A 56,535-nucleotide genomic window follows, 5' to 3' on the forward strand; every position below is an offset into this window, starting at 1 on the left:
AGCCGGAGCTGTGTGTCCGTACCCCATCCTTTATATAGGGGCATATAAGACACAGCCTTACCATGACGCGGTGACCCACGCACCGCAGCAACCGAACCGCCTCCCCGTCCAGGTGGTCGCCCACCGCGGGGCCTCCGAGGACGCCCCGGAACACACCCTGGCCGCCTATGTGAAGGCCATCGAGGACGGCGCCGACGCCCTGGAGTGCGACGTGCGGCTGACCGCCGACGGGCACCTCGTCTGTGTCCACGACCGGCGCGTCAACCGCACCTCCAACGGCCGAGGCGCCGTCTCCGCCCTGGAGCTCGCCGACCTCGCCGCCCTCGACTTCGGCACCTGGAAGGGCCGCGAGGAGGCCGGCGAGAGCCCCGACCTGGGCGGCCTCGGGGCCACCTCCGTGCTCACCCTGGAGCGGCTCCTGGAGCTGGTCTCCGACGCCGGGCGCCGGGTCGAGCTCGCCATCGAGACCAAGCACCCCACCCGCTGGGCCGGGCAGGTCGAGGAGAAGCTGCTCCAGCTCCTCGGCCGCTTCGGGCTCGCCGCCCCCGCCGCGCCCGAGGACTCCCCCGTCCGCGTCATGAGCTTCTCGCCCCGCTCCCTGCACCGGATCGCCGCCGCGGCGCCGACCCTGCCGACCGTCTCGCTCTCCCAGTTCGTCACCCCGCGCCTGCGCGACGGGCGGCTGCCCGCGGGCGCGCGGATCGCCGGGCCCTCGATCCGGATCGTCCGGCACCACCCCGCCGTGATCCTGCGGCTCCAGAAGGCCGGCCACCAGGTGCACGTCTGGACGGTCGACGAGCCCGAGGACGTCGAGCTGTGCGTACGGCTCGGGGTCGACGCGATCATCACCAACCGCCCGAAGCGCGTGCTGACCCAGTTGGGCCGTCTTTAACCACCTGCGTCCCTCCTTTCACAGGGGTACGAGGTGTGCCCCGGCGCGTTCGGGACGTACGCGATCGTCACGAGTGCGTCACCCGACCCGTACTGGCCGGTTTCCGGTCCAGGCCATTGGGGCATTCACACCGTGGCGTGGGGCAAAGGAGGTCTCGGGGGTGGCGTTGGTGGTGGCACAGGAGGTGCCCACGTCGTCGAGCATGGCCGTACCCCATGGCCCTGCGGGCGTGGGTGAGGCGCGACACCGGATGCGGGAGCAGCTGTACCGCAGCGGAATGTCCGAAACGGTCGTCGACGACGCGGTACTGATCCTTTCCGAACTGCTGAGCAACGCGTGTCGTCATGGCAGGCCGCTCGGTCACGCGGACGTGGGCGACGGCGACGTGCGGGCGGCCTGGAGCATCGACAGAGCGGGCGGTCTGCGGGTCGAGGTGACGGACGGAGGCGGTCCGACCCGCCCCGTGCCCGCCACGCCCTCGGTCACCGCACGCGGCGGACGCGGGCTGAACATCATCAGCGCGCTGGCGCAGGACTGGGGCGTACGGGACAGCGCGACCGGCGAGGTCACGGTCTGGGTCCTCGTCACCGAGGGCCATCGCCGCGAGGACTTCGCGGCGCGGGTCGGCGGCGGCTCCGGGCTCGACTTCCTCGACGCGTACGACGAGTTGGAGTGAGCCCGCCCGCGCGGGTACCCGCCCCGGGGCCCTGGGCTCCGGGGCGGGTACCCCCGACGACGGCGGCTTCCCGCCATGCGGGAGCCCGGGCGGCTAGGCTCGCGCCCTAGACAGCACCGCCGCGATCGGGAGAAAGCCACACCATGGCCAAGAAGCGCCCCCAGACGAAGCCCGGCAAGGCCGGCCAGGCACAGGTCACCAGCGGAGAGATCCCGGTCGTCGGCGCGCGCGAGCCGTGCCCCTGCGGCTCGGGCCGCCGCTACAAGGCGTGCCACGGGCGCGCCGCCTCGCACGCCGTGACCGAGCTGGTCCAGCGCCCCTTCGAGGGGCTGCCCGGCGAGTGCGACTGGGTCGCGCTGCGCGAGCTCGTGCCCGCCGCCACCGTGCCGCTCACCCTCAAGGACGGGCTGCCCGAGGGCGTCCCGTCGGTGACGCTGGCGACCGTGCTCCCGATGGCCTGGCCTGCGCTGCGCCGCGACGACGGCTCCGTGCTGCTCGCGCTGCAGAACGACTCGTCCTCCGGCGACCTCGCCCGCGACCTCGCCGACACCCTCCAGCGCGCCCTCGTCGCGGAGCCCGGTACGCCGGTCGCCGCGCGGCGCGTGGAGCCGGAGGGCCCGCGGCTCCAGGACCTGCTCGACCCGAGCAGCGATTTCGCGCCGGACGTGCACACCGGTTTCGAATTCTGGATTCCCGAGTCCTCGGACAATTCCAGCCCCGAGGTCAGCGCCTCCCTGGAGCGCGCCAACGCCGCCGCCATCCCCACCGTGAAGCTCACCGGTGTCGACGCCGCCTACTGGTGCGAGACCCCGGACAAGAACCACCTGCGCTGGGTCATGCCGTACCCGGAGGAGAAGCTGCTCGACGCGCTGGCCCGGCTCCAGGCCGCCGGCAGCTCCTCGCTCGGCCCGGACACCCGGCTCGTCGGCTCCTTCCGCGCGCACGGCCTGATGGTCCCCGTCTGGGACCTGCCGACCGGCATGACCGCGGAGGACTGCGAGAAGCCGGCGGCGGAGTTCGCCGAGCGGCTGGCCGGGGCGCTCGCCTCGGACGCCCCGCTCAGCATCGAGGAGCGCCGGGCGCGCGGCGGCCTCACCAACCGTCAGGTCACGCTCAGCTGATACCCCAGGTGGTATCCGTGACGGGCAGACCGACCAGTCGGTGACTTCCGCCACAACACCTCGTTCGCAGGGCTAAATCCCTGTCCGAATAACCGAGATCGAATTTGCGAACGGCAGATCTCTTGTTACCGTTCTGGAAGCCCGGTCGCTGGTGCATCCCCCGTCGCCAGCGATCGGGCCTTTCCATGCCCGCGGTGCCCGTGCGGACGGTTCAACTTCCGTCCCCTCCGGCCGCGTTGCTCCCCGATCGCAGCAGCAGCGGAGTGTTGTCGCCCTCCCCCGCACCCGCGAATTCCGCCACCGCCGCGTACGCCTCGGGCCCGCCCGCCACCGGCTCCCGCGGGGTCTCGCACATCCCCGGTTCGTCCTGCGCGGCGACCGCGCAGCGCACCTGCACGGTGCGGCCGCCGGGTGCCATCAGGGTGAGTACGGCGTCGAGTTCCTGCCCGGTGGCGTTGCGGTAGTACGTGCGCCCCCGGATGTCCCCGCCCTCCGTCACCACGCAGGTCTGCGCCTCGACCCCGTCGGGGGAGGCCAGTTCGGGTCCGCAGCGGGTGGCGGAGGGGAGGGCGGCGTTCCGCTCCGGGGCCGAGGCCGGGTTCGCGGCCCGCCCCGTGCCCGTGCCCGCGCCCAGGCCCAGACCGGACAGCAGGCCCCGCGGCGTCCCGTCGCCGGAGTCGGGGCCGGGGCCGGAGTCGGAGCCGGAGCCGGAGTCCCCGTGCGCTCCCGCCGCCCGCGCCGGCGGGCCGGCGGGCGTCCCGCCCGGGGTCCACGCGGGGCCCGCCGTCGCCGCGATCGGCACCAGGACGGCGATCGCCACCGCGCTCCCGAGCCCGATCGCGCGGAGCTTCGCCGGACTCGTCTGCCCCATGCCGCAGCCACCTGTTCCCTCGGAGCGACCCCTCGGGGCGAAGATAGCGGCGGCCGGCGGCCGGGAGACGGGCTCCGCGCGCGTTTCCCCTGGATGCGGGGGTGCGCCACACCCGTTCGGGTGAACGCCCTCGCCCGTCCCTCGCCCCTGCGGCGCGCTCAGTACGCGAGTCTGCTGCCGCCGCCCGGCGTGCTCGTGCTCGCCTCGACCAGGGCGTCGACGACCGCCTCCACGTCCGGCAGCCAGGGCCGCGCCGAGCCCTCCAGCGGTGCCCGCTCCCAGCGGACCTGCCCGGAGCCGATCACCGACGGCGGCAGCGGCAGATAGCCGCCCTCGCCGTGGAAGCGCAGCGAGGCGGGCACGCTGTCCTTCGTGTAGAGCAGCTCGCCGAGCCGCTCCAGGCTGTACGGGGCGACCAGGATCGCCCAGCGGGTGGGGGTGGCCACGACCGGGCCGAGCCGCATCCCCAGCGCGTCCAGCGCGGCGAGCGCGCGGGCGCCCGCGACGGCCGGCAGGCTCACCGCGCAGGGGGCCCGGCCACCGGTCGCGAGCAGTACCGGCGCGTCCGGCCGGCCGCCCCACCACCAGCGGATCATGCGGGCGTCGGTGGTCGCCGCCAGCAGCCCGGGATCGAAGGGGTGCGCCCCGGGCACCACGCACTGCGGGTCGGGGCAGGCGCAGGCGGGGGCCGCCGGGGCGGTGCGCGGCGCGCGCGCTCCCGTGCCCTTCGGCGCCGCCGCCCGCAGTCCCGCGCCGGGCAGGACGGGCCAGTCCCATGCGGTGGCGCACCGCAGCGCCGCTTCGAGCTGGGCGACGGCCGTTCCGCGCTCCGCGCGCCCCTCGCGCCGGAACCGGAGCCTGCGTCGCCATCCGAGGATCTCGCGCATGAGCGCTCGTTCCTTTCCGTTGAACGCCGAATCCACATCACACATCACACCACGCGCGTCACCGCGCGTGCCGATCACTTCACTGTGCGTATCACCCTGCGTGCGCCGCGCGGATCACCGTGCGGATCACTGTGCGTCTCAGCGTGCGTGTCAGCGTGCTGTCAGCCATGCGTCTCAGCGCGTACGAGCTGCGTCCAGGCGCGGCAGTCGGTGCCGGCCGGTCCTGGCGGTGGAGTTTCCCCGCCACTCGGTTGGAGGGTGCGGCCTTCGGTGATGAGGACGCCCGGGTTCCGCGTCCGTGTCCAGGGGCGTGTCCAACTGCCCCTGCCCGTCTCCGATTACGTACCCGTCCCGCTCTGAATGACGCGCTTTGAAACGACGCCAGTCGACCGCAAATGGTACACACTGGGGGCAATTTTCAGCCAACTTCCCCTACTCTTCAACCCCCTCGCCCCCTCTCACGGACACCACAAGTCCCAAGGTGACAATGCTGGACATCGCTCCACATGTGCGTGTAGATGTGGTCCACGGGTAGCGGCGCACCATGACTTGGCGACCTGGGGGTTTGCGATGTTCTTGCATGGAATGCGAAGGTCGGAAAGCCGAGAGCCATGAGTACGCCGCGTGCGCCGAAAGTGGCCGGAATCGATTCCGTTGTTTCCCTTCCGCCGCACACTGCGGCCGTTCCTCCGCACGGCACCCCGGTCCCTCCGCCCGGCCCCGCCGACGGTCCCCTCCAGGACCGTCTCGCCGGCTGGGTCTCGGACCTCACCCTCCTCCATGAGCTCACCGAGTCCCTGATCAGGACCGGTTCGCTCGACGAGGCCCTGCGCGAGGTGCTGCGCGCCGGAGCCGCCCTGGTGGGCGCCCGCCGCGGCATGGCCGTCCTCGAACCCGCCGACGGCCTCGGCCCCACCGCCACCATCGGCCTCGGGCTGGCCCACGCCGAGCTCGGCACCATCGAGACCGTGCCCCGCAGCGCCACCTCGTACGGGCGCATCCTCGACGGGCTCGATCCGCTCCCCGAGGGCGCGCTGCCCCGCCCCGTCGCCGTCCCCGACCTGCGCGACGCGGACGGCCTCGACCCGCGCCACCGCGAGGTCGCCGCCCGCCTCGGCTGCGCCGCCAGCTACGCGCTGCCGCTCGCCACCGAGCGGGCGGGCCGGCTCGGCGCCGTCGTCTGGCTCTACGACGAGCCCGCGGAGCCCGTCGAGCGCCAGCGGCACCTCGTCCAGCTCTACGGCAGGTTCGCCACCGAGCACCTCGCCCGGCTCCTGGAGGTCGAGCGGGCCCGCGGCCGGATCGCCACCATCGCCGAGGAGCTGCTGCCCAGCCGCCTCCCCCGGGTCCCCGGCGTGCAGCTCGCCGCCCGCCACCGCACCGGCCCCCGGGGCGGCGGCGACTGGTACGACGCGCTGCCGCTCCCCGAGGGCGCCCTCGGGCTGGCCGTCGGCTCCGTCACCGGCAGCGGGCCGAGCGCCCTGGCCGCCATGGGCCGGCTGCGCGCCTCGCTGCGCGCGTACGCCGTGATGGAGGGCGAGGACCCGGTCGCCGTCCTCTCCGACCTGGAACTGCTGCTGCGGCTCACCGAGCCCGCGCGCCTGGCGACCGCGCTCTTCGCCTACTGCGAACCGGCCGCCCGCCGGATCGTGCTCGCCGGGGCCGGGCACACCCCGCCGCTGGTCCTCGGCGAGCGGCGCACCGAGTACGTCGAGACCTCGCTGTCCGCCCCGCTCGGGATGCTGGCCTGCTGGGAGGCGCCGAGCGTGGAGCTCTCCCCGCAGCCCGGAGAAACGGTGCTGCTGTACACCGACGGGCTGCTCCGGCGCACCGGCGACCCCATGGACCGGGCCTTCGCGCGCCTGCACGCCGCCGCCGCGGGCGTGCCCAGGGCGGACCTGGCCGACCCGGGCGCGGTCGCCGACCACGTCCTGCGCACCGTGCTGCCCGAGGGGCTGGACGGACCGGACAGACCGGACGCCGACGGCGAGGACGTCGTCCTGCTGGCCGCCCGCTTCGAGTGACGGGCGGCTCCGGCGGCGGCCGGCGCCGGGCGGCGCGCCCCGCCGGAGTGAGCACCGCCACCGTCCTGACCCGTCGGTAATGGGTCTTCCGGCTCTGGGCCCCCTTCCCCGCGACCGTACGATGGGAATGGTTCAGTGTCGTACCAAGAGGAGGCAGACCCGTGGCCGATGAGCTCACGCCGGACAACCCGGAGACCCCGGAAGAGTCCGAAGAGCAGGCGATCAAGCAGCGGAAGAACGGCCTGTACCCGGGCGTGTCCGACGAGCTCGCCGAGAACATGCGGTCCGGCTGGGCCGACACCGAGCTGCACGACCTGGCGCCGATCGCCCAGGCCGCGCACACCGCCGACCGCCGCGCCGCGCTGTCCGCCCGCTTCCCGGGCGAGCGCCTGGTGATCCCGGCCGGCAACCTGAAGACCCGGTCCAACGACACCGAGTACTCCTTCCGCGCCTCGACCGAGTACGCGTACCTCACCGGCGACCAGACCCACGACGGCGTCCTGGTCCTGGAGCCGGTCGCGGACGGCCACGAGGCGACGGTCTACCTGCTGCCCCGCTCCGACCGCGAGAACGGCGAGTTCTGGCTGGACGGCATGGGCGAGCTGTGGGTCGGCCGCCGCCACTCCCTCACCGAGGCCGAGCGGCTGCTCGGGATTCCGGCGAAGGACGTGCGCGAGCTGGCCGCCGCGCTCAAGGAGGCCACCGGCCCGGTCCGCGCCGTGCGCGGCCACGACAGCGGCATCGAGGCGGCCCTGACCGACAAGGTCACCGCCGAGCGCGACGAGGAGCTGCGCGTCTACCTCTCCGAGGCCCGCCTCGTGAAGGACGCGTTCGAGGTCTCCGAGCTGCAGAAGGCCTGCGACTCCACCGCCCGCGGCTTCGAGGACGTCGTCAAGGTCCTCGACAAGGCCCAGGCCACCAGCGAGCGCTACATCGAGGGCACCTTCTTCCTGCGCGCCCGGGTCGAGGGCAACGACGTCGGCTACGGCTCGATCTGCGCCTCCGGCGCGCACGCCTGCACCCTGCACTGGGTCCGCAACGACGGCCCGGTCCGCTCCGGCGACCTGCTGCTGCTCGACGCCGGCGTGGAGACCACCGAGCTCTACACCGCCGACGTCACCCGCACCCTGCCGGTCGACGGCCGGTACACGGAGATCCAGCGCAAGATCTACGACGCCGTGTACGAGGCGCAGGAGGCCGGCATCGCCGCGGTGAAGCCCGGCGCCTCCTACCGCGACTTCCACGACGCCGCCCAGCGCGTGCTGGCCGAGAAGCTGGTCGAGTGGGGCCTCGTCGAGGGCCCGGCCGAGCGCGTCCTGGAGCTGGGCCTCCAGCGCCGCTGGACCCTGCACGGCACCGGTCACATGCTCGGCATGGACGTCCACGACTGCGCCGCCGCGCGCACCGAGGCGTACGTCGACTGCACGCTGGAGCCGGGCATGTGCCTGACGGTCGAGCCGGGGCTCTACTTCCAGGCCGACGACCTGACCGTGCCCGAGGAGTACCGGGGCATCGGCGTCCGGATCGAGGACGACATCCTCGTCACCGAGGACGGCAACCGGAACCTCTCGGCCGCGCTGCCGCGCCGGTCCGACGAGGTCGAGGCGTGGATGGCCGGCCTGAAGGGCTGACCCCGCCCCGTCCCGTACGTGCGTGAGGGCCCCGTCGACTCCGGTCGGCGGGGCCCTCGCGTCCGTACGAGGAGGGCCGTCCGGCTCCGGCTCCAGCTCCGGCCCAGGCCCCAGCCCCGGCCCCGGCCCCGGCTCAGGTCAGCGCGAGCGGGGCGTCCGGGCGCCATTTGATGATCTTGTCGAAGCTGACCAGCGCCCCGCCCCGGCCCGTCCGCCCGAAGTGGACGTGGTCGGCGAGCTCCTCGATCAGCCGCAGCCCGCGCCCGTGCTCCGCGTCGGGCGCCGCCTGCCGGCGGCCGGGGGCCGGGGTGAAGCCCGGGCCCGCGTCGGCGACCTCGATGCGACAGGTCTCGCCGTCGAGGTAGGCGGTCACCCGGTACGCCTGCGAGCCCTCGCCCGGATCGACCGCGCCGCCGTGCTCGACGGCGTTGGCGCACGCCTCGGTCAACGCCACCGACAGCTCGTACGACACGTCCGGATCCACACCCGCGGTCTCCATCGTGCCGAGCAGCAGCCGGCGGGCGAGCGGGACGCTCGCGGCCTCGCGCCGCAGATGCAGGGACCACCAGATGCTCATGCTTCAGCCTCCTGGCTGCGGCTCGACATACTGCGGCACGACATACCGATACCTATTGCCGGACAGGGTGGTCCATAAGCCCCGAGGCGCGTCAGGAGCGCCCGTTCGGCGGATGCACTCCCCGTGTGCGCCGGTGTATGTCGCCCCGAAGACGCCCAAGCGTGACCTTCCGGACCTGCCGTATGGGAGGGGAGGGGCTGGTGCGATGATGGGCCCGCCATGTCTGCCCCCGCGTTCGCGCCACGCATGCTGAGGGCCGCGGTGTTCACCGCGGTCTGCGTCGTGCTGTCCGCGCTCGGCCACTCGCTGGCCGCCTGCGCGGGGATCGCGCTGTGGTCGGTGGCCGCCGGTTTCCTCGGCGTCTTCGGCATCACCGTCCTCTTCACCGGGCGCGAGCGCTCGCTGCCCGCCATCGTCGGCGCCCTGACCGCCGGACAGCTGGGCCTGCACGCCCTGTTCGGGATCGGCCAGCGCCGGCTCGCCATGGGCGCCGAGACCGACCAGGCCCTCATCCGGCTGGCCGCCAAGCTGGTCTGCGGCCAGGGCGGCACCGCCCTGAGCCCGGCCGACGCGGCCCGGATCGTCAGCGACGCGGGACTCGCCCCGGCCGCCTCGGGCGGCGGACACGGCCACATGGCGGGCATGACCGGGACCGGGGGCGCGACCGCCGCCGCCCGCGCCGCCGAGCTGGTGCCCGGCCTGCCCATGCTGCTCGGCCACCTGCTGGCCGCGCTGGCCACCGGCTGGCTGCTGCGCCGAGGCGACCTCGCGCTCACCCGCCTGGTCCGGCTCTCCGCGCAGGGCGCCACCGAGCTCGCCGCGCTGAGCCTGGTCCGCGCGCTGCGTGCCGCGCTCTCCCTCGTACGGACCCTGCTCGCCGGGCTGCCGGCGGCTCCGGCCACCGGGCCGCGCGGACCCGTCCGCACCGCCTTCGACACCTCGCCGCCACCGGTCGCCGAGGCGCTCCAGCACACCGTGATCAGGCGCGGCCCCCCGGCCGCCCCCTGCGTCCTCGCAGCCTGACGCGGACCGCTCGGAGGGAGCGGATCCGCGGTCGCCCGCGCGCGGGCGGCCCCCGGACGACCCCGCCCGGCCGCAGCGGCGGCCAGGCGACGCGCCGTCGGCACGCCGTGCCGTGCCGCGCCGTACGTCCGGTTCCGACTTCACCTTCGAGCTGGAGTGTCTTCTGCCATGAGCGTTTCCCGTACCCACCTCTCCCGTGCCGTCCTCGCCGGCGGCGCCGCCGTCGCCGGTGTCCTGCTGCTGGCCCCCGCCGCCTCCGCGCACGTCGGCGTGCAGCCGCAGGGCGAGGCCGCCAAGGGCGGCTACGCGACCGTCAACGTGAAGGTGCCGAACGAGCGCGACAACGCCTCCACCGTGAAGGTCGAGCTCAACTTCCCCACCGACCACCCGCTGGCCTCCGTGATGCCGCAGCCGGTTCCCGGCTGGAAGGTCGAGGTCACCAAGTCCAAGCTGGCCAAGCCGCTGGAGCTGCACGGCAAGCAGATCAACGAGGCCGTCTCCAAGGTCACCTGGACCGCCGACGGCTCCAAGATCGGCCCCGGCCAGTTCCAGCAGTTCCCGCTCTCCCTCGGCCAGCTGCCCGAGGACACCGACCGGCTGGTCCTCAAGGCGATCCAGACCTACGACAACAATGAGGTCGTGCGCTGGATCGAGGAGCCCAAGGACGGCGCGCCGGAGCCCGAGAGCCCGGCCCCGGTGCTGAAGCTGTCCGCGGCGAGCGACGACCACCACGGTGGCGCCGCCGCCAAGTCCGGTGACAAGTCCGCCGACAAGTCCTCCGACAAGGCCGGTCACGACGAGAAGGCCGGCGGCCACGAGGAGGCCGCCGGGTCCACCGACTCCGCGGCCCGCGTTCTCGGCGTGGTCGGCATCCTCGTGGGGCTCGCCGGCATCGCCTTCGGTGTCCTCGCCGGACGCCGCCGCTCGGCCTGACGGCCGTTCCCTCAACCCGGAAGAAACACCATGTCCGACAGCAAGAAAGCCGCTCAGCAGACCGGTGCCGACGACACGCGGAACGGCGGCCGTCCCGGCCGCCGCGCCCCGCTGATCGCCGCCGCCGTGGCGATCGTCGCGGCGCTCGGGATCACGGCCGCGGTCGGTCTCGGCGGCGACGGCGACAAGAAGCCCGGCACCACGAGCGGGCCGGTCGCCGAGGTCTCCGGCGGCAGCGACAACGACAAGGCCGCCACCGTCCTGGACCGGCCGTTCGCCAAGCCCGACCTCGTCCTCACCGACACCAAGGGCCAGAAGTACGACCTGCGCGAGGCCACCAAGGGCAAGCCGACGCTCATCTACTTCGGCTACACCCACTGTCCCGACGTCTGCCCGCTGACGATGAGCAACATCGCCATCGCCCGCAAGCAGCTCCCCAAGGCGGACCAGGACAAGCTCCAGGTCGTCTTCGTCACCACCGACCCGGACCGGGACACCCCGGCCGAGCTCGGCAAGTGGCTGCCCGCCGCCGGCGACCCGTCCTTCGTCGGCCTCACCGGCGACTTCAAGGCCATCCAGGCGGGCGCCCGCTCCATCGGCATCGGCATCGACCCGGCGAAGAAGGAGGGCGACACCGTGGTCTCCATGCACGGCGCCCAGGTCATCGCCTTCTCGCCGACCACCGACCAGGGGTACGTCCTGTACGGCGAGAGCACCAGCGCCGAGGACTACGCCAAGGACCTGCCGAAGCTCGTCAAGGGGGAGAACCCGTGAACCGCCGCACCACCGTCCTGTCCGCCTCCGTCGCGCTGGCCGCCGCGCTCGCGCTGACGGGCTGTTCGGGCGGATCCTCCGACGCGCCCGAACTCAAGGTGAGCGGCGCCTTCATGCCGCAGCCGGTGATGGACATGGCAGGCGGCTTCCTCACCATCACCAACGGCGGCGACGTCGCCGACAAGCTCACCTCCGTCACCAGCACCCTCTCGGACGACGTCACGATGCACGAGACGAAGAACCAGAAGATGCAGGAGGTGAAGACCTTCGACATCCCGGCGAACGGCGAGCTCAAGCTCGAACGCGGCGGCAACCACCTGATGTTCATGGAGCTGAAGAAGCAGCCCAAGCAGGGCGAGAAGGTCAGCATCGAGCTCCACTTCGAGAAGTCCGGCCCCCTCAAGGTCGAGCTTCCCGTCGAGGCGCCGAACCACAACCCGAAGCAGCACTGAGCTAGTCGAGGGAGAACCGGACGATGACCCCCACCGCCCCGCGCCTCGGGCCCGCCGCCACCCGGCTGCTGCTCGTCGTGGCCGCGCTCCTGGGCACGCTGCTCGCCACGGCGGGCCCCGCGTCCGCGCACGCGGCCCTGACCGGCAGCGACCCGCAGGACGGGGCGGTGGTCGCCACCGCCCCCAAGGACGTCGACCTCACCTTCTCCGAGCAGGTCGCCATGGGCGCCGACTCGATCCGGGTGCTCGACCCCTCGGGGAAGCGGGTCGACACCGGAGAGATCCGGGACCTGTGCAGCGGCTCGATCGTGCGCTACGGCGTCGAGCTGCTGCCCGGGCTGCCCGACGGCACCTACACCGTGGCCTGGCAGACCGTCTCCGCCGACAGCCACCCCGTCTCCGGGGCCTTCACCTTCTCGGTCGGGGCCCCCTCCCAGACCTCCGTCGCCCTGCCCGAGCAGAGCGCGGGCGGCGGGATCGTCGGCGCGCTCTACGGGATCGCGCGCTACCTCTCGTACGCCGGTTTCGTCGTCCTCGTCGGCGGCGGCGCCTTCGTGCTGGCCTGCTGGCCGCGCGGGGCGGGTGTCCGGCCGGTGCAGAAGCTCGTGGTGCGCGGCTGGCTCACGCTGACCGGCGCCACCCTGGCGATGCTGCTGCTCCGCTCCCCGTACACCGGCTCGGGGAAGCTCGCCGACGTCTTCGACCTGGCCGGGCTCCAGTCCGTGCTGTCCACGAAGACCGGCGCCGCGCTCTCCTCGCGGCTGCTACTGCTCGGCGCGGCGGCGCTGTTCGTGGCCGTGCTCTTCGGCGCGTATGCCCGGCGCACCGACGAGAAGGAGCACAAGGACCTCACCTTCGGCCTCGCGCTCGGCGGCACCGTCGTCGCGGCGGGCATCGCCGGCACCTGGGCGCTCGCCGAGCACGCCTCGACCGGGCTCCAGCCGGGCATCGCGATGCCGGTGGACATCCTGCACCTGCTCGCGGTGGCCGGCTGGCTCGGCGGGCTCACCGCCCTGCTGGTCGCGCTCTACCGGGACCCCTCGGTCGAGCGGACGGCGGTCGAGCGCTACTCGAAGCTCGCCTTCGGCTCGGTCCTCGTCCTCGTCGCCACCGGGATCTACCAGTCCTGGCGGCAGGTCGGCAGCTGGTCGGGGCTGACGGACACCCGGTACGGACAGCTCCTGCTGGTGAAGATCGGGCTGGTCGCCGTCCTCGTGGGCATCGCCTGGATCTCCCGGCGCTGGGTGCGGCGGCTCGCCGACGCGGAGGCGCCCGCGGCGGACGCGGACGGCGCGGACGGCGCGGACGGCGCGGACGGCGCGGACGGCGCGGACGGCGAGGCGGGCGAGGCCGGTGACTCCGGTGACTCCGACGGTTCGGCCGAGGGCATGGGCGACGGTACGGGCGACGGCGGTGCTCCCGGCTCCGAGCGGGCCGTACAGCTCGCGCGGCAGCGGGCCGCCGTGGCCACCGCGCGGCGCAAGCGGGAGCGGGACGCCGACCCCGAGCGGGCCGGGCTGCGCCGCTCGGTGCTGACCGAGGCCGCCGTCGCGGTCGTGCTGCTCGCCGTCACCACCGTGCTGACCTCGACCGAGCCCGCGCGCACGGAGGAGGAGGCGGGCCGGCTCAAGGCCTCGTCCGGCTCCTCCGCCGTGCCCAACCGCCCGATCGACGTCCGGCTGCCCTTCGACACCGGCGGCGTGGACGGCAAGGGCACCGTGCAGCTGACGCTCTCCCCCGGGCGCACCGGGGCCAACGCGCTGCACATCTTCGTGCTGCGGCCCAACGGGCGCCCGCTGGACGTGCCCGAGGTGAAGGTCGCCTTCACCCTCACGAAGAAGCAGATCGGCCCGCTGCCGGTGCTGCCGGACCGCATCCAGACCGGGCACTGGACCGCCTCCAGCGTTCAGCTCCCGATGGCCGGCGAGTGGCAGATGCAGGTCACCGTGCGCACCTCCGAGATCGACCAGACCACCATCGACAAGAACGTGAAGATCGGCTGACCCCCGTGAACGACCCCGTGAACGACTCCGTGAAAGCCTCCGCGAACGACCCGGTGACCGACTCCGGGAACGACGACCACCGCCTTGCCCTCTCGCGGCGCAAGCTGCTCGGCACCGTGGGTGCGGCGGGCGCGACCGGGCTCGTGATCGGCGCCGCCGGAGGGGTGGGCTTCGCGGCGGCGGACGGGGGCGGCCCGGGCGCCGCCGACGCGACCGCGCTCGCCTCGGTCGGCGCGACCGAGGCGATGTTTCACGGGAAACATCAAGCGGGGATCACCACTCCGCTTCAGTCCCACGGGCACCTGGTCGCCTTCGACCTCGCCCCGGGCGCGGGCCGCAAGGAGGCCGCCGCGCTGCTGCGCCGCTGGTCGGCGACGGCGACGGCACTGATGGCGGGCAAGCCCTCGGCCGCGGACACCGGGATCGCGCTCGACGCCGGGCCCTCCTCGCTGACCGTGACCTTCGGCTTCGGGCGTGCCTTCTTCGACCGCACCGGACTGGTCGCGCGCCGCCCGGAGCAGCTCGACCCGCTGCCCGCCTTCTCCTCCGACGCGCTCGACCCGAAGCGCTCGGAGGGCGATCTGTGGGTGCAGATCGGCGCGGACGACGCGCTCGTCGCCTTCCACGCGCTGCGCGCGCTGCAGAAGGACGCGGACGGCGCGGCGCGGGTGCGCTGGCAGATGAACGGCTTCAACCGCTCGGCCGGGGCCACGGCCCGGCCGATGACCGCCCGGAACCTGATGGGCCAGGTGGACGGCACGAACAACCCGAAGCCGGCCGACGCGGACTTCGACCGGCGGATCTTCGTCGAGCGGGGCGGCCCGGGCGGCTCCGGCGCGCAGGAGTGGATGGCGGGCGGCTCGTACGCGGTGGTGCGGCGGATCCGGATGCTGCTGGACGACTGGGAGAAGCTGCCGCTGGAGCGGCAGGAGAAGGTGATCGGCCGGCGCAAGTCCGACGGGGCGCCGCTGACCGGCGGGACCGAGGCCACCCCGCTGGACCTGGACAAGCGGGGTCCGGACGGGAAGACGGTCATTCCGGACAACGCCCATGCCCGGATCTCCGCCCCCGAACAGAACGGCGGCGCGGCGATGCTGCGGCGCCCGTTCTCCTTCCACGACGGGATCGGCTCGGACGGCACCCCGGACTCGGGGCTGCTCTTCGTCTGCTGGCAGGCCGATCCGCTGCGGGGTTTCGTGCCGGTGCAGCGGAAGCTGGACCGGGGCGACGCCCTGTCCCCGTTCCTGCGGCACGAGGCGAGCGGCCTGTTCGCGGTGCCGGGCGGGGCGGCGGAGGGGGAGTACGTGGGCCAGCGGCTGCTGGAGTCCTAGGACCCGTCGTCGGCGCGTCGTGGGTGACCGGCTGCCATTAGGGTGACCGTATGTCAGCCACCCGGTATACGTATCTCGGTCCCGAAGGCACGTTCACGGAGGCCGCGCTGCGCACGCTGCCCGAGGCGGCGACGCGGGAGCTGGTCCCGATGGTCTCCGTCCCGGCCGCGCTGGACGCCGTGCGCAACGGCGAGGCCGCGGCGGCGCTCGTGCCGATCGAGAACTCGGTCGAGGGCGGGGTGACCGCGACCCTGGACGAGCTGGCCTCGGGCGAGCCGCTGATGATCTACCGCGAGGTGCTGCTGCCGATCGCCTTCGCCCTGCTCGTACGGCCGGGGACGAAGCTGTCGGAGATCAAGACCGTGACGGGGCACCCGGTGGCCCAGCCGCAGGTGCGGAACTGGCTGCGGGCGAACCTTCCGGAGGCCGTCTGGGAGTCGGCCGCGTCCAACGCGGACGGGGCGCGACTGGTCCAGGAGGGGCGCTTCGACGCGGCCTTCGCGGGCGAGTTCGCGGCGGCGACCTACGGCCTGGAGCCGCTGGTCACCGAGATCCACGACGCGGAGAACGCGGAGACGCGCTTCGTGCTGGTGGGCCGGCCGGCCAGGCCCGCGGCGCCGACCGGCGCGGACAAGACCTCGGTGGTGCTGTGGCTGGGTGAGGACCACCCGGGCGCGCTGCTGGAACTCCTTCAGGAATTCGCGGTGCGCGGGGTCAATCTGATGCTGATCCAGTCGCGTCCCACGGGCGCGGGGATCGGGAACTACTGCTTCGCGGTGGACGCCGAAGGACATATCTCGGACCGGCGGGTCGGCGAGGCGCTGATGGGGCTGAAGCGGATCTGCCCGAAGGTGCGCTTCCTCGGCTCGTACCCGAGGGCGGGGGTGGCGGTCGAGGACGTGCGCGCGCTGCGGCGCGGGACCTCGGACGCGGAGTTCACGGACGCCTCGGACTGGCTGGCACGGGCCCAGGACGGCCGGGCGTAGCGGTCCGGCCCAGCGGCGGACGAGTTTCCCACAAAGTTATCCACAGGCACGCTTCTCGACCTGGGGACAAGTCGACAAGAGCGTCCACGGGCGTCCACGGCACCTCCGCCACGTCGATAAATCGTCGTCACCCCCGCTCCGGGGGCCCACTCTTCAGAGCGAGGTATTCCCACTCGAAAGAGTGGGAAAATGTCGTCGATCATCGCGGTCCACAGATCTTCCACACAGCCTGTGGATAACCCTTCGAGGTTCCGCATTCCTGTGGAGAACCCCGGGCGAACCCCGAATGGGAAAAGCATCGAAAAACAAAGCAATTCGGGCAAAGCGACACGCATGTCCTTATCGAGTGGGGACGCACGATCGCGCACCGGTAGCCTGGTGGGGTGATTGACCTTCGCCTGCTCCGTGAGGACCCCGACCGTGTTCGCGCCTCCCAGCGCGCCCGTGGAGAGGACGTCGAGCTCGTCGACGCCCTGCTCTCCGCCGATGAGCGGCGCAGGTCGTCCGGCGTCCGCTTCGACGAGCTCCGATCCGAGCAGAAGGCGCTCGGCAAGCTGATCCCCAAGGCCACCCCGGAGGAGCGCACCGCGCTCCTGCAGAAGGCCGAGCAGCTCAAGACCGACGTCAAGGCCGCCGAGGCCGAGCAGAACGAGGCCGACGAGACGGCCCGCGCGCTCCTCCTGAAGCTCGGCAACATCGTCCACCCCGACGTCCCCGTGGGCGGCGAGGAGGACTTCGTCGTCCTGGAGACGCACGGCACCATCCGCGACTTCGCCGCCGAGGGCTTCGAGCCCAAGGACCACCTGGAGCTCGGCGAGGCGCTCGGCGCCATCGACGTCGAGCGCGGCGCGAAGGTCTCCGGCTCGCGCTTCTACTACCTGACCGGCGTCGGCGCGCTCCTGGAGCTCGCCCTGGTCAACGCGGCCATCGCGCAGGCCACCGAGGCCGGCTTCATCCCGATGCTCACCCCCGCGCTGGTCCGCCCGCGCGCCATGGAGGGCACCGGCTTCCTCGGCCAGGCCGCGGAGAACGTGTACCACCTGGAGAAGGACGACTACTACCTGGTCGGCACCTCCGAGGTCCCGCTCGCCGCGTACCACATGGACGAGATCATCGAGGCCGACAAGCTGCCGCTGCGCTACGCCGGCTTCTCGCCGTGCTTCCGCCGCGAGGCCGGCACCTACGGCAAGGACACCCGCGGCATCTTCCGCGTCCACCAGTTCGACAAGGTCGAGATGTTCTCGTACGTCGCGCCGGAGGACGCCGAGGCCGAGCACCAGCGGCTGCTCGACTGGGAGAAGCAGTGGCTGACCTCGCTTGAGCTGCCCTTCCAGGTGATCGACGTCGCCACCGGCGACCTCGGCTCCTCCGCCTCCCGCAAGTTCGACTGCGAGGCGTGGATCCCGACCCAGGGCAAGTACCGCGAGCTGACCTCCGCCTCCAACTGCGACGGCTTCCAGGCCCGCCGCCTGTCCGTCCGGATGCGCGACGAGCAGGGCGGCAAGAAGACGGTGCAGCCGCTGGCCACCCTGAACGGCACGCTGTGCGCCGTACCGCGCACCATCGTGGCGATCCTGGAGAACCACCAGCTGCCGGACGGTTCGGTGCGCGTACCCGAGGTGCTGCGCCCGTATCTCGGCGGCCGTGAGGTCCTGGAGCCGATCTCCAAGTGAGCACCTTCCCCTACCGCCTGGTGGCCACGGACCTCGACGGCACGCTGCTGCGCGCCGACGAGTCCGTCTCGGACCGCACGCGCGAGGCCCTCGTCGCCGCCACGGAGGCGGGTGCCGCGCACATCGTCGTGACCGGCCGGGCGGTGCCCTGGACCCGGCACATCCTCGACGACCTCGGCTACGAGGGCATCGCGGTGTGCGGCCAGGGCGCGCAGGTCTACCACGCGGGCGAGCACCGGCTGCTGACCTCGCTGACCCTGGACCGGCAGCTCGCCGGCCTCGCGCTGTCCAAGATCGAGGCCGAGGTGGGCCCGCTGGCGCTCGCCGCGAGCCGCGACGGCCTGGACGGCGAGGTGCTGGTCGGGCCGGGCTACGGGGTCCAGGAGGGGCCCCTGCCCTACGTGCCGTACGAGGACCCGGCGGAGCTGTGGGCGGCGCCGCTGACCAAGCTCTACCTCCAGCACCCGACGCTCGGCGACGACGAGCTGACCCGGATCGCGCGCGAGACGGTCGGCGGGCTCGTCGACATCGTCATGGCGGGCCCCGGGATCGTGGAGGTCCTGCCGCTCGGCCTGAGCAAGGCGACCGGGCTCTCCGTCGCCGCGCGCCGGCTGGGCGTGAAGGCGGCGGAGACGATCGCCTTCGGCGACATGCCCAACGACATCCCGATGTTCGGCTGGGCCGCGCACGGCGTCGCGATGGGCAACGCCCACGAGCAGCTGCGGGCGGTGGCCGACGAGGTCACCGCCACCAACGAGGAGGACGGCATCGCCCTCGTCCTGGAGCGCCTGCTGAGCGCGTGACCACCGGTACGGGAAGCGGGGCGGCCCGCGCGGTTCGCCCCCGCGCGCTCGAAGCGGCCGCCCCCTTCCCGTATCCCTAGTGTGGGCCGGGGCTCCCCTCGTGGACCACCGGTTTATCCCGGGGGTGCCGGGTCAGCGGCCAGAAGGCCAGGCCGATGAGCAGCGAGATCGCGTGCCCCACGTCGGTGAAGGTGCGGTCGGTCAGCAGCGGCACCGTGAAGAAGGCGACCGCCCCCGCCAGGTAGAACCAGCGCAAGGGCCGGGCCAGCCGGTAGGTCAGGATGCCGATCGAGGCGGCCAGGCCGTAGCTCACCCCGATGTCGACGACGTGCGCCATGCTGCGCGACACGTCGTGGTCCTGGATCGACTCCAGGACGACCTTCTGGCTGATCAGGGTGGCGGCGATGTGCGCCGTCGCGACGACCACCAGCCACCTCGCCGTGCCCAGCCAGCGCTCGACCGGCGCGTGGAAGACCTCGAAGAGGACCGCGTAGAGCAGCAGGTCCGCCGGGTCCTCGATCCAGAACGCGCTGCTGATCAGCGCCCGCACCGGGTGGCGGGCGAGCTCGTGGAGATTGCTGCTGTTGCGGTGCAGCAGATAGTGCTCCAGGCCGTCCGGGGACAGCAGGATGAAGAGGCTGGTGACCGCGATGACGGCCAGCCAGACATGCGTGCCGGGTGACGAACGCACCCACGACCTGATCGGCCGGGACGGTTCGCCACCCGGGGCACGGTGAGAGGTTTCGCGTGGCACGTGTCCGTGCCTATCACCCCGAGCTGGGTGAAAGCCGTGAGAAACCTGAGAAAACGACCGGCGAGAATCGGCCGTCAGAAATTGATCATGTGGCCGGAGATGCCGTGGATCGCTTCCTTCACGGCCTCGCCCAGCGTCGGGTGGGCGTGCACGTTGCGGGCCACCTCGTGGACCGTGAGGTCCCACTGCTGCGCCAGGGTGAGCTCGGGCAGCAGCTCGGTGACGTCGGGGCCGATCAGGTGGGCGCCGACGATCTCGCCGTACTTCGCGTCGGCGACGATCTTGACGAAGCCGGTCGGGTCGCCGAGGCCGTGCGCCTTGCCGTTCGCCATGAAGGGGAACTTCGAGACCTTGACGTCGTAGCCCTTCTCGCGGGCCTGCGCCTCGGTGTAGCCGAAGCTGGCGATCTGCGGCTGGCAGTAGGTCGCGCGCGGGATCATCGCGTAGTCGAGCTCCATCGTCTCGGCGTCCGCGATCGTCTCGGCGGCGATGACGCCCATGGCCTCGGCGGTGTGCGCGAGCATCAGCTTCGCGGTGACGTCGCCGATGGCGTAGATGTGCGGCACGGAGGTGCGGCAGCGGCCGTCCACGTCGATGGCGCCGCGCTCGGTGAGGGCGACCCCCGCGTTCTCCAGGCCGTAGCCGGTGACGTTCGGGGCGAAGCCGATGGCCTGGAGGACCTTGTCGGCCTCCAGCACCTTGCTCGCGCCGTCCTTGCCGGTGACCGTGACGCGGACCTGCGGGCCGGACTCGTCGATGGACTCGACGCGGGTGGAGGTGAGGACGTCGATGCCCAGCTTGCGGTACTGCTTGGCCAGCTCCTTGGACACCTCCTCGTCCTCCAGCGGGGCCATCCGGTCGAGGAACTCGACGATGGTGACCTTGGTGCCGTAGCTGTTCAGCACGTACGCGAACTCGATGCCGATGGCGCCGGCGCCGGCGATGACGATCGACTGCGGGGCGTCCTCGGCGAGGATCTGCTGCTCGTACGAGACGACCCGGTCGCTCAGGGCCGTGCCGGGCAGCAGGCGCGGGCTGGCGCCGGTGGCGATGATGCAGCTGTCGAAGCTGATCGTCTGCGCGGTGCCGTCGGCCTTGTCCACCTGGAGGGTGTTCGCGTCGAGGAAGGTGCCCCGGCCGTCGAACTCGGTGATGCCGTTCTTCTTCATCAGGAAGTGGACGCCCTTGACCCGGCCGTCCGCCACCGTGCGGCTGCGGTTGAACGCCTCGCGGTAGTCGAAGGAGACCGTGCCGTCGACCTTGATGCCGAAGGTCTTGGCCTCGTGCGTGAAGATGTGGGCCAGCTCGGCGTTGCGCAGCAGCGCCTTGGTGGGGATGCAGCCGACGTTCAGGCAGACACCGCCCCAGTACTTCTCCTCGACGACCGCGACCCGCTTGCCCAGCTGGGCGGCGCGGATGGCGGCGACGTAGCCGCCGGGGCCAGCTCCGAGTACGACGACGTCGAAGCGGTCTGACATGACTGACTCCCGAGGGTGGTGAGGGTGTTCGGTCCACGTACGAGGCCACAGTAGTCCCGCCGCCGGACACGGGCCGGGGCCAGCGGAAAGCACAGTTGTAGGATGACTGGGCAACCGGGCGAATCAAGAGCTGTGAGGATGAGGTGACGCCGTGATGGCGCTGAGGGCGGCGGGACGGGTCTCGCTGGTGGACTCCGTGGTGGAGCAGCTGCGCACGCAGCTCAGCGAGGGCGAGTGGGCCGTGGGCGACCGCATCCCCACCGAGCACGAGCTCGCCGAGCTCCTCGGCGTCGGCCGCAACACCGTCCGCGAGGCCGTCCGCGTGCTGGTCCACGCCGGGCTCCTGGAGTCCCGGCAGGGCAACGGCACCTTCGTCAGGTCCACCGCCGACGCCGCCGCCGTGCTGCGCGGTGTGCGGCACGCGGGCGCCCTGGACATCCTGGAGCTGCGCGTCGCGCTGGAGGCCGAGGCCGCGCGCCTCGCGGCGGTGCGCCGGGACACCCACGACCTGCTGCGGCTGCGGGCGGCCCTGACCGGGCTGCGCGAGGGCGGCGACCGGGACGCCGCCGCCGACGTCGCCTTCCACCGGGCGGTCGTCGAGGCCACCCACAACGCGGCCTTCAGCGAGGTCTACCTCTTCTTCTCCGCCCAGGTGCACGAGTCCCTGGACGAGGCGCTCGGCGACCACGCCATGCCGCCGGTCGACATCGACGCCCACGAGACGCTGGTCGCGGCGATCGAGACGGGGGACCCGGACGCGGCGGAGGCGCAGGCGCGCGAACTGCTGCGGGTGCCGATGGAGACCGTCGCGGCCCTGACGGGAGGCGGGCGATGAGCCGGGAGACCTCCGAGGCGGCGCCGGTGGCGCGGGACGGGATCGCGGGGGCCGGTGTCGCGGCGGAAGCCGGGGCCGGGACGGGAGCCGGTGTCGCGGCGGGCGCCGGGGCCGGGACGGGGGCCGGGGCCGGGACGGGGGCCGTCGTCGCGGCGGGCGCCGTCGCGGGCGGCCGGGGCTCCGGCGTGGGCGCGGCGGCACGGCGGGTGGTGCTCGGGCACCCGGCGGTGCTGATGGTCGGCATCGTGCTGGCCTCGCTCAACATGCGGGCCGCGCTGGCGAGCGTCTCGCCGCTGGTGGGCGAGATATCCGAGGCGTACGGACTGTCGTCGACGGCCTCGTCCCTGGTCACCTCGGTCCCGGTGCTCTTCCTCGGCGTCGGCGCGCTGGTCGCGCCCTGGCTCGGGCGGCGCTTCGGCACCGAGCGGGTGTTGTTCGCGGCGCTGTTGCTGCTCGCCGCCGGAATCCTGGCGCGGGTGCTGCCCTCGTCGGCCGCGCTGTACGCCGGCGGCGTCCTGGTGGGCACCGCCATCTCGTTCCTGAACGTCCTGATGCCCGGCCTCATCAAGCGCGACTTCCCGGACCGGGCCGCCTCGATGACCTCCGTCTACACCGGCTCGATGATCGCGGGCGCCACCGTCGTGGCGGCCTGCTCGGTGCCGCTGGAGCGGACGCTCGGCGGCTGGCAGGCGTCCCTGGGCTCCTGGTCGCTGCTCGCGGTGGTGGCCGCGCTGGCCTGGCTCCCGCAGCTGGTGATCTCCCGGGGCGGCGCCGGAGCGGGCGCCGCGCCGGCGCGCCCGGCCACCGCGGCGGGCGGCCCGGCGGTGTCGGTGTGGCGCTCGCCGCTGGCCTGGCAGGTCACCCTGTTCATGGGGCTCCAGTCGCTGTGGTCGTACGTGCTGATCGCCTGGATGCCGACGATCTTCACGGACCACGGGATGAGCCGCTCGACGGCCGGTGTGGTCTTCGCCTTCAACAACCTGATCCAGGTGGCCGGCGCCTTCGCCGTGCCGCTGCTCGCGGGCCGGATGCGGAGCCAGCGCCCGCTGGTCGTGCTGGTGACGACGCTGGTCGCGGCGGGCTACACCGGGCTGATGCTGGCCCCGGTGCAGGGCGCCTGGCTCTGGTCGGGGATCCTCGGCGTCGGCCAGGGCGGCGCGGTGGGCCTCGCGCTCACCCTGATCGTGCTGCGCTCGGGCGACGCGGTGACGGCGGCCCGGCTGTCCGGCATGTCGCAGACCGTCGGCTATCTGCTGGCCTCGGCGGGCCCGCTGGCGGCGGGCGCCCTGCACCAGGCGACGGGCTCCTGGACCCCGCCGATCCTCGCCGTCCTCGGCGTCTGCGCGGCGGCCCTCACGACGGGCCTGCTGGCGGCCCGCAACCGCACCGTCTGAGGCCGGGCGGCGCGCCGGAGCCCCTCGCGGGGCTCCGGCCCAGGCGGCCTACTCCTCGCCCGCGAGCGTCATGCTCCGCAGCTTGTGGCCGGCGAACCAGGTCGCCACGACCGTCACCGCGGCCAGCAGCACCACCGCGGTCGGCAGGGCCACCTCGGAGCTGATCAGACCGTCGCCGGTGACCTTCTCCGCGAGGGCCAGCGCCCACTGCTGGACGCTGAGGGTCTTGGCGCCCGCGATGAGGGAGCCGAACAGGGCCTCCCAGACCAGGGCGTAGACCAGGCCGATGACGACCGCGTGCCGGCTGACCGTGCCCAGCAGCAGGAACAGTGCGCTGTACGCGATCGAGGCGACCAGCGCCGCCACCGTGTAGGCGACCGCGACCTGCTGCCCGTTGCCGTTGAGGATGAAGCCGGCGATCAGCGTGGGCACGGCGGAGAAGACCATCGTCACGGCGATGGCGACGATCAGCTTGGTGAAGACGATGGTGGACCGCTTCACCGGCTTGGACAGCAGATAGACGATCGAGCCGTCGTCGATCTCCGGGCCGATCGCGCCCGTGCCGGCGATCACGCCGATCAGGGGCACCATCGTCGCCAGCGCGAAACCGCCGAGGACGTCGGCCGCGACCTGGTCGTCGGCTCCGTTGAACAGGCGGACCGCCGAGGCGATCAGGAGCAGCAGGGCCGGCAGTCCGAACAGGATCAGGGCCCGTCGGCGGCCGAGCAGGGCCCGGTAGGTGAGCCGGGCGACTGTGGGGTTGTACATCGGTCGGGCTCCTTTCAGGCCGCTACGAGATACGAGAAGACCGATTCCAGGGATTCGTCCGAGGGCGAGACCGTGAGCAGCCGGATGCCCCGCTCCTTGGCCACCTTCGGCAGCAGTTCGGTGAACCGCCCGAAGTCGACGGCCTGGACGCGCAGTCCGCCCTCGGCCGAGTGGTCGACCTCGATGCCGGCCGTCGACGGGTCGGCGATCAGCGCCGCCGCCAGGGCCCGGTCGTCGCTGGAGCGGACGAGGTAGCGGTGCGGCCGGTCCGTCATCAGCCGGCGGATGCGCCGGAAGTCGCCGGAGGCGGCGTGCCGGCCGGCCACGATCACCTCGATGTGCGAGGCGAGCTGCTCGACCTCCTCCAGGATGTGCGAGGAGAACAGGACCGTGCGGCCCTCGGCGCCCATGCGGCGCAGCAGGTCCATCAGCTGCATCCGCTGGCGCGGGTCCATGCCGTTGAAGGGCTCGTCGAGCAGCAGCACGGACGGCTCGTGGACGAGGGCCGAAGCCATCTTCACGCGCTGCCGCATGCCCTTGCTGTACGTGGAGATCTTGCGGTCCTGCGCGTACTCCATCTCGACCGTGGCGAGGGCGCGCCCGGCCTCCTCGTCGCCGAGGCCGTGCAGTTCGGCGTTGGCGACGACGAACTCGCGGCCGGTGAGGAAGTCGTACATCGCCTCGCGCTCGGGGACGACGCCGACCTTCCGGTAGACCGACTCGTTGCGCCAGATCGGCTCGCCGTCGAGGGTGACGGTGCCGGTGGACGGGGGCAGGAAGCCGCCCATCATGTTGATCAGCGTGGACTTCCCGGCGCCGTTGGGACCGAGGAGGCCGGTGACCCCGGGTCCGACGGTCATGGTGACGTCGTTGACCGCCACGACGTTGCCGAACCAGCGCGAGGCGTGGTCGATGGTGAGCGTGGTCACAGTCCGACCTTTCGGTAGCGGCGCATCAGCACGCCGTACGAACCGGCGATGAGCGCGAGGACGACCAGCAGGTAGATCACGCCGACCGCCGTGCCGGGCGCCGCCGCCTCCCCGCCGGGGGCGGCGGTGGGCGCGCCGAGGAAGGCGTCCTGCACACCGCCGATGAGGGTGAGCGGCGAGAAGAGGCCGATCCACTTGACCGCGCCGACGTTGTCGGTGCCGTAGGCGATGCCCTGGAGGGTGCTGACCGCCCCGTAGGAGATCACCAGGGCGGCGATGACGGCGGCGACGCCGAAGCCCCGGCGCGGGGTGAGGGCGGCCATGACGAGGCCGATGCCGCCGAAGAGCAGCGAGAGCAGCGCCACGGAGACGAGCCCCTGGCCGAGCATCTTGGTCTGCTCGGCGAAGTCCATCTTGGCGAGCAGCGAGCCGATCCACAGGATCAGCAGCGGGGAGGCGGTGAGCACGAACATCGCGGAGGCCATCGCCCCGTACTTGGCGAGCACGTAGTCCACGCGCTCGATCGGGCGGGCGAAGTAGAGCGGGACGGTGCGGAAGCGCAGGTCGCGGGAGACCGACTGCGGGGCCTGGGAGGCCAGGAAGATGGCGATCACCATCTGGAGGAAGATCGCGTACTGGGTGTACTCGATCGCCAGCTTCGAGGACTTGGTGACGACCGCGACCGCGACGATGATCAGCGCGGGCACGCACATGACCGCGAAGAGCAGCATCGGCAGCACCTTGGACTTGGCGCTGCGGCCCAGTCCGTAGGCGCCGCGCAGCGACTGGGAGAACAGCGCCCGGCGCGCGGCGGGGCGGCCCAGGCGCGGTCCGTCGTAGCCGCGGTAGCCGATGTTGTGGATCTGCGTGTTCGCCGTGTGGTCGGTGGCCTGGGAGCTCATCGCGTCGGCACCTCCTCCTGCTGCTGCTGCGGCTTGAAGACCTCGGCGATGTGGTGGCGGCGCTGCTCCATGCGGACCAGGCCGAGTCCGAGGCCGGCGACGGTGTCGCGGACCAGGTCGTACGTCTCCTCGCCGGCGGCCTCCAGGAGCAGGATGTGCCCGGCGCCCGGCAGGCCGTCCTCCACGCCCTCGCGCAGGGTCACCCCGGCGGCGGTCAGGGCGGTGCGGAGGGCCTCCGTGCCGTCGGGGTGGGCGTCGGAGTCGGTGACCTCGACCGCGAGGGTCGTGGTGGTGCGGGTGAAGTCGCTGGTGGAGCTGGAGCGGAGCAGCCGGCCGCCGTCGATGACGACGACGTGGTCGCAGGTGCGCTCCAGCTCGCCGAGGAGGTGGGAGGTGACCAGGACCGAGATGCCGAAGTCCGTCCAGACCCGGCGGATCAGGCCGAGCATGTCGTCGCGGCCGACCGGGTCGAGGCCGTTGGTCGGCTCGTCGAGGAGGACCAGCTTCGGGTCGTGCACGAGGGCCTGGGCCAGCTTCACGCGCTGCTTCATGCCCGTCGAGTAGCCGCCCATGGGGCGGTAGCGCTCCTCGTAGAGGCCGACGTGGCGCAGGGTGTCAGCGGTGCGCTCACGGGCGGCGGTGGCGGGCAGGCCGGACATCCGGGCCATGTGCACGACGAACTCGGTCGCCGAGACGTCCGGCGGCAGGCAGTCGTGCTCCGGCATGTAGCCGACGCGCTCACGGATCTGGGCGCCGGAGGTCGTGACGTCGAGTCCGAGGACTTCGGCGCGGCCCTCCGTGGCCGGGGACAGACCAAGAAGAATCTTGATCATCGTCGACTTGCCGGCTCCGTTGGCACCCACAAGTCCGGTCACACCGGGCCCGATGTCCAGGGAGAGCCGGTCGAGAGCGGTCACCCGGGGGAACCGCTTGCTGAGGCTTTCGGTCGCGATCACAGTCACACATACGACGGTAGTGGCGTGCGCCACAGCGGTCGTCAGACCAACGGCTCGATCCCTCTCCGACTCAAGATGTACAAGCCCGTAGGGGAGCCGGGACCAAAGTCTCTGCCCAACAGTACCGGCCACGGTTTTCCACAGGCCGTGCCGGACCCCTTGACTCAGCCGCCGAGCATTGTCACATTCATCGATGTCAAGTTACGTACGCGTAGCGTCGCCGGGCGCTCACACGGGACGGGCGGGTGGCATGGCCTCAGCAGGCACGGCAGGGACGCGCGAACTCACCGCGGAGCTGCGCGGATTCAGAGAGGTGCAGCGCCTCGCGTACGAGTGCGCGGAGGCGGTCTCGGCACAGCTCAAGCCGGGCGTGACGGAGCGCGACGCGGCCCGGATGCAGCGCGAGTGGCTGTACGAGCGGGGCGTGCGGGACTGGTTCCACCGCCCGTTCGCCTGGTTCGGCGACCGCACGGCCTTCGTGGACTTCAAGGTCCCGCTCCAGTTCTTCCCGACGAACCGGCGGCTGGAGGCCGGGATGCCGTTCATCCTGGACATGGCCCCGGTCCACAAGGGCTTCACGGCGGACATCGGCTACTCCGGCTGCCTGGGCCTCGATCCGCTGCACGACAAGCTCCTCGCCGACCTCGCGGAGCACCGCGCGCTGATCCTGCGCGAGGTGCGCGAGCGCCGGACGCTGCGGGAGATCTACGAGGACGTGGACCGCCTGATGGTCCGCCAGGGCTATGCGAACCGGCACCGGGCCTACCCCTTCGGCGTGATCGCCCACAAGATCGACCGGGTGCGGGAGCGCCGCTGGTCGCCGACCGTCTTCGGCTTCGGCACCCAGGCGCTCAAGGGCCTGGCGAGCGACGCCCTGCACGGCCACCGGGACGGCTGGTCGCCGCTCTGGTCGCCGTACCGCTTCTCCGACCACCCGCCGCAGCCGGGCCTGTGGGCGGTCGAGCCGCACCTCGGATTCCGGGGCACGGGCGCGAAGTTCGAGGAGATCCTGGTCGTCACCGACTCCCGGGACCCGGAGCAGAGCGCGTTCTGGCTGGACGACGACCTGCCGCACGTGCGGCGCTGGAGCGAGGAAGAGGTGGCGGTGTGACGACCGACGGGGCGCGGGAGCGCTGGGTCCGCACGGGCGGGATCGAGCTGTGCGTGGCCGAGCTGGGCGACGAGTCCCGGCCGACCGTGCTGCTGGTGCACGGCTATCCGGACTCCAAGGAGGTCTGGTCGGAGGTCGCGGTCCGGCTCGCCGAGCGCTTCCACGTGGTGCTGTACGACGTCCGGGGCCACGGCCGCTCGACGGCTCCGGTCCCGCTGCGCGGCGGGTTCACGCTGGAGAAGCTGACGGACGACTTCCTGGCCGTCGCCGACGCGGTCAGCCCGGACCGCCCGGTCCACCTGGTCGGGCACGACTGGGGCTCGGTGCAGTCCTGGGAGTTCGCGACGGTCCCGCGCACCGAGGGGCGGATCGCCTCCTTCACCTCGATGTCCGGCCCGTCGCTCGACCACTTCGGGCACTGGATCAAGAGCCGGATGACCCGGCCCACCCCGCGCCGGGTCGGCCAGCTCCTCGGCCAGGGCGCCAAGTCCTGGTACGTGTACCTGCTGCACACCCCCGTCCTGCCGGAGCTCGCCTGGCGCGGGCCGCTCGGCAAGCGCTGGCCGCGCCTCCTGGAGCGGCTGGAGCGCGTCCCTGCGGGCGACTACCCGACGCCGTCCCTGGCGAGCGACGCGGCGCACGGCGCCTGGCTCTACCGGGACAACGTGCGCCCGAGGCTCGCCCGGCCGCGCCCCGACGCCTACGCGCACGCGCCGGTGCAGCTGATCACCCCGACCGGCGACGCCTTCCTCTCCGAGCGGCTCTACGACGACCTGGCCGACTGGGTGCCCGACCTCACCCGGCGCACCCTCCCGGCCAAGCACTGGGTGCCGCGTACCCGCCCCGACCAGCTGGCCTCCTGGATCTCCGAGTTCGTCGAGGCGAACGAGGACCCGGCGACCAGGGCGCCGAAGCCGGCGGTCCGCGCCGGGGTGCGCCCGGAGCACGCGGAGCGCTTCGGCGGGCAGCTCGTCCTGGTGACCGGCGCCGCCGGCGGCATCGGCCGGGCCACCGCCTTCGCCTTCGCGGAGGCCGGCGCCCGGGTCGTGGCGGTGGACCGGGACGCCGAAGGGGCCGCCCGTACGGCCGAGATGGCGCGGCTCATCGGCGCGCCCGCGGCCTGGGGCGAGACCGCCGACGTCTCCGACGAGGACGCGATGGAGAAGCTGGCCGCGAAGGTGGCGAGCGAATACGGCGTGCTGGACGTGCTGGTGAACAACGCGGGCATCGGCCTGACCGGCTCCTTCTTCGAGACGACGAGCGAGGAGTGGAAGCGGGTCCTCGACGTCAACCTGTGGGGCGTCATCCACGGCTGCCGGGTCTTCGGCGCGCAGATGGCCGAGCGCGGCCAAGGCGGCCACATCGTCAACACGGCCTCGGCGGCGGCCTTCCAGCCCTCCCGCGCGCTGCCCGCGTACAGCACGTCGAAGGCGGCGGTGCTGATGCTCAGCGAGTGCCTGCGGGCCGAGCTCGCGGACCAGGGCATCGGCGTCTCGGCGATCTGCCCCGGCATCGTCAACACCGGCATCACGTCCACGACCCGGTTCGCCGGCGTCACGGACGAGGCCGAGGAGAAGCGGCGGCAGCGCAAGGCCTCGCGGCTCTACGGGCTGCGCAACTACCCGCCGGAGAAGGTCGCGGACGCGGTCCTGGACGCGGTGCTGCGGGACCGGGCCGTGGTCCCGGTGACGCCCGAGGCGCGGGGCGCGCACCTGGCCTCGCGGTTCACCCCGGGCCTGCTGCGGGCGCTGGCCCGCTGGCAGCCGCCGGCATAGCGGGAGGCGTCGGGGCGGGGCGGTCGTACCATCCCTCGCAGACAGAGGAGAGCGGTCGGTGGGAGTGGTCGTGTCGGAGCATGTGTCGGAGCGGTCGGCTCAGCCGGAGTACCGGATCGAGGATCTGGCCCATCACAGCGGGGCCACGGTCCGGACCATCCGCGCCTACCAGGACCGGGGTCTGCTGCCCCGCCCCGAGCGGCGCGGCCGGTCGAACGTGTACGGGGACACCCATCTGGCACGGCTGCGGCAGATCGCCGACCTGCTGGACCGCGGCTACACCCTGGCCTCCATCAAGGAGCTCCTGGAGGCCTGGGACGCCGGCCGCGGTCTCGGCGGGGTGCTCGGCCTGGTCGCCGAGGTCGACGGCCCCTGGACGGACGAGGAGGCCGACCGGATCTCCCGCGACGAGCTCGACGCCCGCTTCGGCGGCCGCCCCGACGAGGACGCGGTCCGGGAGGCGATCGAGCTGGGCGTCCTGGAGCGCGTCCCGGGCCGCGAGCCCGAGGAGTACCTGGTCCCTAGCCCCCAAGAGCTGGCGGTGGCCGCCGAGTTGTACGCGGCGGGCGTCCCGCTCGGCGCGATCACCGGGCATCTGCGGGAGCTTCGCGGCCAGGTCGAGCACATAGCGTCCCGTTTCCTGGAGTTCACGACCGAGCACGTCTTCGCCCGCTATCTGGAGCACCGCCCGCCGACGGACGCGGACGCGGCGGAGGCGGCCACCCTGGTGCGGCGGCTGCGCCCGCTCGCCCAGCAGACCGTGGACGCCGAACTGGCACGGGCGATGCGTCTGTTCGCGACCCGGCACCTCCAGCAGCACCTCGCCGCGGACACTCCGCTGCCGAGGGGCGAGGAGCCGCGCTCGGTGGCGCTCCCGCCGGAGACGATCCGGGCCGTGCAGCGGCTCGTTGGCCCGCCGCACGTGTCCGCTTTCATCACCGCGGCGACCGAACGAGAGGTACAGAAACGCACATTGGACACTCTCACCTCAAATGCCGCAAATAGCGCCCAAATCACCCAATCCACCTGAGGATAAAGATGCGTTGTCCACAGAATCGCCAAGTAGCCTGTGGATAAACCCACTTGGCTGTGGATCAAACCCGGGGCTTCAATGAATTCATGAACGACGAGAAACGCACCGTGAAGGTGTCGAAATACCTCTCGAAGCACCTCCGCCACCAGCCGGAACGCATCGGACTCGCCCTCGACCCGCAGGGCTGGACCGAGATCGACGCCCTGCTGGCCGCGGCCGCCGCGCACGGCTTCCCGATCACCCGTGCCGAGCTCGACCACGTGGTCGCCGCCAACGACAAGAAGCGCTTCGCCGTCGAGGGCGACCGCATCCGCGCCAGCCAGGGCCACACCGTCGCGGTGGACCTCGGCCTGCCGGCCGCCGAACCGCCCGCGTACCTCTTCCACGGTACGGTCGCCGCCGCGCTGCCCGCCATCCGGACCGAGGGCCTGCGCCCCATGGCCCGCCACCACGTGCACCTCTCAGCGGACCGCGAGACGGCCACCCGGGTCGGCGCCCGCCGCGGCCGGCCGGTGGTGCTGAGCGTCGACGCCGGGGCGATGCACCGGGCCGGACACGTCTTCCACGTCAGCGCCAACGGCGTGTGGCTCACCGACGCCGTACCGCCGGAATTCCTCCGGTTTCCGGGCTGAGAGCCCGCTGAGGCATGATCGTTGTCATGGAGTATCCGCAACTGCCCACCACGGAATCGGCCGTCGCCGCGATCCACGAGATCGCCCGGGAGCGCGGCCGGGAGATGACGGTCACCGACGACATCGGCGCCGACCAGACCTCCCGGCGCACCTCCGCCGCCCTCTTCACCGTCCTCGACCCCGACGGCTCCCTCCCCCACGAGGCCTTCGTCGAGCTCGGCGGCAGCCCCCTGATCACCGTCCTGCTGCACGCCGACGGCGACGCCCGGATCACCGTCGAGGGCATCGGCTTCGACGACGTCCCCCGGGACACGGTCCCCGCCTTCCTGCGCTCCGTGTACGGCGGTCTGGCCCATGTGAAGGGCCGTTTCTTCCCGTCCGGCTGGCAGCTGGTCGTCCCGCTCCCCGGCGACGAGACCTACAAGGAGAGCATCCACATGACCGGACTCACCCCGTGGCTGTCGGGCCGGGTGCGCTGACCCGGCCCCGCCCACGGCCTCTCAGCGCAGCTGGTCGAGCGCCTCGGTGGCGATCTTCTCGAAGACCGACTCGTCGGCCGCGAACACCGAGTCCGCGATCGGCATGTGCACCACCAGCTCGGTGAAGCCCAGCGCGAAGTGGGTCCCCGCGAAGTCCACGAAGGCGTCGAAGGAGTCCAGCGGGCGGTCCGGGGTGAAGCCCGTGAGCAGCACCTTCTCCATCGGCCCGGCCTCCCGGCCGATCTCCGCGCAGGCCTTGCCCAGCTTGGCGATCTGCCCGCGCAGCGCCTCCACGGACTGCTCCGGGGTGCCGTCCTCGAACAGCTTCGGGTCCCCCGTCGTCACCCACGCCTGCCCGTGCCGCGCGGCCAGCCTCAGCCCCCGCGGGCCGGTCGCCGCCACCGCGAACGGCAGCCGCGGGCGCTGTACGCAGCCGGGGATGTTCCGCGCCTCCTCCGCCGAGTAGAACGTGCCCCGCGCGGACACCGCGTCCTCGGTGAGCAGCCGGTCCAGCAGCGGCACGAACTCGGCGAAGCGGTCCGCCCGCTCCTTCGGCGTCCACGCCTCCTGGCCGAGCGCGGTCGCGTCGAAGCCGTTGCCGCCCGCCCCGATGCCCAGCGTGACCCGGCCGCCCGAGATGTCGTCGAGCGAGATCAGCTCCTTGGCCAGCGTCACCGGGTGCCGGAAGTTCGGCGAGGTGACGAGCGTGCCCAGGCGCAGCCGCTCGGTGGCCCCGGCGGCGGCCGTCAGCGTCGGCAGGGCCCCGAACCAGGGGCCGTCCCGGAAGGTCCGCCAGGACAGGTGGTCATAGGTGTACGCGGTGTGGAAGCCGAGCTGCTCAGCGCGCAGCCACTGGTCACGGCCTCCCTCGTGCCAACGACGGGTCGGAAGGATCACGGTACTCAGACGCATGTCACCGACCCTACGGGAAGCGGCGGCGACAGGCCCCGACAGATCCGGCAAGGCCGCTCAGCGCGACAGCCAGCCCAGCAGCGCCGCCGCCGTGAACACCCCGCCCGAGGCCAGCCAGACCGTGCGCCGGGTCAGCGGTCCGGGGCCCGCCGGGGGCTGGGAGTGCGGCACCGGAGCCAGCAGCGCTTCCGCGAAGGCCCGGGCGGTCGCCGGCCGGTCCGCCGGCTCCACCGACATCGCGGCCCGCAGCAGCAGGGCGACGTGCGGCGGGAGCTCCGCCTCGGCCGGGAGCGCCGGCAGTGTCGAGGCGGAGGCGGTCGGCGGCTCGGTCATCAGGGCGGTGGCCCGCCCGCCCGCGCCGAACGGCTTCTTCCCGGTCAGCAGCTCGTACGCGACGACGGCCAGCGCGTACACATCGGCGCGGCCGTCGAACCCGCCGGTCTGGAAGGCCTGTTCCGGCGCCATGTACGCGGGCGTGCCCGTGGTCACCGTCAGCCCCGACGCGTCGGCCAGCTGCTTCGCGCTGCCCAGATCCGCCACCAGCACCTCGGCGGGCCCGGCACCGGTGGCGAGCAGCAGGTTGGACGGCTTGACGTCGCGGTGCACCACACCCGCCTCGTGCAGGACCTGGACCGCGTGGCCCGCCTCGGCGGCCAGCCGCAGCGCCTCCTGCGGATCGCACCGCCCGACCCGGTCCGCCAGGGTGCCGCCGCGTACGTAGTCCATGACGAAGAAGGGCCGGTCCTCCTGCACCCCCACGTCGTGCACGCGGACCACCCGAGGGCTGGCGATCCGGCGCAGCAGCCGCGCCTCCGCCAGGAACCGCTCGCGCACATCGGCGTTGGCCGCCCAGTTGTCGGCCAGCACCTTCACCGCGACCTCGGTGTCGAGCTCCGGATCGTAGGCCTTCCAGACCGTCGCGAAGGAGCCGGCTCCGAGCCGCTCACGGAGGAGGTAACGACCGAGCTTGCGCATGTGGCAGCATTCTGCCGGAGTCGGCGGGAGTGGGGAACTCCCGTTCGGCGGAGGGGTGCCGGAGGGCACGGAACGGGGGGATCCGGGTGTTCGAGGAAGGCGAGCTGGAACGGCTCGTGGCGGCTGCCCAGGCGGGGGACCCGGGAGCGATGGAGTACCTGCTGGCCAAGCTGCGGCCGCTGGTGCTGCGCCGCTGCTCGCGCTTCCTGCCGCACCACGCCGACGCGGAGGAGGCCGCTCAGGACGCGCTGCTGTCGATCAGCACGCACCTGCGCGACTACGGCGGCCACGGCTCCTTCCTGGGCTGGGTGACGGTGATCGCCTCGAACGCCGCCCGGTCCACGTACCGCTCGATGTGCCGGCGCTCCGAGGACAGCCACGCCGACCTCCCCGAATCCGTCGACCCCCGCACCACCAGCGTCATCGCCGGCAGCCGGCTCGACCTGATGGAGGCGCTGGCCGCGCTGGAACAGCAGCACCCCGCCCTGGTGGAGTCCTTCGTGCTCCGCGACCTGGGCGACCTGACCTATGTCCAGGTGGCCGAGCAGCTCGACGCCCCGCTGGGCACGGTCAAGGACCGGATCCACCAGGCCCGCCGCTTCATGCGCGAGCGCCTGGTCGGCGGTCCGTGACCGGCGCTCCCGCGACGGGCGGCAGGGCCGCTGTCCGGCCCCGCTCCGCCGTCGCCGCCCTGGTGGCGGCCGCCGCGCTCGGGCTGGTGACCGGCAGATTCGTCCTGCCCGCGCCCTCCGGATCCGACGCGGCCCCGTCGGCGCGGTCGGCCGGCGGGGCCTCCGGGTCCGCGCCCGCGACACCCGGCGCGACCGCTCCGGCGCCCACGCCCCCGCCCTCGGGCTCCGCATCCGGCTCCGGTTCGCCGAGCGGCGTGAAGGGTGCGACCGGGCCGATGACGAAGGCGAACCTGCTCGGCCCCGAGGCCTTCGGCCCGGACGACGTCACCGGGCGGATCCGCGTCACCGACCGCTTCGGCGACGGGCACTACGCCAACGCGGCCTGCACCGGGGAGAAGACCCTGGAGGAGACCCTGGGCGGGCCCGGTGCCCACTTCCGGGGGCTGACGACCGGCACCCGCACCGACCCGGGCGATCCCACGCTGGCCCTGGACATCGCCGACCAGGTCGCCCGCCAGGTCGCCGCCGAGGCCAAGAGCGCCTCCCTGGCGGAGAACTTCGCCGCGCGCCTGCTGCTCGAACAGGTGCCCTGCCAGGAGGACGTGCCGGGGCACTGGGTCTACGGGAAGACCACGACCCTGCGGCTCGGCCCCGACGTCACCGCGCACTGGCTGGGCTCCTACCCGGGCTCCCTCAACACCACCGGGAAGGCGCCCGAGGGCAAGGAGCCCTGCGGCGGCATCGCCGTGCTGCGCAGCGGCACCCACTACGGAGTGCTGGAGGTCCATGCCTGCCTGGGGACGGCCGCGATGGACCGGGTCGTCAGGACCGCTCTGTCACAGCTGTGAAACAGCGGCCGGACGCTCCAACTTTCCTCCCCTCGGCGGCATCTCCCCCGGTTGTACGAGGACGCGACAGGCGTCCCGACCACCAGGGGGACCACATGAACGAGAACCAGACCGTCCAGCGCACCTCCGGCCGCCGCAACCGCGTCGCCGCCGCGGCCTGCTTCGCCGCCGCGCTCCTCACCGCCACCGTCGTCGGCGCCCAGTCGGCCAGCGCCGACGGGGCCGCCCAGCGCGGCGGGGCCGTCGCCCGCCCGGCCGCGGCCGCCGCGCCCGCGCTCGGCTCCGCCGGCCTCCTCCAGAGCGAGGACCTCGTCCGGCAGGGCCTGAAGCCCCTCGGCGCGACCGTCGAGCTGGCCGGCGGCCAGGCGCTGTCCGCGTGCTCGGGCGAGACGACGATGCGCGGCCTGACCAAGGGCAAGGCCGGCGCGTACGCGTCCGAGAACTGGACCCTCGCCAAGGACGGCATGCTGACCGAGTCGGCCGCGAGCGCCGCCACCGGGGCCACGGCCGCCGCCTGGGAGAAGCAGCTCGTCGCGCTCGTCCAGGACTGCCAGGACGAGCCCGCGGGCCACTGGTACTACGGCCCGGCCCACACCCTGACCACCACCGGCGGCACCGCCCGCTGGTACGCGTCCTACAACGGCGACGGCGCCGTCAGCGGCGGGGTCGCGGTGCTGCGCAGCGGCACCAAGGTCGCCGTCGTCGAGCTCACCGGCCGGGCCGCCCCGGCCTCCTTCCAGGGAACCGCCGCCGCGGCGCTGAAGCGCCTCTCCTCCTGACCCGCGCTCCCGCGCCCCCGCTCCGCCCGCACCGCCGGGCGGAGCGGGGGCGCGGTCACACCCCGGTCAGGTTCCGTCACACTCAGGTGTGCACCCCCTCGCACGCCCGTGCACTTTCTGCGGAACAATGGATCGGTGACCTCACCCCACCTCGCGCGCCCCGATGCCCCGTCCCCGGCCCCCCGGCTGATCGCCACCGACCTCGACGGCACCCTGCTGCGGGACGACAAATCCGTCTCGGAGCGCACGGTCGCCGCCCTCGCCGCCGCCGAGCGGGCCGGCATCGAGGTCTTCTTCGTCACCGGCCGCCCCGCCCGCTGGATGGACGTCGTCAGCGAGCACGTCCACGGCCACGGCCTCGCGATCTGCGCCAACGGCGCCGCCGTCGTCGACCTCCACGCGGGCGGCACCTTCCTGGAGGTCAGGCCGCTGGAGCGGCCCGTCGCCCTGGACGTCGTCCGGGAGCTGCGGGAGGCCGCGCCCGGCACCACCTTCGCCGTCGAGCTCACCACCGGCATCCACTACGAGCCCGACTACCCGCCGTTCTTCCTCGACCCGGGCGCCACCGTGGCCACCGCCGAGAAGCTGCTGTTCGAGGAGGCCCCCGGGGCCGCCGCGCCCGTGCTCAAGCTGCTCGCGCAGCACCCGGAGCTCGACCCCGACGCCTTCCTCGCCACCGCCCGCGAGGCCGCGGGCGACCTGGCCTCGATCACCCGCTCCAGCCCCACCGCCCTGATCGAGATCAGCGGCCTCGGCGTCTCCAAGGCGTCCACCCTCGCCCGCTGCTGCGCCGAGCGGGGCATCACCCCGCAGGAGGTCGTGGCCTTCGGCGACATGCCCAACGACATCGAGATGCTCGGCTGGGCCGGCCGCTCGTACGCGATGGGCAACGCCCACCCGGACGTGGTCGCCGCCGCCTCCGGCCGCACCTCGGACAACAACGAGGACGGCGTGGCCGTGATCATCGAACAGCTCGTCGCCGAGGCGGCGGCCGACCGGTCCTAGCACCCGACCGGTCCTGGCGACCGACCGGTCCTGGCGACCGACCGGTTCTGGGACCTGTCCGCCCTTAGAGCGGCGCCTCCCACACCACCGTCGTGCCGCCGCCCGCCTCCCCGAGGCCCGGGCCGCACCAGCTCGCCCCGCCGAGCGACTCGGCCCGCCGGGCGAGGTTGCGCAGGCCGCTGCGCCGCCCGCCCTCGGGGATGCCCACGCCGTCGTCCGCCACCGACAGCCGGACCCCCTGGGTGCCGTCCGGAAGGGTCACGGTGGCGTCCACGACCACCTCGATCCGGGTCGCCCCCGAGTGCCGGAAGGCGTTCGACAGGGCCTCGCGCAGCGCGGCGATGAGGTTCTTGCCGGTGAGCTCGCCGACCGTGGCGTCGATCGCGCCGAGGAAACGGTGGGCGGGCTTGAAGCCCAGCGGCACGGCCGCCATGTTGATCTCCCGCAGCACCCGGGTGCGCAGCCCCGACGGCGCCTCCGCCGGACCCTGCTGGAGCGCGAAGATCGCGGTACGGATCTCCTGGATGGTCACGTCCAGCTCGTCCACCGCCTTGCCGACGCCCTCCTGCACGGCCGGCACGATCGACCTGCGCTGCGCGCTCTCCAGCATCATCCCGGTGGCGAAGAGCCGCTGGATCACCAGATCGTGCAGGTCACGGGCGATCCGGTCGCGGTCCTCGTAGACCGCGAGCCGCTCCCGGTCCCGCTGCGCCTCGGCCATCATCAGCGCCAGGGCCGCCTGCGAGGCGAACTGCGAGGCCAGGGTCCGCTCGGTCTCCGTGAACTGCCGGGCGCCCCGGGCCCGCGGGGTGGCGAGCGCGCCGAGCACCCGGCCGCCGCTCTGCAGCGGCAGCATCATCGCGGGCCCGTACTGGGCGGCGAGCTCGTCGAGCATCCGGGGGTCGGTGGAGGCGTCGGCGATGAACACCGCCTCGCCCTCCAGCAGGGTCTCCACCACCGCGCTCTCGGGCGGGATCACCACCCCGAGCGACTTCGAGGGGCGCGGCGAGGAGACCGCGACGATCTCCAGACCGCCATCCTCGGCGGGCAGCAGCACGATCCCCGCGGCCGAGTCGGCGAGCCTGCGGGCCTGCTCGGCGACCACGCTCAGCGCGTCGTCGGCGTCGCCGCCGGAGAGCAGCGCCGTGGTGACGGCGACCGAACCGTCGATCCAGCGCTCGCGCTGCCGGGCCGCCTCGTACAGGCGCGCGTTGCCGATGGCGATCCCCGCCTCGGTGGCGAGCACCCGGACCATGTGGACGTCGTAGTCGTTGAACTCGCCGCCGCCGTTCTTCTCGGCGAGGTAGAGATTGCCGAAGATCTCGCCCTGGACCCGGATCGGGACGCCGAGGAAGGTCTTCATCGGGGGGTGTCCGGGCGGGAACCCGGCCGCGCGCGGGTCGGTCGACAGATCGGCGAGCCGGATCGTCTGCGGGTCCTGGATGAGCGCGCCGAGCAGCCCGGCGTGCCCGTCGGGCCGGCGCCCGATCCGGCGGGCCACGTCGCTGCCGACGCCGTAGGTGATGAAGTCGGACAGCCCTTCGCCCTCGTCGTCGACGACGCCGATCGCGGCGTAGCGGGCGTCGGCGAGCTCGGCGGCGGTCTCGCAGATCCGGTCGAGCGTGGAGTGCAGTTCGAGGCCGGTGCCGACCGAGCGCATGGCCTCCAGGAGCTGGGGCACGCGGGCGGTCAGCTCCGTGGAGAGGCCGTGCAGGCTGCGCGTGGCCTGTGTCGCGGCGTCGAGCGGGTCCGGGGCGTCGGGCACGGCGGCGGTCATGGCATGAGCCTAGTTAGTCCTATTTGACAAGAAAAGTCGGGGTGTGACCGGAGGCGGCCATCGCGGCGTGGCCGGAGCCCAGCAGCAGATCGCTCTCCCGTTCCTGCTCCAGCATCCGCCGCAGCGGCCCGTCGGCCGCCGCCAGCTCCTCGTACGTCCCGCGCTGGACGGTCCGGCCCCGGTCCAGGACCAGGATCTCGTCGACGGCGTCGAGACCGTGCAGCCGGTGGGTGATCAGCACCGTCGTGCGGCCCTCGGTGGCCCGCAGCAGGTCGTCCGTGAGCGCGTCGGCGGTGGCCAGGTCCAGGTGCTCGGCGGGCTCGTCGAGCACCAGGACGGGGAAGTCGGCGAGGAGCGCGCGGGCCAGCGCGAGCCGCTGCCGCTGCCCGCCCGAGAGCCGCGAGCCGTGCTCGCCCACCAGAGTGTCGAGCCCGACCGGCAGCCCGTCCACCCACTCCAGGAGCCGGGCCCGGCCGAGCGCGGCGCGCAGCTCGGCGTCGGAAGCGCCGGTCCTGGCCAGCCGCAGGTTCTCCCGGATGCTGCTGTCGAAGAGGTGGGCGTCCTGCGCGCACAGCCCGACGAAGCCCCGGACCGCGTCGCCGTCCAGCTCCGCCGCCTCGGTGCCGCCGAGCCGGTACGTGCCCGATTCGGCGTCCAGGAAGCGCAGCAGCACCTGGGCGAGCGTGGTCTTGCCGGAGCCGGAGGAGCCGACGACGGCGACCCGCCGCCCGGCCCGCAGGGTGAGCCCGAAGCCGTCCAGCGCGGGCCGCCCCTGCCCGGCGTGCCGGGCGGTGAGCCCGGCGAGCTCCAGCGGGAACGGCGTGGCCGGCGGCGCCGCGGGCCGCTCCGGCTCGTGTACGGGCACGGGGGCGTCGAGCACGTCGAGCACCCGCTCGGCGCTGCGGCGCACCCGCTGGCGGTACTGGACGGCCAGCGGCAGCCCGTTGACCGCTTCGAAGGCGGCGAGCGGGGTGAGCACCAGGACCGCGAGCGCGATCCCGTCGAGGCGCCCGTCCCGGACCGCCTGGACGCCCACGAGGGCGGCTCCGGCGACGGTGAGGCCGCAGATCAGGGCCGAGAGCCCGGCGCTCAGCGCGGTGGCGGCGGACTGCCGGGAGGCGATGCCGGTGAGCGTCCGGTCGGCCGCCGAGGCCCGCTCCACACGGCCCTTGAGGGCGCCGGAGACGGTCAGCTCGGCGCAGCCGCGCAGCAGGTCCACGACGGCGGTGGTGAGCGTCCCGCGCGCGGGCGCGAGCCGGGATTCGGCGCGGCGGGCGAGCGCGCCGCCGATCAGCGGGACACCCACGCCGGCGAGCAGCAGGCCCACGGCGAGCACGGCACCGCCCTCGGGCAGCAGCCAGGCGGTGAAGCCGACCGAACCGGCGCCGACGACCACGGCCGCGCCCGCGGGCAGCAGCCAGCGCAGCCAGTAGTCCTGGAGGGCTTCGACGTCCTGGACCAGCCGGGCGAGCAGGTCGCCTCGGCGGGTACGGCGCAGCCCGGCGGGGGCGATGCGCTCCAGCCGCCGGTAGACGGAGACCCGCAGGTCCGCGAGCATCCGCAGCACGGCGTCGTGCGAGACGAGCCGCTCGGCGTAGCGGAAGACCGCCCGGCCGATGCCGAAGGCGCGGGTCCCGGTGACGGCGACCATCAGATAGAGCACGGGGGGCTGTTCGGAGGCCCGGGAGATGAGCCAGCCGGAGACGGCCATGAGCCCGACGGCGGAGCCCAGCGCGAGGCTGCCGAGCAGCAGCGCGAGCGCCATCCGGCCCTTGAGCTCCCCGGCCATGTCCCGCACCCGGCGCAGCACCGGGCGGGCGGAGGAGGCGGAGCGGTCGGCGGCGGCCGGCTCCGGGTCACCGAGCTCCGCGGCGGTCGCGCCCGTGCCCGACGGCAGCGGCTCGCCCAGCCCGTCGGTGAGCCGGGCGGCGGTGACGGGGGAGTCGGGGGCGGTGCCGTCCCCGGCACCCTCGGCGGCCATGGCGCCCTCGACGTGCACCACCCGGTCCGCGACCGCGAGCAGCGCCGGGCGGTGCACGACGAGCAGCACGGTGCGGCCCTCGGCGAGCCGGCGGACGGCGTCCACGACGGCCGCCTCGGTCTCGCCGTCCAGCGCCGCCGTGGGCTCGTCGAGGAGCAGCACCGGCCGGTCGGCGAGGAAGGCGCGGGCGAGCGCGAGACGCTGGCGCTGTCCGGCGGAGAGTCCGGCGCCGTCCTCGCCCAGCGCGGTCCCGGCGCCCTCGGGCAGCTCGGCGACGAACTCCTCGGCGCCCGCGTCCCGCAGGGCCCGGTGGACCTGTGCGTCGGTGGCCTCCGGCCGGGCCAGCCGGACGTTCTCGGCGATCGTCCCGGCGAAGAGGTAGGGGCGCTGCGGCACCCAGGCGATCCGGGACCGCCACTCCTCCAGGTCCAGCGAGTCCAGTTCGGCCCCGCCGATCCGGACCGAGCCGCCGGGCTCCGGCCGCGCGAAGCCGAGCACCACGTCGAGCAGGGTCGACTTCCCGGCGCCGCTCGGGCCCACCAGGGCCACGGTCTCGCCGGGCTCCACGGTCAGCGTGGCCGCGTCGAGCGAGGGCTCCGCGCGCCCCGGGTGGCGGACCGTCACCCGGTCGAGCTCCAGCCGTACGGAGGCGGGCACCGGCCCCGTACCGCCGTCCGGCACCGGGCTCTCCAGGACCTCGAAGATCTCCTCGGCGGCGGCGAGGCCCTCGGCGGCGGCGTGGTACTGCGCTCCCACCTGGCGCAGCGGCAGATACGCCTCGGGCGCCAGGACCAGGATGACCAGGCCGGTGTAGAGGTCGAAGCCGCCGTGGACCAGGCGCATGCCGATGGTGACGGCGACCAGGGCGACCGAGAGGGTCGCGAGCAGTTCGAGGGCGAAGGAGGAGATGAAGGCGATGCGCAGGGTCCGCATGGTCGCCCGCCGGTAGTCGGCGGTGATCGAGCGGATGTTCTCGGCCTGGGCCTTGGCCCGGCCGAAGACCTTGAGCGTGGGGAGCCCGGCGACGACGTCGAGGAAGTGTCCCGAGAGCCGGGAGAGCAGCTTCCACTGACGGTCCATCCGGGCCTGGGTGTACCAGCCGATCAGGATCATGAAGATCGGGATGAGCGGCAGCGTCCCCACGATGATCGCCGCCGAGACCCAGTCCTCGGTGACGATGCGGGCGAGCACCGCCACCGGGACGACCACCGCGAGCCCCAGCTGCGGCAGATAGCGGGCGAAGTAGTCGTCGAGCGCGTCCACGCCTCGCGTGGCGAGCGCGGCCAGCGAACCCGCCTTCTGCCCGCTCAGCCACCCCGGCCCGAGCGCGGCCGCCCGCTGGAGCAGCCGGCCGCGCAGTTCGGACTTGACCGCCGCGCTCGCCCGGTGGGCGGCGAGCTCGGTCAGCCAGGCGACGAGCGCCCGCCCCGCCGCCACCGCGGCGAGCAGCAACAGGGGCGTGGTGAGCCCGGAAACCGACAGACCCTTCTGGAAGGCCCCCACCACGACCTCGGCGATGAGCATCGCCTGGGCGATGACCAGTCCCGCCCCGACGAGGCCGAGCGCGACCACCGCCGCGAGGAAGACCCGGGTGGCGCGGGCGTACTGGAGCAGCCGCGGATCGATCGGTTTCACGTGAAACATGCTCCCCTGAAGAGGCCGGTGCGGGGTCCGGCTCGGGCCTGTCGGTGCCTAGTGGGCCTGGGCGATGTTCTGCGTGCCGATCCGCTTCCGGAACACCCAGTAGGTCCAGCCCTGGTAGAGCAGCACCACGGGGGTCGCGATGGCGGCGCACCAGGTCATGATCTTGAGCGTGTACGGGCTCGACGACGCATTGGTCACCGTGAGGCTCCACGCCGGGTCCAGCGAGGACGGCATCACGTTCGGGAAGAGGGTCAGGAAGAGCATCGCCACCGCGGCGGCGATCGTGACGCCCGAGAGCGCGAACGACCAGCCCTCACGCCCGATCGCGATCGCCCCGATCGCCCCGACCAGGCACACCACCGCGATCACCATGGCGAGCAGGCTCCAGCCGTCGCCCTTGTCCACCTGGGTCCAGATGAGGAAGGCCAGCGCGAGCACCGCCGTGACCAGCCCCAGCTTGAGCGCGAGCGCCCGGGCCCGGGTGCGGATGTCACCGAGCGTCTTGAGCGCGGCGAACACGGCACCGTGGAAGGTGAACAGGGTGAGCGTGACCAGCCCGCCGAGCAGGGCGTACGGGTTGAGCAGGTCCCAGAAGTTGCCGACGTACTCCATCTCGCGGTCGATCTTCACGCCGCGCACGATGTTGCCGAAGGCCACGCCCCACAGGAACGCGGGGATGAGGGAGGTCCAGAAGATGGCCTGCTCCCAGTTGCGCTGCCAGTTCTCCTCGGGCCGCTTCGCCCGGTACTCGAAGGCGACACCGCGCACGATCAGGCAGAGCAGGATGATCAGCAGCGGCAGGTAGAAGCCGGAGAACAGCGTCGCGTACCACTCGGGGAAGGCGGCGAAGGTCGCGCCGCCCGCCGTGAGCAGCCACACCTCGTTGCCGTCCCAGACCGGCCCGATGGTGTTGATGAGGACCCGCTTCTCGGTGCGGTCCCTCGCCAGGAGCTTGGTCAGGACACCGATCCCGAAGTCGAAGCCCTCCAGGAAGAAGTAGCCGATCCAGAGGACGGCGATGAGTACGAACCAGACGTCGTGGAGTTCCATGCCTCGATCTCCTGAGCCTCAGTACGAGAAGGCCATGGGCCGGTCGGGGTCGCGGTCCCCGCCGATCTTGGTGGGCGGGTTGAGGTCGTCCTCGGTGAGCTCGGGCGGGCCGGCCTTGATGTACTTGGCCAGCAGCTTCACCTCGATCACGGCGAGGATGGCGTACAGGAGGGTGAAGAGGATCATCGAGGTCAGCACCTCGCCCTGGGAGACCCCGGGGGAGACCGCGTCACGGGTGCGCAGCACGCCGTAGACGACCCACGGCTGGCGGCCCATCTCGGTGAAGATCCAGCCCCAGGAGTTGGCGATCAGCGGGAAGCCCAGGGTCCACAGCGCCAGCAGCCAGTACCACTTGGTGAACTTCGGGTTCAGCGCCTTGTTCTTGAAGAGCACGAGATGCGGCACCTCGTCCTCACCGGTCCTCAGTCCGGGCGCGAGCAGGAACTTCTTCCTGGTCAGCCAGAGCCCGAGCAGGCCGATCGCGAACGAGGACATGCCGAAGCCGATCATCCAGCGGAAGCCCCAGTAGGCCACCGGGATGTTGGGCCGGTAGTCGCCGGGCCCGTACTTCTCCTGCTCGGCCTTGTTGACGTCGTTGATGCCGGGGACGTACGAGTCGAAGTCGTCGTTGGCGAGGAAGGACAGTATCCCGGGGATCTCGACGGCCACGGTGTTGTGGCCCTTGTCGACGTCCCCGTAGGCGAAGATCGAGAAGGGTGCCCCCTCCTCGCCGTCCCACAGCGCCTCGGCGGCGGCCATCTTCATCGGCTGCTGCTTGAACATGACCTTGCCGAGGAGGTCGCCGCTGAGCGCGGTGAGCAGACCGGCGATGACCACGGTCACCAGGCCGAGCCGCAGCGAGGTGCGCATCACGGGGATGTGCCGCTTGCGGGCCAGGTGGTAGGCGGCGATGCCGACCATGAAGGCGCCACCGGTGAGGAAGGCCGCCGTCATGGTGTGGAAGACCTGGGTGAGGGTGGTGTTCTGGCTGAGCACCGCCCAGAAGTCGGTGAGCTCGGCCCGGCCCCGCTCGGCGTTGATGCGGTAGCCGACCGGGTGCTGCATCCAGGAGTTGGCCGCGAGGATGAAGTACGCGGACAGGATCGTGCCGATCGACACCATCCAGATGCAGGCGAGGTGGATCTTCTTGGGGAGCTTGTCCCAGCCGAAGATCCACAGGCCGATGAACGTGGACTCGAAGAAGAACGCGATCAGCGCCTCGAAGGCGAGGGGTGCGCCGAAGATGTCGCCGACGAAGCGGGAGTAGTCCGACCAGTTCATACCGAACTGGAACTCCTGCACGATGCCGGTGACGACACCCATCGCGATGTTGATCAGGAAGAGCTTGCCCCAGAACTTCGTCGCCTTGAGGTACTTCTCCTTCTCGGTGCGCACCCAGGCGGTCTGGAGACCGGCGGTGAGGGCGGCGAGGGAGATCGTCAGCGGGACGAAGAGAAAGTGATAGACGGTGGTGATGCCGAACTGCCAACGCGCCAGAGTCTCTGGCGCCAAAGCTAGGTCCACGTCGTCTTCTCCTTACATCGCCGTGGTCACTACGGCAGTTTGCCCCTTTAATCCCACCAATTACGGGATGAACAGGGACACGCTTGTGAACGCGTTCACATTCACAAGCATTATGGCTCATACGAAATCCGTACTTTCGACCGGGGTACCCCTACCCGGGGTCACCCCGGAGGGCACCCTTCCCAAGCCATTCAACATATTGTTGAATCCGGCCCATGACCCTTCGGATACGCCTCTCATGGCCCGCCGGCCACACCACCGCCACCATCGAGGAAACCCCCACGAGCAAGGCGCTCGCGGGGGCTCTCCCGATCTCCTCCACCGCCCGGACCTGGGGCGAGGAGGTCTACTTCGACACTCCGGTCTCCGTGCCCGTCGAGTCCGACGCGCGACAGGTGGTCCCGCCCGGCACGGTGGCCTTCTGGACCGAGGGCGACGCGCTCGCCCTGCCCTACGGCCCGACCCCCATCTCCCTGGACGACCAGCCGCGGCTGGCCAGCCCGTGCAACGTCCTGGGCGCGCTGGACGGGGACCCCCGGATCCTGGCCACCGTCCGGGACGGCGACCCGATCCGGGTCGAACTCATCGGCTAGGCACCGGCGCCCCGGGCCGCCGGACGGCGCTACAGCCGCCCGCGGAAACCCTCCGCCGTCTTCAGGAACAGGTCGTTCGCCTCGGTCTCGCCGATCGTGACGCGCACGCCCTCCCCCGCGAACGGACGCACCACCACGCCGTGCCGCTCGCACTCCGCCGCGAAGTCCACGGTCCGCTCGCCGAGCCGCAGCCAGACGAAGTTCGCCTGGGTGTCCGGCACGGTCCAGCCCTGGGCCACGAGCCCCGCGTGGACCCGCTCGCGCTCGGCCACCAGCGAGCCGACCCGCCCGAGCAGCTCGTCCTCCGCCCGCAGCGAGGCCACCGCCGCGTCCTGCGCGAGCTGGCTCACCCCGAACGGCACCGCCGTCTTGCGCAGCGCCGCGGCCACCGGCTCATGGGCGATGGCGAAGCCGACCCGCAGCCCGGCCAGGCCGTACGCCTTCGAGAAGGTGCGGAGCACCGCCACGTTCGGCCGGTCGCGGTAGAGCTCCACGCCGTCCGGGACCTCCACGTCGCGGACGAACTCCTTGTACGCCTCGTCGAGCACCACGAGGACGTCGGAGGGCACCCGGTCCAGGAAGCGCTCCAGCTCGGCGCGGCGGACCGCGGTGCCCGTGGGGTTGTTGGGGTTGCAGACGAAGATCAGCCGGGTCCGCTCGGTGATCGCCTCCGCCATCGCGTCGAGGTCGTGCACGTCCCCGTCGGTCAGCGGCACCCGGACCGAGGTCGCGCCGCTGATCTGCGTGATGATCGGGTACGCCTCGAAGGAGCGCCAGGCGTACATGACCTCGTCGCCGGGGCCCGCCGTCGACTGGATCAGCGACTGGGCGACGCCGACCGAGCCCGTGCCCGTGGCGATGTGCGAGACCGGGACGCCGAAGCGGTCCGCCAGCTCGTTCGCCAGCTCCGTGCAGGCCATGTCCGGGTAGCGGTTGAAGCTCGCGGCCGCGGCCACCGCGCTCTCCATGACCCCGGGCAGCGGCGGATAGGGGTTCTCGTTCGAGGAGAGCTTGAAGGCGACCGGGCCGCCCGCGGCGGCCGGCTTGCCCGGCTTGTAGGTGGGGATGCCGTCCAGCTCGGCGCGCAGCTTGGGGCTGCCGGTGCTCGTCCCGCTGGTCTCGCTCACAGTGTGGCCTCCTCGACCGTCCGTACCGCCAATACTCCTCACCTTATGAGGATTCGGCCCCCCTGCGAATGGCCTGTGGACAACGGAGCGACAACGGGGGGAGCGCGCCCAGGGGTGGCGCGCGCCGGTGGCGAGCGCCGTGGCGCGCATCCCCCGTAGAGGTGAGTTGAGACCTCTTCGAGACCTCGCACCCTCGCCAGGCGCATGGGGGCAGAGGCCGATAGGTCACATGCCCTTTGCCCTAACACCCTTTATTTTCCAGGTCGTTAGGACCAAATGATCATGCAGAAACGTGCCTGTCCATGGGTGCATATGCGACCGGCCCAACCCACCCCCCTCGCCCTACTATCGGCTCGCCATGACAGCAGCAGGGAAGCACCAGGTGAGCCGGGCACAGACCCGGGGAAGCCGGCAGGGCCGAGCGGGCATCCGGGACGTGGCCGCCGCCGCCGGGGTCTCCATCACGACTGTCTCCGACGCGCTCAACGGCAAGGGCCGGCTCCCGGACGCCACCCGCCGCCACGTCCGCGAGGTCGCAGACCGGCTGGGCTATCGCCCGTCCGCAGCGGCCCGCACGCTCCGTACCGGCAAGTCGGGACTCATCGGCCTGACCGTGACCACGTACGGGGATGAACCTTTCACCTTCACCGAATTCGCGTACTTCGCGGAGATGGCCAGAGCCGCCACCTCGGCCGCGCTAGCCCGGGGCTACGCCCTGGTCATCCTCCCCGCCACCTCCCGTCACGACGTCTGGTCGAACGTCGCCCTCGACGGGACCGTCGTCATCGACCCCTCCGACCACGACCCCGTCGTCACCGAACTCGTCCGCCAAGGGCTCCCCGTCGTCTCCGACGGACGCCCGGCCGGCACCCTGCCGGTCACCGCCTGGGTCGACAACGACCACGAGGCGGCCGTCCTCGACCTGCTCGACCACCTCGCCGCCGCCGGCGCCCGCAGGATCGGCCTGCTCACCGGCACCACCACCGACACGTACACCCGCCTGTCCACCACCGCGTACCTCAACTGGTGCGAGCGGGTCGGCCAGGACCCCGTCTACGAGGCCTATCCGGCGCACGATCCGTGCGCGGGCGCCGTCGCGGCCGACCGGCTGCTCGCCCGCCCGGACCGCCCCGACGCCGTGTACGGCCTGTTCGACCCCAACGGCACCGACCTGCTGGCCGCCGCCCGCCGGTACGGCCTGCGGGTGCCGGAGGACCTGCTGCTGGTCTGCTGCAGCGAGTCGACCGTCTACGCCAACACCGAGCCGCCCATCACGACGCTCTCGCTCAAGCCGCGCCGGATCGGCACCGCCGTCGTCCAGCTCCTCATCGACGCCATCGAGGGGATCGACACCGACGGACCGGTCGAGCAGGTGATACCGACGGAGCTGATCGTCCGCACCTCCTCGCAGCGGCGCTCGCCGCGGACGACGGTCAGCCCGCCGAGGTCTCCCTCGAAGGACTGACACACCCCAGGGGCCGCCCGGCGGCCTCATCGGGGTCTCTTCAGAGCCGCTTCGGGACGAAACCCCGGAGCGGCCCGGCCCGATCCCTGGCCTAGACCTTCCCAATTCGGGCGAAACAACCGGTGAACCCGGAGTGGACCCGGATTCACCACCCCTGGTGCGTCACACAGGAGGACGCTCATTCCTATGATGGGCGGACGACACCGCGGACCACCCCGACCAGGCCGGTCCGCGATGTGCAGGGCATCGCGACGGTGGTGGAGGGGTCGATGACGCAGGGGGCCGGGCAGGAACCCGTGGTGCGCACGGCGACGTTGCGTGACTTCCGTGTACCTCCGTACGCTCGGGTGCCCGTCCAGGGCCACGCACCCGAGCCCTTCACCGCCGACGCCACCCTCCCCCTCCGAGCCGCGCACAGCGAGGCGTACGAGACGCGTGAGGCGTACGAGGCGTACGGCGAGCCGGGCTCGACCATCGTCGAGGTCGCCACCGGCCACCCCGGCAACGCGTACCCCGACGACGAGCCGCCCGAGGGCTACACGCCCACCGAGCGCGACCTCCCGGTCATCAACCGGGGCGACACCGTCCAGGTGCCCGTCGCCCCGGTGCCGCAGCCCTCGGCCGGCGGCGGCGAGGGCCCCGGACCGCTCTTCGTCGTCGGCGACGTCCACGGCTATCTCGACGAGCTCCTCGCGGCGCTCCGCGCCCAGGGCCTCATCGACGAGAACGGTGTCTGGGCCGCGGGCAACGCGCGCCTGTGGTTCCTCGGCGACTTCACCGACCGGGGCCCCGACGGCATCGGGGTCATCGACCTCGTGATGCGCCTCTCCGCCGAGGCCGCCGCCGCTGGCGGCTACTGCAAGGCCCTCATGGGCAACCACGAGCTGCTGCTCATCGGCGCCAAGCGCTTCGGCGACACCCCCGTGAGCTCGGGCGCCGGCACCGCCACCTTCCAGGCCGCCTGGCTGCTCAACGGCGGCCAGAAGCACGACATGGACCGGCTCCAGGACGTCCACCTCCAGTGGATGTCCCGGCTCGACGCCGTGGTGGCGGAGGACGGCCACCTGCTGCTGCACTCGGACACCACCGCGTATCTGGAGTACGGCAGCACGATCGAGGACGTGAACGACACCGTCCACGAGATCCTCAACCGGAACGACGCGGACGAGGTCTGGGACCTCTTCCGGAAGTTCACCAAGCGCTTCGCCTTCCGTGACGAGGCCGCCGGCCCGATGGCCGTCCAGGAGCTGCTCGGCACCTACGGCGGCGGCCGGATCGTGCACGGCCACAGCCCGATCCCGTACCTCCTCGGCCAGGTCGGCACGGAGGACGGCGAGGAGGGCGAGCGCCCGCCCGTGGAGGGGCCGCACGTCTACGCGGACGGTCTCGCGATCGCGATGGACGGCGGAGTGACCATGGCCGGAAAACTGCTGGTCGTCCAACTCCCGCTGCCCGCCTGACGCATTAACCCTCCGCATCCGGGGAAGTCGATTTCCCGAAACACCCTGTCACCGCGTGCCGTAAGCGCAATACCATCGGCTCATCCGTAGCAGGCTCTCCTCCGTTTCCGCCCAACCGGTCGCTTCACCAGGGCCGTTACGGCCCTACGGAGCATCGGGGGATGCACATGAACGTGGCTCCGCACCTGCTGACCGAGGACCGCGCCGAGTTCGAGCGCCTCCTCGACGAGGCACTGCGCACCGCGCACGACCAGCCGGAAACCGCCCCGCGGGAGGACCGGTTCACCACCGCGCAGCTGCGCGAGATGGCGCTGAACGCGACAGCGCTGATCACCGCCGCGGCCGCGGTCGAGTACGACCATTTCGTCAAGGTCCGCGAACAGCTCAGAGCGGCCAGGGCCGCCGGCGTCAGCGGTACGGGCGAGGCGCTGGGCGAGGAGGGCGGCGCGGGCGTCGTCGCGATCGTCACCGTCCTGCTGCCGATCCTCGCCGGCACCGCGGGCGTGCTCCTGCTGCTGGTCGGCGCGGTCCTGAAGATGCTCGACCCGCCGCCCGCCTTCGCCGACACCCTGTTGACCGCGGGCCTGATGTTCGGCGCCGTCGCCGCGGCCGGACTGCTCTGCGCCGCGGCCGGACTGCTCGTGACCGCCCTGCGCAACGGTGCCACGGAGGTCCCGGCCGAGAGCGAGGACACCGGACTCGCCCACGCGAGACATGCCTGGGGCCGCGCCCTGACGGACCGGGGCATCCTGCCCTTCCTCGACGAGGCCCGCGAGGCGTACACACCGCGCGAGCCCTCCGGGCCCCGCCCGCCGACGGGCCGCATCCCCAAGGTCGGCTACACCGGCCCCGACTTCACCAGCCCCTCCGAAGGCACCCCGGCCCCCCGCCCGAGCTTCTCCAGCCCCGACTTCACCAGCCCGGACTTCGGCGGACCGGAGCACCTCCCGGAGTAGGCCGGGTGCGGGGGCGGCCCCGGCCCGCACCCGCCCCCGTACTCGTACGCGCCCGCCCGCCGAACCGGGCGGCGCCCGCCTACCGGCCGCCCGTCTCCGCAAGGGGCAGGTAGACCCGGTTGCCGGCCGCCGCGAACTCGGCCGACTTCTCGGCCATGCCCGCCTCGATCTCGTCCGCCTTCAGGTCGCCGCCGTGCTCGCGGCGGATGTCCTGGGAGATCTTCATCGAGCAGAACTTCGGCCCGCACATCGAGCAGAAGTGGGCCGTCTTCGCGGGCTCCGCCGGCAGCGTCTCGTCGTGGAACTCACGGGCCGTGACCGGGTCCATCGCCAGGTTGAACTGGTCCTCCCAGCGGAACTCGAAGCGCGCGTCGGACAGGGCGTCGTCCCACTCCTGCGCGCCCGGGTGCCCCTTGGCCAGGTCCGCCGCGTGGGCCGCGATCTTGTAGGTGATCACGCCCGTCTTCACGTCGTCCTTGTTGGGCAGGCCCAGGTGCTCCTTGGGCGTCACGTAGCAGAGCATCGCGGTGCCCCACCAGGCGATCATCGCGGCGCCGATGCCCGAGGTGATGTGGTCGTACGCCGGGGCGACGTCCGTGGTCAGCGGGCCGAGCGTGTAGAACGGCGCCTCCTCGCAGATCTCCTGCTGGAGGTCGATGTTCTCCTTGATCTTGTGCATCGGGACGTGGCCCGGGCCCTCGATCATGGTCTGCACGTGGTGCCGCTTGGCGATGGTGTTGAGCTCGCCCAGCGTCTTCAGCTCCGCGAACTGCGCCGCGTCGTTGGCGTCCGCGATGGAGCCGGGCCGCAGGCCGTCGCCGAGGGAGTAGGTGACGTCGTAGGCCGCGAGGATCTCGCAGAGCTCCTCGAAGTTCGTGTAGAGGAAGTTCTCCTTGTGGTGCGCGAGGCACCAGGCGGCCATGATCGAGCCGCCGCGCGAGACGATGCCGGTCTTGCGGCGGGCGGTCAGCGGCACGTACGGCAGCAGCACGCCGGCGTGCACCGTCATGTAGTCGACGCCCTGTTCGGCCTGCTCGATGACCGTGTCCTTGTAGATCTCCCAGGTCAGGTCCTCGGCCTTGCCGTCCACCTTCTCCAGGGCCTGGTAGAGCGGCACGGTGCCGATCGGCACGGGGGAGTTGCGCAGCACCCACTCGCGGGTGGTGTGGATGTTGCGGCCGGTGGAGAGGTCCATGACCGTGTCGGCGCCCCACTTGGTCGCCCAGGTCATCTTCTCCACCTCCTCCTCGATGGAGGAGGTGACGGCGGAGTTGCCGATGTTGGCGTTGACCTTCACCAGGAACCGCTTGCCGATGATCATCGGCTCGATCTCCGGGTGGTTGACGTTCGCCGGCAGCACCGCGCGGCCCGCCGCGATCTCCTCGCGGACGACCTCGGGGGAGACGTTCTCGCGGATCGCGACGTACTCCATCTCCGGGGTGACCTCGCCCCGGCGGGCGTACGCGAGCTGCGTCACCGCCTGGCCGGAGCGGCCCCGGCGGGGCAGCCTCGGCCGGCCCGGGAAGACCGCGTCGAGGTTCTTGAGCCCGCCGCCGCGCGGCGAGGTGTGCTTGATGCCGTCGTCCTCGGGGCGGACCGGGCGGCCCGCGTACTCCTCGGTGTCGCCGCGCGCGATGATCCAGTTCTCGCGCAGCGGCGCCAGTCCGCGGCGGACGTCGGTCTCGACGGTCGGGTCGGTGTACGGGCCGGACGTGTCGTAGAGCGTCACGTCCTTGCCGTTGGTGAGGTGCACCTGGCGGACCGGCACCCGGAGGTCGGGGCGGGAGCCCTCGACGTATCCCTTGTGCCAGCCCGGCGTGCGCTCCTGCGGGCCGTTCTGGTCGGAGGCAGGCGTGCGTGCATCCTGAATGGTCATCAGACCGAATCTCCCTACGCCGGCATTACCCGGTAACAGGTTCGGCGGTCGGCGCAGCCTCTTCCCGTCCGTGCGTCCAGTACGCGCGTACGGTGATCAGCGCCCTCTCAGCCCGGTGCTCCGAGCTCCCGCGTGTGCAAAGGTGCCACCACGCTAGCGCCCTCCCTGGCGTGCTGAACAGTGGGTCTCCGCGCGTTCTTGCGATGATCGGGCGGTGACTTCCACCCAGCAGAGCCCCGATGCGCACGGCCCGGGCGGGCACGACGGCCACGACGGACACGGCGGTGACCCCGGCGGCCATGGCGGCGGGCACGGCGGCGGGCACGGCTCCGGCGGCGGCCACGGGCACGCGCACAGCCACAGCCACGGCCCCGCCGCACCCGTCTCGCGTCATCTGCGCAAGGTCATCGCCGCCGTCCTGATCCCCTTCGGCGCCGCCGTCCTGATCGGCCTCGCCGTGCTCTGGCCCGGCGGCGCCCCGGCGCACGAGCGCACCGGGGTCGGCTTCGACCGGCAGACCGAGCAGGGCAAGGTCGTCTCCGTCGAGCGGGTCGACTGCAAGGACGTGAACGTCGCCCAGGTCCCGCCGACCGGCGACACCTCGACGCCCGAGGGCCGCGAGGCGGTCGCCTCCCAGCAGGGCCGGTGCGAGAAGGCGACGGTCGAGGTCACCTCGGGTCCGGAGAAGGGCAGGACCTTCACCGAGGTCGTGCAGCCGGACGCGCCCCGGCAGCTCCACGAGGGGCAGGGCGTGGTCGTCGCGTACGCCCCCGACGCGCCGCGCGACCTGCAGTACTCGGTCACGGACGTCAACCGGAAGGTGCCGCTGGCCGTGCTGGCCGCCATCTTCGCGCTGGTGGTCGTGGCGGTCGGCCGGATGCGCGGTGTGATGGCGCTGATCGCCCTGATCGTGAGCTTCCTGGTGCTGACCCTGTTCATCCTCCCGGCGATCCTCCAGGGGTCGAACCCGCTGGTGGTCGCCATCGTGGGAGCGAGCGCGATCATGCTCATCGCGCTCTACATGTGCCACGGGCTCTCGGCCAGGACCTCGGTGGCGGTGCTCGGCACCCTGGTCTCGCTGCTGCTGATCGGGCTGTTCGGCTCGCTCTTCATCGGCTGGGCCTCGCTCAGCGGGAACACCGACGACAACACCGGCCTCATCCACGGCCTGTACCCGGACATCGACCTGTCGGGCCTGCTGCTCGCGAGCGTCATCATCGGTTCGCTCGGCGTGCTCGACGACGTGACGGTCACCCAGACCTCGGCGGTCTGGGAGCTGCACGCGGCGGATCCGAGGATGGGTCCGCGGGCGCTGTACCGGGCCGGCATCCGGATCGGCCGCGACCACATCGCGTCGGTCGTGAACACCCTGGTCCTCGCCTACGCCGGCGCCGCGCTGCCGCTGCTGCTGCTGTTCTCGATCGCCCAGAGCAGCGTGGGGACGGTGGCCAACAGCGAGCTGGTCGCGGAGGAGATCGTCCGGACGCTGATCGGCTCGATCGGCCTTGTCCTGTCGGTGCCGGTCACCACCGCCCTGGCGGCGCTGGTGGTCTCCGCCGACCGCCCCGGGGCCGTAGGGCAGCGTCCGGTCCGGGGTGGACGCCGCCGTCGGGCCAAGTGACCCCGCGGGCCGGGGCGTACGGGGGCCGGGCAGGGCCCCGCGGGACGCCTCAGCCGGCGTTCTCCTCCGCGAGGATCCGTCCGAGCGCCGCCTCCAGGTTGTCCTCGAAGTCGCCGAGGGTGCGCTCCTGACCGAGCGGGACCAGCTTGTCCGTACGGTCGAGGAAGGCGACGAGCGGTGGCGCGCTCGCGCGGAACAGGGCCCGGTCGCTGCCGACCTGGAGCCGGATCATCACGTCGGAGAGCCCGTCCGGGTCGGTCGGGGCGATGTGCACGTCCCCGTCCCCACTGGGTCGGTTGATCCCGTCGAGCAGCAGTTCCCGGCCGAACGCCCAGGTCACCGGCGCGTCTCCGGGAAGGTGGAAGGTCATCCGCACCGCATAGGGGTCGCGGGCCTCGTATCGCAGTTCCACCGGGATTCTGAAGGAGAGCTCCTCGGAGACGAGGAAGCTCATCAGGACCTCGGCCTGAACCGTCTCTCGCATCATGTACCCCGCAGTAGACGAAGCAGTTGTGTGAACACGCTGCTGAAAGCTGTGGTCGAAACGGCCAGGAATGATCCCCCATGGCCCTCTTGACGCAATCGTGCTGCACGCGCTAGCAGATCACAAGGAGTGATTTTTCAGATACTGATAGAGAAGGCGAGCGAACTGAAGAGCCTTCCGATCTCGTTCTGTAGCTGGCCGATCGCAGGCAGCAACCGTTCTTCCTGGTGAAGAGGCACGGAAATGGCCATCGCGGCCGCTGTCGACCCCGCTGTGATGGGGATGGCGGCACAGACAGTGCCGAGCGCATATTCCTGACGCTCTACCAGGGGTTCCATACGCCCTATACCGCCCAAACGGTCCAAAAGGGCATGGCGATTACGCACCGTATACGGCGTGATGGCTTCCACCGGGTGGCGGTCGAGGTGGTCTTGACGACTCTTCAGATCGAGTTGACTCAGCAGGCACTGCCCGATGGCGTGCGCGTGGCCGGTCTCCCGGAAGTCGGCCCACTCCTCGACGGCGGGGGCGGAGGGGGTGTCGGCGACCGAGACCAGCTCGATCTCGCCTTCGCGGTAGATCGCGAAGTACACCGGGACGCCGATGGCGTCACGCCAGTGCGCGAGAGAGTCCTCGACCTTGGTGCGACGATTCTGCAGAACTCCGCCGCCGACCAGCCGGCCGGCGGCGTCGCCGAAGACGAACACACCCTTCTCGCGGCGCAGATAGCCTTCGTGCGTCAGGGTGCGGAGCAGGTGGTACGCGGTGGGCAGCGGGAGCCCGGCCTCCCGGGCGAGCTGCTTGGCGGGCGCCCCGTCCGCGTGGGAGCCCACGGCCTCCAGAAGTCTCAGCGCCCGCTGTACCGATCCGATCAGGGTAGGAGCAGCGGTCTGCGAAGCCGTGGCCAAAGGTAACCCCCAGGCGAGTGACGGACGCGTCGCGTCCGCCCGCGGGGGCCGCCCCCGCGCGCCCACCGCGACCTGGGACCGTCGGGTCTACGCCTGTTGCTCCTGGGGCGGCAGAGGTTTCCACTCTAATGGCAGGCCCCTGGGGCCCGGCCGGTTTCAACCGGTGCGTTCCCTCGGCCGGGCTAACGCCCGGCCCTTGGCCCGTCCCCATGGATCCTGCCTGCTACCAGTCCTCGCGGGAGCCGGAGGACGAGGTGAACTTCCGTACGACGAAGATCAGGCCACCGACGAGCGCCACGAAGAGCAGCACCTTGAAGAGCAGTCCGACCACGAAGGTCAGGACGCTCGTGATCAGTCCGCCGAAGACGACGAGGGCGAGCACGGGTATGGCGACCCACTTCACCCACCACGGCATCCCCGCGAGAATCTCCTTCACCGCCATGGCGCTTACCTCATCTCCCGAAAGGTCCGGTCCCGCGAGATCCGTCCGGATCCCGGGGCTGTCGGCCCTGTACCGCCGACACCCTCGATGCTAGGCGCGCCACCCAAGCGAACGGGGGCCTCACGGCCCCCGCTCTTCCCTGATCCGACCCCTAGGGGTGTGGGCCCGCGAGCCCGCGTGACCCCAGGGTCATCCCTCCGGCGGGGAGAACACCACCATGACCCGCAGGTCCTCGGTGATGTGGTGGAAGCGGTGCGGCACACCGGCCGGCACATAGACCACGCTGCCCCGCGCGACCGGGGTCGTCTCCTCCCCGACCGTGATCGCGGCCCGGCCGCTCACCACGAAGTACACCTCGTCCTGGCCGTGCGGCTGCTGCGGGTCGGGCTGCCCCGCGTCCAGCGCGTACAGCCCGACCGACATGTTCCGCTCCCGCAGGAACTGGAGGTACGCGCCGTCGTTGGCGGCGCGCTCCGCCTCCAGCTCGTCCAGTCGGAATGCCTTCATGGTTCCTTCGCCCCTGCCTTGGCTCGATCCTGTCTGCCACGATCTGACACATGAAGAATTTCGTAGTCAAGACGCTCGCGAACGCGGGGGCCCTGGCGGTGGCCATCTGGGTGCTCGACGACATCACCCTGACCGGCACCAGCACCGCCGAGAAGACGTGGACGCTGATCCTGGTCGCCCTGCTCTTCGGACTGGTCAACTTCCTGGTGAAGCCGCTCGTGAAGCTGCTCACCCTCCCGCTCTTCATCCTGACGCTCGGTCTGATC

At 72.3% G+C, this 56,535-nt stretch carries 52 protein-coding genes (1 of these 52 only partly in view); 31 read left to right on the plus strand and 21 right to left on the minus strand.

Going from position 1 to position 56,535, the window contains the following annotated elements:
- Positions 1-70 precede the first annotated feature (70 nt).
- From ACZ6J5_RS24855 to ACZ6J5_RS24865, 3 genes are all read left to right on the plus strand, one after another.
- Positions 71-892, plus strand: a complete 822-nt coding sequence (locus ACZ6J5_RS24855; protein WP_469394971.1) for a glycerophosphodiester phosphodiesterase — start codon at positions 71-73, stop codon at positions 890-892.
- A 73-nt stretch (positions 893-965) separates the two neighbouring features.
- On the plus strand, positions 966-1,568 hold the full coding sequence (locus tag ACZ6J5_RS24860; protein WP_469394973.1) for an ATP-binding protein: 603 nt from the start codon (positions 966-968) through the stop codon (positions 1,566-1,568).
- Between the two features lie 143 nt (positions 1,569-1,711).
- Positions 1,712-2,689, plus strand: coding sequence for a DUF5926 family protein (locus tag ACZ6J5_RS24865; protein ID WP_469394974.1), 978 nt, complete (start codon positions 1,712-1,714; stop codon positions 2,687-2,689).
- Positions 2,690-2,900: 211 nt separating this feature from the next.
- Here the strand turns inward: ACZ6J5_RS24865 and ACZ6J5_RS24870 are convergent, their stop codons facing one another.
- Together ACZ6J5_RS24870 and ACZ6J5_RS24875 are read right to left on the minus strand one after the other, a co-directional pair.
- Positions 2,901-3,560 (minus strand): hypothetical protein, encoded by a 660-nt coding sequence (locus ACZ6J5_RS24870; RefSeq protein WP_469394976.1) that lies wholly within the window; start codon positions 3,558-3,560, stop codon positions 2,901-2,903.
- Between the two features lie 158 nt (positions 3,561-3,718).
- Positions 3,719-4,447 carry a bifunctional DNA primase/polymerase gene (locus ACZ6J5_RS24875; RefSeq protein ID WP_469394978.1) on the minus strand — a complete coding sequence of 243 codons (729 nt, stop codon included), beginning with the start codon at positions 4,445-4,447 and terminating at the stop codon, positions 3,719-3,721.
- Between the two features lie 611 nt (positions 4,448-5,058).
- Between ACZ6J5_RS24875 and ACZ6J5_RS24880 the strand changes: the two genes are divergently transcribed.
- Both ACZ6J5_RS24880 and ACZ6J5_RS24885 read left to right on the plus strand, forming a co-directional pair.
- Entirely contained in the window at positions 5,059-6,471 is a 1,413-nt protein-coding gene (locus tag ACZ6J5_RS24880) for a PP2C family protein-serine/threonine phosphatase (protein WP_469394980.1), read from the plus strand.
- A gap of 161 nt (positions 6,472-6,632) precedes the next feature.
- Positions 6,633-8,102 (plus strand): aminopeptidase P family protein, encoded by a 1,470-nt coding sequence (locus tag ACZ6J5_RS24885; protein ID WP_469394982.1) that lies wholly within the window; start codon positions 6,633-6,635, stop codon positions 8,100-8,102.
- Between the two features lie 133 nt (positions 8,103-8,235).
- Here ACZ6J5_RS24885 and ACZ6J5_RS24890 read toward each other — a convergent pair whose 3' ends face one another.
- Positions 8,236-8,679 carry an ATP-binding protein gene (locus ACZ6J5_RS24890; RefSeq protein WP_469394984.1) on the minus strand — a complete coding sequence of 148 codons (444 nt, stop codon included), beginning with the start codon at positions 8,677-8,679 and terminating at the stop codon, positions 8,236-8,238.
- 219 nt (positions 8,680-8,898) lie between these two features.
- Here ACZ6J5_RS24890 and ACZ6J5_RS24895 point away from each other — a divergent pair, with 219 nt between their 5' ends.
- The 9 genes from ACZ6J5_RS24895 to ACZ6J5_RS24935 all read left to right on the plus strand — a co-directional run bounded on the left by ACZ6J5_RS24895 (position 8,899) and on the right by ACZ6J5_RS24935 (position 18,657).
- The gene (locus tag ACZ6J5_RS24895) at positions 8,899-9,702 is read left to right on the plus strand and encodes a hypothetical protein (protein WP_469394986.1); all 804 of its coding nucleotides are present in this window, start codon (positions 8,899-8,901) and stop codon (positions 9,700-9,702) included.
- Positions 9,703-9,870: 168 nt separating this feature from the next.
- The gene (locus tag ACZ6J5_RS24900; protein ID WP_469394988.1) at positions 9,871-10,635 is read left to right on the plus strand and encodes a YcnI family copper-binding membrane protein; all 765 of its coding nucleotides are present in this window, start codon (positions 9,871-9,873) and stop codon (positions 10,633-10,635) included.
- 30 nt (positions 10,636-10,665) lie between these two features.
- The gene (locus tag ACZ6J5_RS24905; protein WP_469394989.1) at positions 10,666-11,409 is read left to right on the plus strand and encodes an SCO family protein; all 744 of its coding nucleotides are present in this window, start codon (positions 10,666-10,668) and stop codon (positions 11,407-11,409) included.
- Positions 11,406-11,861 carry a copper chaperone PCu(A)C gene (locus ACZ6J5_RS24910; protein ID WP_469394991.1) on the plus strand — a complete coding sequence of 152 codons (456 nt, stop codon included), beginning with the start codon at positions 11,406-11,408 and terminating at the stop codon, positions 11,859-11,861. The genes ACZ6J5_RS24905 and ACZ6J5_RS24910 overlap by 4 nt, the downstream gene beginning before the upstream one ends.
- A gap of 23 nt (positions 11,862-11,884) precedes the next feature.
- Complete coding sequence (locus tag ACZ6J5_RS24915; protein WP_469394993.1) at positions 11,885-13,864, plus strand: copper resistance CopC/CopD family protein; 1,980 nt, start codon at positions 11,885-11,887, stop codon at positions 13,862-13,864.
- A gap of 29 nt (positions 13,865-13,893) precedes the next feature.
- Positions 13,894-15,195 (plus strand): iron uptake transporter deferrochelatase/peroxidase subunit, encoded by a 1,302-nt coding sequence (gene efeB, locus ACZ6J5_RS24920; protein ID WP_469395227.1) that lies wholly within the window; start codon positions 13,894-13,896, stop codon positions 15,193-15,195.
- Positions 15,196-15,245: 50 nt separating this feature from the next.
- The gene (gene pheA, locus ACZ6J5_RS24925) at positions 15,246-16,181 is read left to right on the plus strand and encodes a prephenate dehydratase (RefSeq protein ID WP_469394995.1); all 936 of its coding nucleotides are present in this window, start codon (positions 15,246-15,248) and stop codon (positions 16,179-16,181) included.
- Positions 16,182-16,564: 383 nt separating this feature from the next.
- A complete protein-coding gene (serS, locus tag ACZ6J5_RS24930; RefSeq protein WP_469394997.1) occupies positions 16,565-17,854 on the plus strand; it encodes a serine--tRNA ligase in 1,290 nt (429 codons plus the stop codon).
- Positions 17,851-18,657: an HAD family hydrolase gene (locus ACZ6J5_RS24935; protein WP_469394999.1), complete on the plus strand. Its 807-nt coding sequence runs from the start codon at positions 17,851-17,853 to the stop codon at positions 18,655-18,657. Before serS ends, ACZ6J5_RS24935 begins: the two co-directional genes overlap by 4 nt.
- A 76-nt stretch (positions 18,658-18,733) precedes the next feature.
- Here ACZ6J5_RS24935 and ACZ6J5_RS24940 read toward each other — a convergent pair whose 3' ends face one another.
- Together ACZ6J5_RS24940 and lpdA are read right to left on the minus strand one after the other, a co-directional pair.
- Complete coding sequence (locus ACZ6J5_RS24940; protein WP_469395001.1) at positions 18,734-19,348, minus strand: rhomboid-like protein; 615 nt, start codon at positions 19,346-19,348, stop codon at positions 18,734-18,736.
- Positions 19,349-19,485: 137 nt separating this feature from the next.
- Positions 19,486-20,889, minus strand: coding sequence for a dihydrolipoyl dehydrogenase (lpdA, locus tag ACZ6J5_RS24945; protein ID WP_469395003.1), 1,404 nt, complete (start codon positions 20,887-20,889; stop codon positions 19,486-19,488).
- Positions 20,890-21,043: 154 nt separating this feature from the next.
- Here lpdA and ACZ6J5_RS24950 point away from each other — a divergent pair, with 154 nt between their 5' ends.
- Together ACZ6J5_RS24950 and ACZ6J5_RS24955 are read left to right on the plus strand one after the other, a co-directional pair.
- Positions 21,044-21,724 carry a FadR/GntR family transcriptional regulator gene (locus ACZ6J5_RS24950; RefSeq protein WP_469395228.1) on the plus strand — a complete coding sequence of 227 codons (681 nt, stop codon included), beginning with the start codon at positions 21,044-21,046 and terminating at the stop codon, positions 21,722-21,724.
- Positions 21,721-23,118, plus strand: coding sequence for a CynX/NimT family MFS transporter (locus ACZ6J5_RS24955; RefSeq protein WP_469395005.1), 1,398 nt, complete (start codon positions 21,721-21,723; stop codon positions 23,116-23,118). The genes ACZ6J5_RS24950 and ACZ6J5_RS24955 overlap by 4 nt, the downstream gene beginning before the upstream one ends.
- Positions 23,119-23,166: 48 nt before the next feature.
- Here the strand turns inward: ACZ6J5_RS24955 and ACZ6J5_RS24960 are convergent, their stop codons facing one another.
- The 4 genes from ACZ6J5_RS24960 to ACZ6J5_RS24975 are packed head-to-tail and all read right to left on the minus strand — an operon-like array spanning position 23,167 to position 26,673.
- The gene (locus ACZ6J5_RS24960) at positions 23,167-23,886 is read right to left on the minus strand and encodes an ABC transporter permease (RefSeq protein ID WP_469395006.1); all 720 of its coding nucleotides are present in this window, start codon (positions 23,884-23,886) and stop codon (positions 23,167-23,169) included.
- 14 nt (positions 23,887-23,900) lie between these two features.
- A complete protein-coding gene (locus tag ACZ6J5_RS24965) occupies positions 23,901-24,815 on the minus strand; it encodes an ABC transporter ATP-binding protein (RefSeq protein WP_469395008.1) in 915 nt (304 codons plus the stop codon).
- Positions 24,812-25,717 (minus strand): ABC transporter permease, encoded by a 906-nt coding sequence (locus tag ACZ6J5_RS24970; protein ID WP_469395010.1) that lies wholly within the window; start codon positions 25,715-25,717, stop codon positions 24,812-24,814. Before ACZ6J5_RS24970 ends, ACZ6J5_RS24965 begins: the two co-directional genes overlap by 4 nt.
- The gene (locus ACZ6J5_RS24975) at positions 25,714-26,673 is read right to left on the minus strand and encodes an ABC transporter ATP-binding protein (RefSeq protein ID WP_469395230.1); all 960 of its coding nucleotides are present in this window, start codon (positions 26,671-26,673) and stop codon (positions 25,714-25,716) included. Before ACZ6J5_RS24975 ends, ACZ6J5_RS24970 begins: the two co-directional genes overlap by 4 nt.
- A gap of 250 nt (positions 26,674-26,923) precedes the next feature.
- Between ACZ6J5_RS24975 and ACZ6J5_RS24980 the strand changes: the two genes are divergently transcribed.
- The 5 genes from ACZ6J5_RS24980 to ACZ6J5_RS25000 all read left to right on the plus strand — a co-directional run bounded on the left by ACZ6J5_RS24980 (position 26,924) and on the right by ACZ6J5_RS25000 (position 31,703).
- Positions 26,924-27,784, plus strand: coding sequence for a M24 family metallopeptidase (locus tag ACZ6J5_RS24980; RefSeq protein ID WP_469395011.1), 861 nt, complete (start codon positions 26,924-26,926; stop codon positions 27,782-27,784).
- Positions 27,781-29,559: an SDR family oxidoreductase gene (locus ACZ6J5_RS24985; RefSeq protein ID WP_469395013.1), complete on the plus strand. Its 1,779-nt coding sequence runs from the start codon at positions 27,781-27,783 to the stop codon at positions 29,557-29,559. The genes ACZ6J5_RS24980 and ACZ6J5_RS24985 overlap by 4 nt, the downstream gene beginning before the upstream one ends.
- A gap of 70 nt (positions 29,560-29,629) precedes the next feature.
- The gene (locus ACZ6J5_RS24990) at positions 29,630-30,589 is read left to right on the plus strand and encodes a MerR family transcriptional regulator (RefSeq protein ID WP_469395015.1); all 960 of its coding nucleotides are present in this window, start codon (positions 29,630-29,632) and stop codon (positions 30,587-30,589) included.
- Between the two features lie 89 nt (positions 30,590-30,678).
- A complete protein-coding gene (locus ACZ6J5_RS24995; protein ID WP_469395017.1) occupies positions 30,679-31,224 on the plus strand; it encodes an RNA 2'-phosphotransferase in 546 nt (181 codons plus the stop codon).
- Positions 31,225-31,250: 26 nt separating this feature from the next.
- The gene (locus tag ACZ6J5_RS25000; protein WP_469395019.1) at positions 31,251-31,703 is read left to right on the plus strand and encodes a hypothetical protein; all 453 of its coding nucleotides are present in this window, start codon (positions 31,251-31,253) and stop codon (positions 31,701-31,703) included.
- Between the two features lie 21 nt (positions 31,704-31,724).
- Here ACZ6J5_RS25000 and ACZ6J5_RS25005 read toward each other — a convergent pair whose 3' ends face one another.
- Positions 31,725-32,615, minus strand: a complete 891-nt coding sequence (locus ACZ6J5_RS25005) for an LLM class flavin-dependent oxidoreductase (RefSeq protein ID WP_469395021.1) — start codon at positions 32,613-32,615, stop codon at positions 31,725-31,727.
- A 57-nt stretch (positions 32,616-32,672) separates the two neighbouring features.
- Positions 32,673-33,590, minus strand: coding sequence for a serine/threonine-protein kinase (locus ACZ6J5_RS25010; RefSeq protein ID WP_469395023.1), 918 nt, complete (start codon positions 33,588-33,590; stop codon positions 32,673-32,675).
- Between the two features lie 86 nt (positions 33,591-33,676).
- Here ACZ6J5_RS25010 and ACZ6J5_RS25015 point away from each other — a divergent pair, with 86 nt between their 5' ends.
- The 4 genes from ACZ6J5_RS25015 (at position 33,677) to ACZ6J5_RS25030 (ending at position 36,854) form a co-directional block, all read left to right on the plus strand.
- On the plus strand, positions 33,677-34,222 hold the full coding sequence (locus ACZ6J5_RS25015) for an RNA polymerase sigma factor (RefSeq protein ID WP_469395025.1): 546 nt from the start codon (positions 33,677-33,679) through the stop codon (positions 34,220-34,222).
- 275 nt (positions 34,223-34,497) lie between these two features.
- Positions 34,498-35,070 (plus strand): hypothetical protein, encoded by a 573-nt coding sequence (locus ACZ6J5_RS25020; RefSeq protein WP_469395027.1) that lies wholly within the window; start codon positions 34,498-34,500, stop codon positions 35,068-35,070.
- A 95-nt stretch (positions 35,071-35,165) separates the two neighbouring features.
- Positions 35,166-35,849 (plus strand): hypothetical protein, encoded by a 684-nt coding sequence (locus ACZ6J5_RS25025; RefSeq protein ID WP_469395029.1) that lies wholly within the window; start codon positions 35,166-35,168, stop codon positions 35,847-35,849.
- A gap of 135 nt (positions 35,850-35,984) precedes the next feature.
- Positions 35,985-36,854 carry a Cof-type HAD-IIB family hydrolase gene (locus tag ACZ6J5_RS25030; RefSeq protein WP_469395031.1) on the plus strand — a complete coding sequence of 290 codons (870 nt, stop codon included), beginning with the start codon at positions 35,985-35,987 and terminating at the stop codon, positions 36,852-36,854.
- Positions 36,855-36,918: 64 nt separating this feature from the next.
- Here the strand turns inward: ACZ6J5_RS25030 and ACZ6J5_RS25035 are convergent, their stop codons facing one another.
- Genes ACZ6J5_RS25035 through ACZ6J5_RS25050 form a run of 4 tightly spaced genes read right to left on the minus strand, consistent with a single transcriptional unit; the run spans position 36,919 to position 44,830 of the window.
- Complete coding sequence (locus ACZ6J5_RS25035) at positions 36,919-38,631, minus strand: sensor histidine kinase (protein ID WP_469395033.1); 1,713 nt, start codon at positions 38,629-38,631, stop codon at positions 36,919-36,921.
- Positions 38,632-38,650: 19 nt separating this feature from the next.
- Complete coding sequence (cydD, locus tag ACZ6J5_RS25040; RefSeq protein WP_469395035.1) at positions 38,651-42,247, minus strand: thiol reductant ABC exporter subunit CydD; 3,597 nt, start codon at positions 42,245-42,247, stop codon at positions 38,651-38,653.
- Positions 42,248-42,304: 57 nt separating this feature from the next.
- Complete coding sequence (gene cydB, locus ACZ6J5_RS25045; RefSeq protein ID WP_469395038.1) at positions 42,305-43,306, minus strand: cytochrome d ubiquinol oxidase subunit II; 1,002 nt, start codon at positions 43,304-43,306, stop codon at positions 42,305-42,307.
- 18 nt (positions 43,307-43,324) lie between these two features.
- A complete protein-coding gene (locus ACZ6J5_RS25050) occupies positions 43,325-44,830 on the minus strand; it encodes a cytochrome ubiquinol oxidase subunit I (protein WP_469395039.1) in 1,506 nt (501 codons plus the stop codon).
- Between the two features lie 215 nt (positions 44,831-45,045).
- Here ACZ6J5_RS25050 and ACZ6J5_RS25055 point away from each other — a divergent pair, with 215 nt between their 5' ends.
- Positions 45,046-45,423 carry a cyclophilin-like fold protein gene (locus ACZ6J5_RS25055; protein WP_469395041.1) on the plus strand — a complete coding sequence of 126 codons (378 nt, stop codon included), beginning with the start codon at positions 45,046-45,048 and terminating at the stop codon, positions 45,421-45,423.
- A gap of 29 nt (positions 45,424-45,452) precedes the next feature.
- Here ACZ6J5_RS25055 and hisC read toward each other — a convergent pair whose 3' ends face one another.
- On the minus strand, positions 45,453-46,550 hold the full coding sequence (gene hisC, locus ACZ6J5_RS25060; RefSeq protein WP_469395043.1) for a histidinol-phosphate transaminase: 1,098 nt from the start codon (positions 46,548-46,550) through the stop codon (positions 45,453-45,455).
- Positions 46,551-46,908: 358 nt separating this feature from the next.
- Here hisC and ACZ6J5_RS25065 point away from each other — a divergent pair, with 358 nt between their 5' ends.
- The 3 genes from ACZ6J5_RS25065 (at position 46,909) to ACZ6J5_RS25075 (ending at position 50,431) form a co-directional block, all read left to right on the plus strand.
- Positions 46,909-48,015, plus strand: a complete 1,107-nt coding sequence (locus ACZ6J5_RS25065) for a LacI family DNA-binding transcriptional regulator (protein ID WP_469395045.1) — start codon at positions 46,909-46,911, stop codon at positions 48,013-48,015.
- Between the two features lie 254 nt (positions 48,016-48,269).
- Positions 48,270-49,475: a metallophosphoesterase gene (locus ACZ6J5_RS25070; protein ID WP_469395232.1), complete on the plus strand. Its 1,206-nt coding sequence runs from the start codon at positions 48,270-48,272 to the stop codon at positions 49,473-49,475.
- A gap of 161 nt (positions 49,476-49,636) precedes the next feature.
- Positions 49,637-50,431: a hypothetical protein gene (locus ACZ6J5_RS25075; protein WP_469395047.1), complete on the plus strand. Its 795-nt coding sequence runs from the start codon at positions 49,637-49,639 to the stop codon at positions 50,429-50,431.
- Between the two features lie 79 nt (positions 50,432-50,510).
- Here ACZ6J5_RS25075 and thiC read toward each other — a convergent pair whose 3' ends face one another.
- The gene (gene thiC / locus ACZ6J5_RS25080; protein WP_469395049.1) at positions 50,511-52,307 is read right to left on the minus strand and encodes a phosphomethylpyrimidine synthase ThiC; all 1,797 of its coding nucleotides are present in this window, start codon (positions 52,305-52,307) and stop codon (positions 50,511-50,513) included.
- A 214-nt stretch (positions 52,308-52,521) separates the two neighbouring features.
- Between thiC and ACZ6J5_RS25085 the strand changes: the two genes are divergently transcribed.
- The gene (locus ACZ6J5_RS25085) at positions 52,522-53,928 is read left to right on the plus strand and encodes a YibE/F family protein (protein ID WP_469395051.1); all 1,407 of its coding nucleotides are present in this window, start codon (positions 52,522-52,524) and stop codon (positions 53,926-53,928) included.
- A 49-nt stretch (positions 53,929-53,977) separates the two neighbouring features.
- Here the strand turns inward: ACZ6J5_RS25085 and ACZ6J5_RS25090 are convergent, their stop codons facing one another.
- From ACZ6J5_RS25090 to ACZ6J5_RS25105, 4 genes are all read right to left on the minus strand, one after another.
- Positions 53,978-54,412, minus strand: coding sequence for an SsgA family sporulation/cell division regulator (locus ACZ6J5_RS25090; RefSeq protein ID WP_469395234.1), 435 nt, complete (start codon positions 54,410-54,412; stop codon positions 53,978-53,980).
- A gap of 137 nt (positions 54,413-54,549) precedes the next feature.
- Positions 54,550-55,320, minus strand: coding sequence for an IclR family transcriptional regulator (locus ACZ6J5_RS25095; RefSeq protein ID WP_469395053.1), 771 nt, complete (start codon positions 55,318-55,320; stop codon positions 54,550-54,552).
- Between the two features lie 223 nt (positions 55,321-55,543).
- Entirely contained in the window at positions 55,544-55,762 is a 219-nt protein-coding gene (locus ACZ6J5_RS25100) for a DUF5326 family protein (protein WP_205628193.1), read from the minus strand.
- A gap of 189 nt (positions 55,763-55,951) precedes the next feature.
- Positions 55,952-56,269, minus strand: coding sequence for a cupin domain-containing protein (locus ACZ6J5_RS25105; protein ID WP_469395055.1), 318 nt, complete (start codon positions 56,267-56,269; stop codon positions 55,952-55,954).
- 50 nt (positions 56,270-56,319) lie between these two features.
- On the opposite strand from ACZ6J5_RS25105, the gene ACZ6J5_RS25110 reads away from it, so the two are divergent.
- On the plus strand, positions 56,320-56,535 hold the 5' portion of the coding sequence (locus ACZ6J5_RS25110; RefSeq protein ID WP_469395057.1) for a phage holin family protein. It continues 162 nt past the right edge of the window; only the first 216 of its 378 coding nucleotides appear in the window; the start codon lies at positions 56,320-56,322; the stop codon falls past the right edge of the window.

Source organism: Streptomyces sp. NPDC042100 (genome assembly GCF_055582325.1).

Coding starts and splice junctions, on each gene's coding strand:
- ACZ6J5_RS24865 (WP_469394974.1), top strand. CDS start 1,712: ATGGCCAAGAAGCGCCCCCAGACGAAGCCCGGCAAGGCCGGCCAGGCA.
- ACZ6J5_RS24870 (WP_469394976.1), bottom strand. CDS start 3,560: ATGGGGCAGACGAGTCCGGCGAAGCTCCGCGCGATCGGGCTCGGGAGC.
- ACZ6J5_RS24875 (WP_469394978.1), bottom strand. CDS start 4,447: ATGCGCGAGATCCTCGGATGGCGACGCAGGCTCCGGTTCCGGCGCGAG.
- ACZ6J5_RS24880 (WP_469394980.1), top strand. CDS start 5,059: ATGAGTACGCCGCGTGCGCCGAAAGTGGCCGGAATCGATTCCGTTGTT.
- ACZ6J5_RS24890 (WP_469394984.1), bottom strand. CDS start 8,679: ATGAGCATCTGGTGGTCCCTGCATCTGCGGCGCGAGGCCGCGAGCGTC.
- ACZ6J5_RS24895 (WP_469394986.1), top strand. CDS start 8,899: ATGTCTGCCCCCGCGTTCGCGCCACGCATGCTGAGGGCCGCGGTGTTC.
- ACZ6J5_RS24900 (WP_469394988.1), top strand. CDS start 9,871: ATGAGCGTTTCCCGTACCCACCTCTCCCGTGCCGTCCTCGCCGGCGGC.
- ACZ6J5_RS24905 (WP_469394989.1), top strand. CDS start 10,666: ATGTCCGACAGCAAGAAAGCCGCTCAGCAGACCGGTGCCGACGACACG.
- ACZ6J5_RS24915 (WP_469394993.1), top strand. CDS start 11,885: ATGACCCCCACCGCCCCGCGCCTCGGGCCCGCCGCCACCCGGCTGCTG.
- pheA (WP_469394995.1), top strand. CDS start 15,246: ATGTCAGCCACCCGGTATACGTATCTCGGTCCCGAAGGCACGTTCACG.
- lpdA (WP_469395003.1), bottom strand. CDS start 20,889: ATGTCAGACCGCTTCGACGTCGTCGTACTCGGAGCTGGCCCCGGCGGC.
- ACZ6J5_RS24950 (WP_469395228.1), top strand. CDS start 21,044: ATGGCGCTGAGGGCGGCGGGACGGGTCTCGCTGGTGGACTCCGTGGTG.
- ACZ6J5_RS24955 (WP_469395005.1), top strand. CDS start 21,721: ATGAGCCGGGAGACCTCCGAGGCGGCGCCGGTGGCGCGGGACGGGATC.
- ACZ6J5_RS24960 (WP_469395006.1), bottom strand. CDS start 23,886: ATGTACAACCCCACAGTCGCCCGGCTCACCTACCGGGCCCTGCTCGGC.
- ACZ6J5_RS24970 (WP_469395010.1), bottom strand. CDS start 25,717: ATGAGCTCCCAGGCCACCGACCACACGGCGAACACGCAGATCCACAAC.
- ACZ6J5_RS24980 (WP_469395011.1), top strand. CDS start 26,924: ATGGCCTCAGCAGGCACGGCAGGGACGCGCGAACTCACCGCGGAGCTG.
- ACZ6J5_RS24995 (WP_469395017.1), top strand. CDS start 30,679: ATGAACGACGAGAAACGCACCGTGAAGGTGTCGAAATACCTCTCGAAG.
- ACZ6J5_RS25000 (WP_469395019.1), top strand. CDS start 31,251: ATGGAGTATCCGCAACTGCCCACCACGGAATCGGCCGTCGCCGCGATC.
- ACZ6J5_RS25005 (WP_469395021.1), bottom strand. CDS start 32,615: ATGCGTCTGAGTACCGTGATCCTTCCGACCCGTCGTTGGCACGAGGGA.
- ACZ6J5_RS25010 (WP_469395023.1), bottom strand. CDS start 33,590: ATGCGCAAGCTCGGTCGTTACCTCCTCCGTGAGCGGCTCGGAGCCGGC.
- ACZ6J5_RS25020 (WP_469395027.1), top strand. CDS start 34,498: ATGACGAAGGCGAACCTGCTCGGCCCCGAGGCCTTCGGCCCGGACGAC.
- ACZ6J5_RS25025 (WP_469395029.1), top strand. CDS start 35,166: ATGAACGAGAACCAGACCGTCCAGCGCACCTCCGGCCGCCGCAACCGC.
- ACZ6J5_RS25035 (WP_469395033.1), bottom strand. CDS start 38,631: ATGACCGCCGCCGTGCCCGACGCCCCGGACCCGCTCGACGCCGCGACA.
- cydB (WP_469395038.1), bottom strand. CDS start 43,306: ATGGAACTCCACGACGTCTGGTTCGTACTCATCGCCGTCCTCTGGATC.
- ACZ6J5_RS25055 (WP_469395041.1), top strand. CDS start 45,046: ATGACCCTTCGGATACGCCTCTCATGGCCCGCCGGCCACACCACCGCC.
- ACZ6J5_RS25065 (WP_469395045.1), top strand. CDS start 46,909: ATGACAGCAGCAGGGAAGCACCAGGTGAGCCGGGCACAGACCCGGGGA.
- ACZ6J5_RS25075 (WP_469395047.1), top strand. CDS start 49,637: ATGCACATGAACGTGGCTCCGCACCTGCTGACCGAGGACCGCGCCGAG.
- thiC (WP_469395049.1), bottom strand. CDS start 52,307: ATGACCATTCAGGATGCACGCACGCCTGCCTCCGACCAGAACGGCCCG.
- ACZ6J5_RS25090 (WP_469395234.1), bottom strand. CDS start 54,412: ATGCGAGAGACGGTTCAGGCCGAGGTCCTGATGAGCTTCCTCGTCTCC.
- ACZ6J5_RS25100 (WP_205628193.1), bottom strand. CDS start 55,762: ATGGCGGTGAAGGAGATTCTCGCGGGGATGCCGTGGTGGGTGAAGTGG.
- ACZ6J5_RS25105 (WP_469395055.1), bottom strand. CDS start 56,269: ATGAAGGCATTCCGACTGGACGAGCTGGAGGCGGAGCGCGCCGCCAAC.